Here is a 56,951-nt window from a genome sequence, read left to right as displayed (position 1 = left end):
GGTTGTTTCCTGCCTTTATCATACTGGCTTGTGATACTCCTTGCAAATGTGCGGTTCTGACCTCTAGCTTCGATTTGCACATTTCGTACTGCCGCAGAGATTTCCCGCAACGCCATCTCGGAGATGTCGCTCGTGGCGATGCCGATGGCGTTCAGCGTCTGGGGCGTGTTGAAATTTATAATCTCCGCAAAGTCCTCACGCTCAAAATACCCGTCCGCATCCAGACCGCAGCGGCTTAACAGCATATAGGCGACGCTGTTTGCGGCAAGCCGTTTGTAAATCACTTCTATATTATAGTCGTCCAGTTCCTCCAAAAAGCTGTCTTTTGTACAGCCCTTTAACTGTGAGAGGTAATCGGGCAGATTATCCTCCACGGCGTTCTCCGCCGTCCCTATTAAAAATGTGGCAAAATCGCCGCCCTCCGTATCGCCGAACCTGTCCGCAAGCCGTTCCATGACGGGCTGCTCGTACCGCTTATCCATCTGCCATATCGGGACGGCTCGGCTGCCGTAGTAGCCCTCATGGGTGTCGGAAACGTCAAAATAATATTTCAGCGTGTTCCTGCGCCCTTTCGGGTCAAAGACCGCTATGCCTTTGCTGTCCTTATTTACCCATCTTTTAAAAAGCCTGTTCCATGTGCCAATCTCGGCTACGGCGGTTGCGTCGGGGCGTTGGGCGTAAATCAAGAGCTGCTCGTCAAAGCGGCACTTGTAATTGTGGCAGGCAGAGGATAAAAAGCCCTGCCAAGCCTGCGGGTTCTTTGCGACCGCCATCCCCGTGCGGCGGTACAGCTCCGTAATAAGCTGGTACTTTGCAGCCATAGGCTTACACCTCCTTATCGTTCCATATCTTTGTTTTTCTGTTTCCTGTCGTATTCCCCGCATCTTTCAGCGATTTCGGAATACATCTTTTCCCGCATCTCCCGCTCATAGGCTCGGTACTCCTTTGCCTTTTCCGTGGGCTTGTACCAGACGCTGTTCTGGTCGGCTTCGTCCATCTGCCCGTAGCGGTCGTCTATCTTGTCCATATATTTCTGATAGATGGCACGGGCGGCGGGGGCGTCCTTTGCGTAGCGGTAACGTGCAAGGCTTTTATGCGTCCCACGAAGCTCGGCATACTCATAGAGCATACGGATAACCTCACGGTCAAGCCCTTTCTGCCCCTCGGCGGCATAGATTTCCGACAAGCCCCTGCACCTCCATGAATGATACGGAGAGGTGTCGTTGGAGCTGTGGGAAGATACATACACGCCGTCTTTTTTTACTGTGATACGGTTGATAAGCTCGGTACTCAATCCCTATCACCGCCCGATAAAACAGTCTGTTCCATAAAAATATCAATCCTCCTGTTGTCCATGCCCCGCCTTTAAGCAGGGGCATAGCTGATTCTGTTTTGTTCCATCCTCTGTGCAAACTCCCGAACGGCGCACCTTACGCCGTCAATCTCTGCATGGGTTTCGTCCAGATAGCGACAGACGGCAAAATAATCCTCCCCGTTCCCATAAAACATACGGATGACGCCGCCATCGGGGACAGAGAAAAGTTCCTTTCCTACGCTGTCCGTCATGCAGATTTTCCGTCCTCCGCTCATTCCGTGCCACCTCCCAGAAAAGAGATAACTTTGTTCCCTTTGATGCTTTTTTGCAGCTCATTGATGAGCGTGATGTCCGCAACCGTAATGCCTTGCATGGATAAAATATCGTCCATCGTCATAGCGGCAATGGCTTTTTCTTCGGTAAAGCCCGCTTCAAATATCTTATTTAAAACCTTAACGGCTTTCTGGTTGACTGCCATGTTCCTTTCCTCCTATCGTTCATGGTCTTTGTGCTTCGGGGCTTTCTGTGCGGACGGCGGCTCCTGCGGCTTCGGCTCATAGCTGTGTCCGTTATTTTCCATACGCTCGGCAAACTCGCAGATGTGGTAAAGATTACTGCCCACTTCGGTATGGTATTCGTCAATGAAACGGCAGCTCTTTTCCGCCTTTTCTCCCCAATCATAAGTGATAATGATTTTCCCGCCGTCTGGGATGCGGAACTTCTCTTTATAATGTGGGTCGATAAAGCGGATTCCCTGTTCCGCTTTTGCCATATGCTTATCGAGCCATTCTTTCACATAGCAGTAGCAGTAAAAGTTATAGTCGCCCTTTGTCGGGTTGCAGCGGAGCAGGAAAGCGTGCTTGTCGGTATCCGCACGGAAGCCGTACTCGGTACAGTAATTACCCTTAAAAGCACTTTCGGGATTCTCCCTCGCAAACGCCGCCATGTCATAGCGGTTGTGCAGAAGCCCCTTATCTTCACGCAGGGCATTGATAACTTCGTCCAGCCCTGCCTTAAATTCATCAGTTTTCCATTGCTCCCTCGTATCAGTCCAAGAAGTATAAAAGCCATATCCAGAGGGGGCAAAATCACCTCGGAGATGACCGATACATCCCGTCTGCCCCTCAAGCTGCATACTCTGTGCGTAAGTGTATTTCTGTTCGGATTGCGTCAAAGTCCGTATCTCCATCAGCGTTCCTCCCTGCTCTTTGATTTCTTCGCCTTTTCCTGCGATTGGATTTTTGCAAGTGCTTCCTTTGCCCAGACGGGCATCTTCTCTGGCTTGATTTCCCCAAGCACGTCACACCGTTCCCATCGGGCGTGCTTTCCGTCCGCAAGGGAAGTGCCGAACACCGCCTGCCCCCTGCCGCCCAACGCACCGTGACCGCCGTCTGCCAGTACAAGCTGATAGGCAGAATGACGATATTCATGGCGGTTGACCTCGGCGTTGATGACAACGACCTTGCCCACAATGCTGCCGCACTTATCGTCTGGGATGCAGTCGTCTATGGTAAACGGGGTCATGTCAAACTTGAACTGTTCCTGCTCTGCTCTTACACTCTCTATCTGTTCCCGCACCCTGTCGGTAAACATCTGCATGGCTTCCAGATAGTCGTCAGAGCCGACCGCATCCGTCACCCATTCTGCGGACAGCGGATTGTCGTAAGTGCAATAGCAGACAAGATACGGGTATTCCTCTTTCTCATCTATGCCGAACACGACTTCCTTTTTTCCGATGTGGATGCTCTGCGTGACCTCGTAGGAGCTAATCATCCGTTTTTCTTCATTCTCCATCGGGGTTCTCCTTTCCCTGTTTTTTCTCCCTCTGCCAGTCTAAAATTTTTCTGATACAGACGTCGCAGAAGATGACACGGCTGTCCTTATATCGGGGGTAAGGGCAGTCCGTGCAGTTATATTTCTTGTCATTTTCATTGTTTCCCGTGCTACCGCTCACGCCCATCGTGCTGCTTCGCCTTTTTATCGTGCTGTTGGTTATATGGCATCTGGCACTCAGACTGGTAGCGTTCATTCAGTTTCTCCCTCGCCGCTTCAAGGGTGTTGCAGTAGCAGCCCCAATAATAGTTGTCGCCGCCTTTGCAGTACCAGCAGACATATGGGTTCGGGGCTTTCGGGTGATGCCCGATGACAAGCTCCGTGTTCCCGATAGTGCAGCTCTCTATGATTTCATAGCCCTGATTGGAGCGTGTTTCACCGTTCATAGGCGTTCCTCCTCTCTTTTTGTTTCTCGTCCATATATTGCTGCAATTCATACTGGCAGGGGACGTACAGCCTGCCGTTCTCCACGCAGCGGAAAACATCGCATTTCTTATCCGTGGATGCAGCATAAAAATCATCATAAGAATAAGGGAATTTCTGGCTTCCCCTGCCGTAATAGTCAGCGGCAAAAAATCCTAACTCCGTATCACTCCGAAGCCTGCGGGTAATCATGAAAAAATCATCTTCCCGCTTTGTGAACCGCCGCTCTGGGATAAAATGATGCCCTCCGTATTCAAAAGACTTATCCTGCACCTTTCACCTCACGATTCTTTCGCATATCTACGGTATGCCTTTTCGCCTTTGGCTCTGATTTTCTGCATCCGCACACTCCCTAAAAGTTCTGGGTATTTCTCCTGCAATTTGCGGCGTGTCCTGCCCACGCTCTCAAAGCTCGGCAAGCCAAGCTCCTTATGGTTCAAAAGTATTCGGGCAAGCGGCATAGCTCCCGCATCTTTCAGATAAAGGTTGCAGAGGGCAAGGTACAGCACCATATCGTCATTTCTGGCGTCCTCATTTTCTTGCAGGACGGCTCTGACTTTGCCCTCAATGGTTTTCAGACTGTCCATAAATTCCTCCGTTCTGTGTGTTTCTTCGCACAAACACCCTCTATAAATGGAAAGAGGGTGGTCATTCTGAACCGCCCCAATCCCATATCAAAAACCTCCTAATTTATTTCTTCCTGCGGAAATGCAGCCACGCAGCCGCACCGCCGATAAATGCCACAAGCACAATAGCAATAATGGTTTTTTCTCTCATCCTGTTTAATCCTCCTTTTTCTTTCTTCCGCTCTTATAACCGACAAATCCGAAGATTCCTGCACCGACAGTAAATGCCGCCGCAAGGCTTACCCACAAACCGAGGTTAAAGTCATCGCCTGTTTTCGGGGTGTCCCGTAGCTCGTTGTGCATGGTGACGGTCGCCGTTTCGTCTGTTTTGATTGTCACTTTCTGGTCGGCAGGCAGGATATAGCCAGAGGATGCCTTGTCGCTGACCTCGGACACGGTGTATTCGCCGATACGCAAGCCGTTAATGGCGATTTCGCCATTTTTGTCCGTCTTGAATGTCTGGTCGTAATCTTTGCCGATGACACGGAAAGAGAAGCCCTCCACCTTGCCGTCAGAGGAAGTCTTAACGATTTTGAGTGAGCCTTTCTGCGCTTCATTCAAGAAGCCTTTGCCCGCTTCATTCTCCACGTTGTAGGTCTTGCCGTTTTCCTCAATGGATACGAGATAGACGTTCTCATCAAGCACAAAGCCCGTCGGGGCGGTTTTCTCACGGACAAGGTATTTGCCGTATCTGAGGTCGTTCATCTGGTAAACGCCTTTCTCCACCTCGCCCATCTCGCCGAGAAGTTCATCCTTTTTATCCAGTTTTCCGTCGCCGTCCGTATCAGAGTAAACCTCAAATACCGCACCTGTGAGCTTGTTATCGGGATAGTCCTTGTCTACCTTAGTCAGAGCGATATTTCCCGTAATAAAATAATTGACAAGCTCAATCTCCACAACTTTGTCAACCTCGCCGATTGTCACGTTGATTTCTTCCTTGGAGAGTACATATCCTTTCGGGCTTTCGATTTCACGGATAACCCATGTGCCATACGGAACTTCCGCAAAAGAAAAACTGCCGTCATCTTCGGATGTGGCAGTCGCAATCGCATTTTCCTTTGTATATTCTGTTGTACCTGTCTTAAAGATGCCAATTAACGCACCTCCTAAATCTTCGCCGTCCTCGTTGGACTTTTTACCACTGACAGAACCGTAAATCAGTTCGTTTTCAATGGCTTCTCCCTCGTTTGCCGTGATATTCACGATAGCTGTTTCCTGCCCTGCGTACTCGAAGTCAACAGGGTACTTCTCATCGCTGATAAGGTAGGCGGCATTTGTGCTGATTTCCTGCACATAGTAGCTGCCCATCGGCAGGTCGCTGATAGCTTTTCCGTGACCGTTCTCATCAAGGAAAATAACCTCAATCAATCCATCGGCAGGGATAACAGAGCCGTCGGCTGCGGTCAGCTCCTCGGCTGCATACAGACCGAACGTGACGTCTTTGATTTCACCGTTGTTGCCCACGCCGTATGCTTCATCCACCTCAAGGGTTTTGTTGAGGTCGATTTCCACACGCTGACGCTCATTGTAAAATTCCGTGCCTGTTTCCGTCACTTCAATTTCCTGCCCCGCATACACAAGCTCGACCGCATGGATTTCATCGTTTAATACCATGCCAAACGGGGCGGTCACTTCCTTTACCTCATACTTACCGAGATAAAGCTTTTTGCTTTCCGCCGTGCCATCTTCCCCTGTGGTAAGCGTGTCCACGACCTCGCCTTTTTCGGCTCTGACCGTGCCGTCGGTTGTGATAATATCCTCGGCTGCGGTAATCTCATAGACCGCTCCCTCTAAATTATCCACGGCAAAAATCGGCTGGTACAGCCCCTTGTTTCCCGATACCCTGCTGAATACCTCCCCAGACTTGGATACTGTAATCTTGCCTTTCTGTGCCATATTGGAGCGTTCCACCTTGACAATGGTGACGCCGCTTTCTTCCTCGGAGTTTTCCTGCTCCACGTCAAAATAGACTGGCTCGGAGTCTAAAACATAGCCGTATGGGGCTTGCACTTCCACAAGCGAATATCCCTTGCCGTATTCAAGTGTCTGCGGCGTGATAAGCCCGCCGTCTGCGGTAGTGTAGAATGTGTCAATCTCCGTCACTTCGGGATAAGTGAATTTCATTGTTACAAGGTTTCCCTCTGGGTCGTAAATCTGGAAGCCTGCACCCGCATACGGGATGACTTTGCCCGTTTCTATATCCTTTTTCACAATCTTGATATAGCTCTCAAAGTTGGCGTTGTTAATAAGGTAGCGGTAAGTCTGGCTGTCCTTGCAGATGAACACGTCAAAATCTTTCATCAACTCCCGACCGTCCCATCCAGAGGTCTGATGCACGGTATAGATGCCGTATGGCATATCCTTTGTCTGGGCAAAGCCGTTTTCGTCACATATCAATGTGTCACGCTCGGTTTCCTCCGCCGCATCGAAACTGCCTGCGGATTTCAGATATACCTCAAAGACAGCCCCCTCCTCTGGCGTTTCAATCTGGGTTTCGCCGTTGTCTGTGTGCTTGATGATGGCAATATTGCCTTTGATGACCTGCTCATTCACATCATTCTTTGCAGAATTATATTCCACGGTGTAAAGCTCTGGCTCTGCGCCTACATGGTGTACGGTCGTGTCTAAGAGATAGCCCTCGGACGGGGTAATCTCACGGACGCTCCAATCGTTTCCGCAGATATAATATTTTGTTGTGAACTGCCCGTTTTCATCGGTGGTGTAGGTGTCCACAAGCTCCTCGCCCTTATAAATGCCGTAAACCGCACCTGCAAGGGTGGCGTCGCCCTGCGGCTTCTTGCCCGTTTCCACGTCGGTCTTTAACACCGTGACATTGAATTTCTTTAAGATGTTGGTAAAGCTGCGTTTTGTAACTTTCTTCCACTCAATCGGGGCGGTCTGGGATGCAGGGACAACGTAGCGGATAGCCGTGTCCACTTCCTCAAGGGTATATGGCATACTGCCGCTGATAAGGACGTTCTCAAACTTCGCCAGCCCATTCTTATCGGTCACGGCATATTCATCTACTGCAAGCCCGCTTAAAGAAGTGCCGTAAAGGTGGAACTTCACGCCATCCACAAGATTGTCCTCGGATGTTTTCACAACCTCAAGGCTTCCACGCTTCAAGGTGTTGCTGAACGTGACCGTAGAAGTCTTTCCCCCGATAATCGTAACGGTCTGGGTTTTCTGCGGCTCGTAGCGGTCAATGGACTGCTCCGTGACGGTGTAAGCGCCAGGGAATAAGCCCTCCACCGTGATATTTCCGTCTTTATCTGTCTTTACGGTCTTGTTGAAGCCGTCGCCCTTGATGGTAAAGGAAATCCCCGCAACAACGCCGTCCTCGGAAGTCTTTTTCAGTGCGACCGTCCCTGTCGGCGTTTCCACGTTGATATACGCCGTCATGGTGTCCACGTTTTCCACGCCCGTGATAACGTCCTGCAGGTTCGGGTCGCCGTATGCAATCATTTTCGCCCCGCTGCTGACGGTCGGCGTGTTGTTCCTCGTTGCGGTAATCCTCGCCTTGCCGTCAATCGCCTTTTTTGACGTGATGGTGAGCTTGTTCCCAGACTTTGACACTTTTACATTGCTGTCGGAGCTGGTAAAGGAATACTCGGAGAGGGAATTGTTCTTATCCGTCAATGTCAGGCTGTACTTCCCGTCCTTATAGGCAAGTTCTTTTGTAATATCTTTCTTGCCCGCCGACATGAAGCTTGGAATCGTGCTGTGCCTTGTCATGAATGACACAATCTGGTCATAAGCCGACCTTGCCCCGCTGTTTGCATAATTCGAGCCAAAGTGCAGGCTGTAAACGGTCGTGCTTGTCTGGCTGTACGGGCTTGCTGAATTACGGCATCCCGTGACGAACTCCCATACAAGGGTCTGCGTGGCAAGCCATTTCTCGTCATCGCTCCCAGACAGATTCCCGCTGTTCCCCTGATAGCCGTAAAGCAGGGCAAGCCCCACCGCCTTTTTCTGGTCTGCGGAGAGGGCGTTCCATGTGTTGGAAGACGCCTTTGCAAGCGTATTGCCCGTTTTTAAGGGTACGCCCGGCTGAAGGCAGAACGCCGTTTCCCCGTCCACATACATGCGGTACTTATATTCGCCCGTGCCGCCTGCGGTATGACCGCCGATGTTCGCACTGGAATTGTACCTTATGGCGTTCCCTGCACCGTCGTAGGTGTGGGTAAAGCTAATCGTTCCGATGTCGCCCGCTGCGAACGCTGTCGTGGCAGGGACGGCGGACAATGCCGTGACCGCAGCCAAAGCAAACGCCGCAGCCCTTTGAAATAATTTACGAATCTTCATTCGTTACCTCCTGTTCGTTCTCATGTTGATAGTTGCTCATTGATTTACTGACAGAAAAAGCTGCCCCTCTGGACAGCCTTTATACCGAATAACTCATAACAAGGCACAAGTCATTCGGCTGTCGTGGCAGTCGCCAAATGTCCGTGCAAGCACGTCCGCTTGGCTCGTTGCCTACGCATATTTCTTTTCTCGGATAGTTACTGGCAGTATCAAGGGGGAGAGGTGTGGAGAGGGGGAAGCCGAAAAAAATTTGCTGTCCCTCAAAGGGGCAGACTTCTCCCACGGCGTTCCATGCCAAAATCCCCATCTTGCCTGTTCTACCTCTCGTGAGCCTTGCTCCGCTGCAAGTGGCGGTTATAAAACTCCAACGCCTTTACGACAAAATCCGTTTCCTGCCCTCTGGGGATGGATTTTGGTATGAGCTTGGTTATCCGCTCGTCCTTAAAGGCGGGCTTCTCTTTCTGGTTCGGCTTTTCCTCCTGCATGATGCTCTGGATAACCCCGTCCGTGAGCTTTCCCTCCTGCATGAACTTTTTCATCTTGATAGCCTGTGCAAGAGAGGGCGTGGCATCATTGTAGCCCATCGCTTCTAAAAGCGTATATTGCTGTTCCTCGGACAGATAGGAGATTTCCACCGCAGGGCGGAAAGCAATCTGGCGTTCATCTACCATTTGCAGGATTTCGGGTACAAGCTCGGTCAGACGGATATAGCGACGTATCTGGTCTTTGCTTTCTCCAACCAGTTCGCCTAATTCTTTATCAGAACGCCCACTCTGTAACTTAGTCGCCACTGGCGACGAAGTTAAATCACTTCGCTGTCCCTGCCGTTTCATCGCTTCAAGCCGCATCTTATACGCAAAGGCTTTCTCACTCGGCAAGATAGTAGTCCTTTGGAGATTGCTCTCAACCATGACAATGATAGCTTCGTCACGGGTCAGCTCCTTAACCTCGCATTTGAGCATTTCAAGCCCTGCAAGCTCACAAGCCTTTTTCCTCCTGTGACCGCTGATTAGCTCATACCGCCCGCCCTCTTTCTGGCGGACAGTAGCAGGGGTCATTACGCCGCTCCGCTTTATGCTGTCCACAAGCTGCTCCATGTCCTCATTCATCAAGACCTTGAACGGGTGGTCTGGGAACTCGTCAATCTCCACAATCGGGATTTCCCTAATTTTGCTTAGATTCGCTTCCGCACGGCTCTCGTCCGTTTCAAAGAGGTCATCGTATGCGGTCAGCTCGATTTTGCTTCCTCTGTTTTTCGCCAAGCTCTGCCACCTCCTTTCCGAACTGCTCGTAAGCGGCGGCTACCTTGCCGCCTTTGTCGTAGGCAAAAATGCTCTTGCCCTCTGCGGTGGCTTCCACGGCACGGATGGAGTGGGGTATCTGGGTATCAAACACTTTAATCCTCTGCCCGTAGGCACTTTTAACCGTTGCCGTGATTTCCTTAGAGATGTTCGTGCGTGGCATTACCATCGTCATTAAGATACCGTCAATCCGCAGATGGGGATTGATTTGCCGTTTCACTTTAGACACGGAGCGAAGCAACAGCTCTAAGCCTTTGGCGGAAAGATAATGGGGCTGTGTCGGGATAACCACGCTGTTAGCAGCCGCAAGCGCATTGATTGTCAGCATCCCCAAGCTCGGCATACAATCAACGAGGACAGTATCGTAATTCTTTTTCACCTCATTGATGCAGGTTTTCAGCACGCTTTCACGGCTTATGGCGTTTATCAGTCTTACTTCCAGCCCAGACAGCTCAATGTTGGACGGGAGTAGGTCAACGCCCTCGTCATGGTGCAGGATGCTTCTGGAAACATCAACGGGTTTATCATCAATGATGTCCTGCATGATAGTCGAGAGCGTATCGGGCAAATCGTCTGGTCGGCTGTAACCGAGAGACATGGTTAAATTTGCCTGTGCATCGGCATCAATCAGCAAAACTTTTTTGCCCTGCTGTGCCAGAGCCACACCCAGATTGACCGCCGTGGTGGTCTTTCCAACGCCGCCTTTCTGGTTGGTTAAAGCGATTACTTTGCAATTTGACATAGGGTGCGTCCTCCTTTCGCATAGATTTAGCCACTTTGTCAAGGTGGCTATGTAAGAGTACCAGAGAACGCAAAAAAGCCGCTTACTCTTAAAAAATCAATAAGAATAAGCGGCTCTGTGATGTGCCTTAGACATATTCAATTTTCATTCTCTTGACGGGTGCGTTTACGACCTTAAATATCAGTTCGTCAACGCAGTCTGTATATCTGCCCTGCTGTATGAGCTGGTTTTTCAGTTCCACAAGGCTATGTAACAAAATGCTCCGTTCTTGGTTGTCCACATATAAATGATTTCTCTTTTCTCTCATAATCAACACCATCCTTTCATGGTTTGATTATATAGGAATACGGCTTTATGTTCAAAGGTGTAAAAAGAGTGTTATGTGTGGGTATTGATAAAAGGTGTAGTTACGCTTTTCTGCTGATTCTATACGGTTTTCTGCTCTCCACCAAAATGACAACTCCAGAGACGACGACCTTGACGGGACGAGTGCCAGCATCGAGAACCAGCGGGATATGCTGGAAAAGTTCTGCCAGAAGCAGGGATGGGAGGTTACGGCAGTCTATCAGGACGATGGCTTTACCGGCTTGAACATGGAACGCCCCGACCTGAAACGGATGTTGAAAGCCATTGAGCGGAAACAGGTAAACCTTGTCATTACAAAGGATTTATCGAGGTTAGGACGGAACTACTTGCAGACCGGGCAGCTTATCGAGGATTTCTTCCCAAGGAACGGCGTGCGCTATATCGCCATGAATGACGGCATCGACACCATGCGGGACAACAACGACATTGCGCCCTTTAAAAATATCCTGAACGAGATGTACAGCAAGGATATTTCCAAGAAAGTCCATTCTTCCTATGTGCTAAAGGCGCAGAAAGGGCAGTTCACCGGCTGTATCGCCCCATTTGGCTACAAGAAAGACCCGGAGGACAAGAATCACCTTCTCATTGACGGGGAAACCGCCCCCGCTGTCCGGCAGATTTTTGGGTGGGCATTGGAAGGGAGAGGCCCCAACTACATCCGGCGCAGGCTGGAGCAGCAAAAAATCCCCTGCCCCACATGGTGGAACCGGAAGCGGGGACACCGGAACATCCGCACCAAATGGGAAAAGAAAGACCCGGAAAACGGGCGGTACGTCTGGGACTTCTCCGTGATTAAGGAAATCCTGATGAACCCCGTCTACACCGGCGCAATCGCTTCCCAAAAGACCGAGTACCGCTTTAAAATCGGCACTATCCGGGATAAGAAGCCGGAGGACTGGATTGTGGTGGAGGGGACGCATGAGCCGCTGGTGGACAAAAAGGACTTTGCGATTGTGCAGGAAAAACTGAAATCCCGCCAGCGACCGGGCAAATCCGGGGAAATCAACCTCTTTGCAGGGCTGATAAAATGCGGGGAGTGCGGAAAGGCTCTCACCATCCGCACCACGCATGAGAAGTTCCCGAAGCGTATTTTCTCCTGCAAGACCTATAATGCCTATGGGAAGCAGCACTGCACACAGCACCGGGTTGAATTTGACACGCTCTATTCTCTTGTGCTGAACAAAATCCGGGAGTGCGCCGCCGCTGCCCTGACAGACAGTGAAGCAGTAGCCGGACGGCTGACCGATACCTGCCATGCCAGGCAGAAAGACCAGCGGGAAGCGATGGAGCGCACCCTTGCCAAAGACGAAGAACGGATTGAAATGCTGGAAAAAATGGTGCTTCGGCTCTATGAGGACATGGTAGCCGGACGAATCACAGAAGCAAACTTCAATCTCCTGCTGGAAAAGACACAGAAGGAACAGGCGGAATTAAAAGCCAAGGTTGAGGAAGGCCGGAAACGCCTTGCCGATGAAATCCGGCTTGCCGTGGACGCAAGGCAGTGGGTGGAATCCATACAGGAATACCGGGACATCAACGAGCTGGACGCTTCCACCTTAAACCGCCTGATTAAAGAAATCGTTGTCCATGAAACCATAGACAGCGACAAGACAAGACACATTTCTATCGAAATTCATTTTAGTCTCAAACCCATACCGGAAGTGGAGCAGGTCACAGGCTGACCGCTCCCCTGTTCCGGGGGATTCTTTAAAAACTCCATATATATTTCTTGACGTGCCGCCGCCCGCCAGAAAGCTGTATTGTTCCTACTAATTGGGGATAACACAGCTCATGGCCGGGGGCGGCATCATCGTCATCGGCACGACCCTCATCCCGCTGCTGTCGGGGCTGTTTTAAGGGCGGCGGCTTATGGACTTTCTCACCGACTGGCTCACGGACTGGCTGAAAGAGCTGCTGATTGGCGGCATCATGGGGAACCTTGAGGGGCTCTTTGATACCGTCAATGCCCAGGTCGGAGAGATTGCGGTGCAGGTAGGGACGACCCCGGCGGCATGGAACGCCGGGGTTTTCTCCCTTATCCGCCAGCTTTCCGAAACGGTGATTTTACCCATCGCCGGGCTGGTGCTGACCTTTGTTGCCACCTATGAGCTTATTCAGATGCTCCTTGAAAAAAACAATATGCACGAAGTGGACGTGGCGAACCTCTACAAATGGATGTTCAAGACCGCGTGCGCGGTGCTGATACTTTCCAACACGTTCAATATCGTGATGGCCGTCTTTGACGTGTCGCAGAGCGTGATTTCCCGCTCTGCCGGGCTGATACAGGGCTCCACGGCGGTTTCACCGGATATGCTGAACAACCTCCAGACCACGCTGGAGGGGATGGATTTGGGGCCGCTTTTAGGTCTGTGGCTCCAGTCCTCCGTCATCGGGCTCACCATGCAGGCGCTGGGCATCATCATTTTCGTGCTGGTGTACGGAAGAATGATAGAAATATATCTGCTGACCAGCCTTGCGCCCATCCCCGTGGCGACCCTCTCCAACCGGGAGGTGGGCGGCATGGGCCAGAACTACTTAAAATCCCTTTTTGCCGTGGGCTTTCAAGGGATGCTGATTTTAGTCTGTGTCGGCATCTATGCGGTGCTGGTGCAGGGCATCGCCGCCGGGGGCGACCCCATCGGCGCGATATGGGGAACCGTGGGCTATACGGTGCTCCTCTGCTTCATGCTGTTCAAGACCGGGACAATCGCCCGGAGCATCTTCGGGGCCCACTGATTTAGCGGCACTTCGGGACATTTTGTCCCAAAGTCCGGGAAAGGAGGCCGGATATGCCGAGACGGTACAAGCTGGGCCCGGAGGGTGAGGTGCGCCGGGCATGGGGCGGAAAGCTCCCGGAGGAATTTGACCAGCGGGATATGCTGGCGTTCATGGCTGAAACCGACCTGCTTTTGGGCGGGAACGTATCAGCGGAAACACTGTCCGCGATACACGCGGCAGGCTATGACTATACGGGCGGGGCGGTCATCCCCCGGCCCGGAAAGGAGGATTTATCTATGGCGAACACACAGACGGCGGTGCAGACCGCTGAAATGGCGGAGGCCGCCCAGGAGGAAATGCGCCGTCTGATTTTCGAGGCCCCCATCGCGGAGCTGGCCGAGCACCAGGGCATCACCATTGACGAGGCCGTGGCTCTGCGGGTGGAGCAGAACCTTGCCGCCGCCACTATCCCCATCGAGGTGACGGTGCGGCCCATTGAGCCCCAGAACAAACTGATAGGCTTTGCCAGCGTCAATTTCGGCGGTGTGGTGGTGGACGACTTCAAGGTGGTGAACGGGCAGAACGGCATATTTTTGGGTGCGCCCTCAAAGCCCGACCCCACCAGCAGATCCGGCTACCGGGCCACGGTGCGTATCAATGACCGGGCCACCCAGGAGCGGCTGAACGCGGCGGGGGTGGAGGCGTACCATTCGGCGGTTGAGAAACTTATCGCCCGGGCCGAGGCGGTGCGCCCCGCGCCCATCCGGGAGCAGATGGATAAGGCGGGAAAGGAGGCCGCGCAGAAAAATGCCGCCCGCTCCGCCCCGGCAAAGGGAAAGGAGGGACGGGATGGCAGATAGCTTGGCCTTGGGACAAAATGTCCCAAAGTCCCCGGAGGGCCCGGTGCTGGAACCCTCCGGGCTCTACCTCATGGACGGCATCGCGGGCCTGCGCTCCCTCCCGGAGCACTCGGTTGATATGCTTCTGACCGACCCGCCCTACGGCACGACCCGCAACTATTGGGATGTGCCTTTGCCCCTCCCGGAGCTGTGGGAGGCGGTGCGCTGGGCCGTCAAGCCCTCCGGGGCGGTGCTGTTCTTCGCACAGTGCCCCTATGACAAAATCCTCGGCGCGTCCAACCTCTCCATGCTCCGCTATGAGTGGGTGTGGTATAAGAGCCGCTGTACGGGATTTCTCAACGCCCGCCGCGCCCCGCTGAAAAAGACGGAGAATATTTTAGTGTTTTACCAAAAGCTCCCCCTCTACAATCCGCAGTTTGAGCAGGGCAAGCCCTATAAGAAAATCGCATCCCAGCGCGACCAGAGCCCCAACTATGGGAAGTTTGTCCGTTCCGGCAGCGGCTCGGAGGACGGGCGGCGGTTCCCGGGGAACCTGCTTTCATTCCAGACCGTGGCCCATACCGTCCATCCCACCCAAAAGCCCGTGGAGCTGTGCGAGTACCTTATCAAGACCTACACCAACCCCGGCGAGCTGGTGGCGGACATCTGCGCGGGCTCCGGCACGACTGCGGTGGCCGCTGTCAATACGGGCCGGGAGTTTATCTGCTTTGAGACGGCCCCGGCCTTTTACGGCCCGGCCACGGAGCGCATCACGCAGGCGCGGGCGGCTGTGGCCGCTGGCGGAAAGGGGGTGTGACTATCGGTAAATATAACGTGATATACGCCGACCCGCCGTGGCGGTACGCCCAAAAGGGCCTGCAAGGCGCGGCGGAGCGGCACTACCCCACAATGGGGATTGAGGAATTATGCGCGTTGCCCGTGGCGGATTTGGCGGCCCCGGACAGCGTTCTTTTTCTGTGGGCCACGTTCCCCCAGCTCCCGGAGGCCCTGCGGCTCATCAAGGCGTGGGGCTTCCAGTATAAGTCCGTGGGCTTTGTCTGGCTGAAAAAGAACAAGAAAGCGGATAGCTGGTTTTATGGGCTGGGCTTTTGGACGCGGGCCAATGCGGAGGTGTGCCTGCTGGCGACCCGTGGGCATCCCCGGCGCAAGGCCCCCAACGTCCACCAGTTCATCATCTCCCCTATCGAGGGCCACAGCAAAAAGCCGGACGAGGCCCGTGAAAAAATCGTGGCCCTTATGGGGGACGTGCCCCGGGTGGAGCTGTTCGCCCGCCAGACGGCCCCCGGCTGGGACGTGTGGGGGAACGAGGTGGAACCTACGGCGGGACTTCAAAATTTCGGGGCCCCCGCAAAGTCGGCAGACTTTGTGGGGAGAGGAGGCACAACGGAACGGGGCGAGCTTTGGGACCAAATGTCCCGAAGTGAGCAGAGTGAAGTTTGTGCCGACGAGTCCCAAAGGAAAGGAGGCTAAAAATGCCCTATGTGAACGTACCTAACGACCTATCGAAAATCAAGACCAAAATCGCTTTCAATCTGACAAAACGCCAGCTTGTGTGTTTCGGCGGCGCGGCCCTTGTGGGAGTCCCCTCCTACCTGCTGGCCCGGAGCGCGTGCGGGAACACGGCGGCGCTGTTTCTGATGCTGGGTATCATGCTCCCGGCGTTCCTGCTGGCGATGTATGAGAAAGACGGCCTGCCGCTGGAAAAGGTGGTAAAGAACATCATCCGGGCCAAGTACCTGCGGCCCGGCGTGAGGCCCTACAAGACCGGGAATATCTACGCGCCCTTTACCGGGCAGGACGGGGCGGGAAAGGAGGCAGTGAATGGAAAACCGAAAAAGCAGGCGAAAAAATAAGGCGGCGTTGTCCGCCCAGCAGTCCATCCCCTATGTGGCGATGCATCCGGACGGGGTTTGCCAGCTCCCCGGCGGGCTCTACACAAAGACCGTGGAATATGAGGACATCAATTATTCCGTGGCATCCACCGAGGATCAGTCCGCGATTTTCAGCGGGTGGAGCGCGTTCCTCAACTACTTTGACAGCGCGCTCCCCGTCCAGCTCTCCTTTATCAACCGCCGCTCCCACTCCACCAGCCGCTACCATGTGAACATCCCCGCCCAGGCGGACGATTTTGACAGCATCCGGGGCGAGTTCGTGGGGATGCTGAAACGCCAGATTGCCCGGAGCAACAACGGGATTGAACGCTCCAAATATATCACCTTTGGCGTGCCCGCCGAGGGGATTGCCGCCGCCCGCCCCCGGCTTGACCGGGTGGAGGCGGACGTGATGGGCAACCTCCACCGGCTGGGCGTGCCCTCGTCCCCTCTGGACGGGCGGGAGCGGCTGGCCCTCCTGCATGGGCAGATGCACCCCGGGCGGCGGGAGCCGTTCCGCTTTTCGTGGGCGGATATTTCCAGAACGGGCATGGGCACAAAGGACTTCATCACCCCCAGCGGCGGCTTTGACTTTAGGGGCTCCCGGTTCTTCCGGGTGGGCGGCTTTTGGGGCGCGGCGTCCTATCTTCAGATTTTGGCGTCCGAGCTTTCTGACCGCCTTTTGCGGGAAATTCTGGAGCTGGACGCGGAGCTCACCGTCACCATGCACATCCAGACCGTTGACCAGTTAAAGGCGATAAAGACCATCAAGGGGAAAATCTCGGACATTGACAAGATGAAAGTGGAGGAGCAGAAAAAAGCCGTCCGCGCCGGGTACGACATGGATATTCTTCCCCCCGACCTTATCACCTTTTCCAAGGACGCGGCGGAGCTTTTGGGGGATTTGCAGTCAAGAAATGAGCGGATGTTCCTCTTGACGTTCACCGTCATCAACCTCGCCCCCACCCGCCAGCGGCTGGAAAATGACGTGTTCACCGTCTCCGGCATCGCGCAGAAATACAACTGCGCCTTAAAGCGGCTGGACTGGCAGCAGGAGCAGGGCTTTATGTCCTCGCTGGCCCTCGGCTATAACGAGGTGCAGATACAGCGGGGCATGACCACCAGCTCCACCGCGATTTTCATTCCCTTTATGACGCGGGAGCTCCGCATGGGCGGGCAGGCCCTCTACTACGGCATGAACGCACTTTCCCACAATGTCATCATGGCTGACCGGAAAAAGCTGAAATCCGCCAATGGGATGTATCTCGGCTCCACGGGCTCCGGCAAGAGCTTTGCCGCCAAGCGGGAATTGATAAACGTCTTTCTTGCCACAAGTGACCGCATCGTTATCGTTGACCCGATGGGGGAATATTCCCCGCTGGTACGGCGGCTGGGCGGGCAGGTGATAGAGATTGCCCCGGACAGCCCCCACCATATCAACCCGATGGATATTCAGATGGGGCTTAATGACGAGGACAGCCCCCTTTCCATGAAAGCGGATTTTCTTCTTTCGCTGTGTGAGCTGGTGGTGGGCGGCAAGGACGGCCTGCAACCTATCGAAAAGACCGTGATTGACCGCTGCGTGCGGCTGGTGTACCGGGAGCTTGCGCTGGGGCTGGAGGGCGCGAAAATGCCTTTGCTCCAAGACTTGTACGAGGAGCTCTTGAAACAGCCGGAGCCGGAGGCAAAGCGCGTGGCAACGGCTCTTGAGCTCTACTGTACGGGCTCCCTCAATCTGTTCAACCACCCGACCAACGTGGACTTGAGCTCCCGGGTGGTGTGCATCGTGCTGAAAGGGCTGGGGGAGAACCTCCGCAAGATTGCGATGCACGTCACCAACGAGTTTGTCACCTCGGCGGTGCATACCAACTACCAGAACGGGGCGGCGACATGGTGCTACTTTGACGAGTTCCACATCCTCCTGCGCGACCCGCTGACCGCCAGCTACTTTGTGGCGGTGTGGAAGATGCTCCGCAAAAAGGGCTGTGTGCCCTCGGCCCTCACGCAGAACGTGAAAGACCTTTTGGCCAGCCGGGAAATCGAGAACATACTGGATAACACCGATTTTCTTGTTCTGCTCTCCCAGGCCCAGAGTGACCGGGCTATCATCGCAAAACAGCTCGGCATTTCCGAGCACCAGCTTTCCTATATCACCCACAGCAATTCCGGCGAGGGCCTGCTGTTCTATGGGAATGTGACCATCCCCTTTGTTGACCGTTTCCCCAAGGGTGAGATTTACAACCTGCTCACCACCCGCCCGGAGGACATAGCCAATGACCAGAGGAACGAATAACGCCGGGGACAAAGGCACTTCGGGACAAAATGTCCCAAAGTCCCCAAAGGGGCCCAAAACCAAAAAATCGAAATTCCGCATGGAAAGCGAACAAGAGAAAATCAGCAAGTCCAAGCTCCGCATGGAGACGCGGGAGGACAAGCTGAACCGGGCCCGGAAGAAGCTGGAGGGCAAAAAGCCCCCCAAAACCCGAGGCCCGGTGCGCCGGGTGCTGGGGGCCGCCGGGTGGAGCGCACACGGCTTTGTGCATGGCAAGGTCTACGAGGTGGAGCATGAAAACGTGGGAACCGAGGGGGCCCACCGCTCCGAGCTTGTGGGCGAGGCTGTCCTCCGGCATGGGACGCGGTACGCAAAAAAGCGCATCCGGGAGCACCCGGCCCGGGCCGTCCATAAGGCCGAGGCGCAGTACATCAAGGCCCGGGCGGACTACCAGTTCCGCATGGCCGCCCAGGAGAACCCGGAGCTTGCCAAAAATGCAGTTACCCGCTATTGGCACAAGCAGAAATTAAAAAAACAATACGCCAAACAAGCGCGGCAGGCGGCGAAACAGACCGCGAAACAAGGGGCCAAGGCCGCCGGGAAAACCGCCGCCGCCACGGAAAAGCTGGCGGAGCGGGCTGTGGCTTTCGTGAAACGGCATCCCGTGGGGGCGCTTATCGCGCTGGCCTGCGTGGTGCTCGTTTTATCCCTCCAGTCCTGCGCGTCCTCCCTTATCACTTTGGGGAACGCCGCCGCAGGCGCGGTTGGGGCCACCACCTACCCCGCCCAGGACGGGGATATGCTGGGGGCCGAGGCCGCCTACTGTTCACTGGAGGCGGAGCTCCAGCATTATCTGGATACCTACGAAAGTACCCACGACTATGACGAGTACCATTACGATTTAGACGCTATCGAACATGACCCCTATGTGCTGGTTTCCATTCTGAGCGCATGGCACGAGGGGGAATGGACGCTGGCGGATGTCCAGCCCACCTTGCAGATGCTCTTTGACCGCCAGTACACGCTGACCGAAAACGTGGTAAAGGAGCGGCGGTACTACATCGAAACGGATACATGGACGGACGAGGAGGGCAACACCCACACTGACAGCTACCGGGTATATTACGATTATTATATCTGCACTGTGACGCTGGATAACTTCAACCTTTCCCATCTTCCTATCTATATCATGGGGGAGGAAAAGGTTTCCCGGTATTCCCTCTACATGGCCACGCTGGGGAACCGCCCCGACCTCTTTCCCGGCTCGTCCTATGTGGGGAAATACACCAGCCCGCCGGAGGGCTACGAAGTGCCGGGGGAATATCTGGACGATGAAACATTCGCGGCGATGCTCTCCGAGGCCGAGAAATTTTTGGGCTATCCCTATGTATGGGGCGGGAGCTCCCCGGCCACGTCCTTTGACTGCTCCGGCTTTGTTTCGTGGGTAGTCAATCATTCCGGCTGGAACGTGGGGCGGCTGGGGGCCCAGGGGCTCTACAACATCTGCACCCGCACCAGCTCCCCCCGCCCCGGAGATTTGGTTTTTTTCAAGGGAACCTATGACACCCCGGGAGTCTCCCACTGTGGCATCTATGTGGGGGACGGGATGATGATACACTGTGGCGACCCTATCAGCTACGCCAACTTAAACAGCAGCTACTGGCAGGCCCACTTCTACGCCTACGGGCGTTTACCATGAAAAGGAGGTTTTCAATGGCGATTAGCAAGAGCGCAAAAATCATGGCCGAGATAGAAAAGGTCAAGGCCAAAATCAGCGACCAGCAGGCCCGGCTGAAAGAGCTGGAACAGAAACACAAGGAGGCCGAGAACGAGGAAATCGTGGACATCGTGCGGGGCATGAGCATTTCCCTTGAGGAGCTCCCGCTGGTGCTCCAGCGCATCAAGGCCGGGGACACTTTGGGACAAAATGTCCCGAAGTCCGCCGGGCCGGAAAAGGAGGACGCGGAATGAAACTGAAAAAATATCGTGTGTTGGCGGCGGCTCTGTGCGCCGCTTTTTTGCTGTGCGGCATCACCACCACGGCCTACGCCGGGGGCGGCGAGGAATGGGAGGACGGTACGGGCGGCCCGGAGTGGGAGGGGCTTGACCCTGTGGAGCCCCCGGCCACCCCGGAGCCGGAACCCGAGCCCAACCCGTTCACCCCGGACGGCCAGGGGACTATGGTGGATAACGCCACGGACAAAGACGGCAAGGAATTTTTCACCATCATGGCGGCGGATGAGTCCGTGTTCTATCTGGTGATTGACCGCCAGCGGGAGACGGAGAACGTGTACTTTCTGAACGCCGTCACCGTGGCCGACCTTATGGCCCTTGCGGAGCCCTCCCCGGAGGCCGTCCCCGAACCGCTCCCGGAGCCCGAGCCGGAAACCACCCCCGAGCCGGAGCCCGAGCCCGAACCGGAAAAATCCGGCGGGGCCGGGATGCTCCTGGCGGTGCTGGGCGTTCTGGCCCTCGGCGGCGGGGCCGGGTGGTACTTCAAGATATACCGCCCCAAACAGCAGCAGGCCGCCGGGCCCGGTGAGGACTTTGACGAGGCCGGGGAATACGGCGAGGACTATGGCGGCGAATATGACGACCTCCCCCCGTGGGATGAGGAAGAAGAAAAGGAGGGCGGAGAATGAATTTTACAGCGAACCCTTTGGAACGGGAAATGAAACGCCGCCCCCGGCCCCAGCCCCCGCGCCCGGAAAAGCCCCCCGAGGGCTCCCGGTGCTGTGGCTGTCCTTACTGGCGCGGCATCCCCTGCGGCTCCTGCTTTCAGAGCCTTTTGAAAAAACCGGGCGGGAGGTGATATTTTGCGCGAGCTGACCCGTGAGGAAAAGGCGGCTATCCGCTCCCTTGTCACAAAATGGTGCGCCAACTATGACCGGGAATATGGCTGTCTGCCCCTTGACTGCGAGTGCTATATGCTGGGGAAATGCTGGACGGGGGCTTACTGCCGCTACTTCCGGGAGGCGGTGCTCCCCTTAAATCCCGCATTGGAGGCCACGCTGACTGACGGCCCGGCCCCCGGCCTGCGGCCCTGCGCCGTCTGCGGGCGGCTCTTTGCGCCGGAGGGGAAAAGGGCGTTCTGTTCGGCGGCCTGCGCCGAAAATGCGCGGCGGAAACGCCAGCGCGACTATATGCGGAAAAGGCGGCTGGACTGTTAGCTTTTGCCGCTTGAAAACCCGCTTGTATCAAGGCTTTCCGGGCGCGGTTCATGGGGGCCCGGTATGTTTCTGTGTCCGGCCCCCGTTTCCCGGCCCAAAAGCTAACATCTGAGAGGAGGTAACTTTGGAAAAAGCGCAGGAATACAAGTATTATTCTACCCAGCGGCCCGTTGACATCGGCACGTTCCCCAATGGCAAGGAAAACCCGCCCATCCGGATCGAAAACTACGAGGGCCGGATTTGGGTGGAGCATGATACCCGGCTTGCATGGGGCGAGCTGGCCTATGCCCAGCCGCTCACGGAAAAGGAGCTCTATAATTACGAGCTCAAGCCATCCCGTGATAACCCGGATATGCGGCGGCTGATGGATACCCAGGCCCAGGTGGTGGGGAAATGGGAGGACGAGGGCCGCGTCCCTGATGGAAAGCGGCTGACATGGTTTTACCCGGATTTTGGGTGCTATGTGGTAAAAGAATTTGTTTCCCCGGAGCGGCTGGCCGAGTGTGCCCGTGGGGTGGAGCTCCAGCAGGAGGCCGCTGGCCGTAAACGGGCCCGGCAGGAAAAACCCCCGATTGCCGCACAACTGCGGGAGGCTGGGAAACTGGCCGGGGAACGGCAGGCCCCCGCCGCGCCCAAACGGAACACGCCCGACCGGGGCGACAGGTAGGCATGGCCGGAAAAAAGCGCCGCCGCCCCGTCCATCTTCATGTGATGGTGTCCGAGGAAGAGCAGGCGCTTATCCAGGAACGCATGGCCCAGGCGGGCATCCGCAACATGGGCGCGTATATGCGGAGGATGGCCCTCTGCGGCTATGTGCTCCAGATTGACCTTGCCCCCGTCCGGGAGCTGGTGTCCCTCCAGCGGCGGTGCTCAAACAATCTCAATCAAGTGGCTATCCATGCCAACACCTACGGGGGGATTTACCCCGAGGAAATATCGGCCCTGCAACGGGACTACTCCGCTTTGTGGGGGCCTTTGTCTGATTTGCTGAAACAGCTTTCCGCGCTGGTGGAGCTGTGACTTGCTGGGGAGCGGTGATGTGCCGCTCCCCGGCTTTTCGTACTTCGGGACATTTTGTCCCAAAGGCGGAGACTTTATATTACTCTTTGACAGTTGGTAATGGCAAGTCGAAAGCTAAATAATCTTTAATCAAGTTATATAAAAGAATTAGTTGAATTTCGAGTTTTGCTTTATAATCTGTATAGGACATATTAAATTGACTTTCTACAAGGCCACAAAGTGGAAGTGCAAGATTAACATTTTCTTCGTCAATGAGAGAATTTCCGTTTTTATCCGTTAGGCCAAAATGCATCATACAATTTCTAAAGTCCGTTTTCCTAAGATTATCTGCATTTGTAAAATCAATGCTATTGAACATATTAGTAAGTTTTGCGTCGTTTATAGCAGTCGGATTCTCGATGTAGTATTTCATTAAACCATCCAACCGCAACAAGGCATAGTGATATGTGATATATTCAAGTCTAACTAAAAGCCCTGTTTCATGGATAATTGCAGGTCTTAATGCGTACAAAATAAAACCGATACTTGAAAGAACGTGCAGTAAAAATAGTCTCACAATTTTATATTTTTCGTCCCCTACGTTGATACAGCGATTTGTATTAAAATCGTGATTAAAAAGGATAATGTTTTGAGGAGCAATATCAGAAACCACGAAATCACTTATACTACTAAGGGCAGAAGATATACTTCCAATTATTCTTCCCATATCATAGGCAAATGCCCTTACTTCTTCACCGTTAATATTGTGCCCACTCATCGTATCGTGAGGTTTGCTTATTGCTTTTTCATCTTGAAAAACGTAAAAAGCATAATGTGTGTTACTCACAATGTTTCCTTGCTTGTCATAACAAATACCGAGATTATCATGCACATTCCAAGAACCTAATTGTGGATAGCGCATAAGGCTAATAAAATAATTATTCTGCAATTCATCTATATTTTCCACACTTTGCAAAAGCTTGTTGACACTTAAATCAAAAAATTTTGCTTTTTGTCTTATTTGCTTTATTGAATAACGGCTGGTGGAAGTAATTTCTATTTGCTGACCTTTCTTGTTTAAGTAATCTATTACTTCATAACAGAATAATGCTGTATATGGTATTAGTTGCATTTGAAGTTCAGGTTTAAATAGAGTTGCAATTTTTTTCAACAAATCAAAATCCCGTTTTATTATTAGCAATTCTGCCATCTGAATAGTGGAATCAAGCTGTAGCTCCATCTACACTTCCTCCTTGTAATTTTTATTATATGATACTACTAAAACTTCATAAGTGCAATCAAATTCAAATATAGAAAACGCTTCGGGACATTTTGTCCCAAAGTCCCAACGAGAGGAGGTGCTACCACGGCCACGACCTACATCCGGCCCTACAAGCAGGCGGCGGGACTGAGTGCCGTCCAGACGATGGATGAGCGGTTTGCCTACGGGCTCAACCCCCAAAAGCTGGGGGCCGTGTCCTCCCACCTATGCGACCCGGCCACAGCCGCCGCTGAGTTCCTGCTGGTGAAAAGCGAATACCAGGCGGCCACGGCCCGGCCCGTGGAGCGCGGGGCTCTGTTCTTCCAGATACGGCAAGCGTTCCCGCCCGGTGAGGTGACGGCGGAGGAGGCAAACAAGCTGGGCTTTGAAACGGCGATGCGCTGGACGAAAGGCAAGTACCAGTTTTTCGTCTGCACCCATACCGACAAGGGCCATCTGCACAACCACATCTATTTCAATTCCACGGCCTTTGACTGCTCCCGGAAATTCCATAATTTCCTCGGCTCCAGCTTTGCCCTCCGGCGGCTGTCTGACCGGGTATGTCTGGAGCATGATTTGTCCGTGATACAAAATCCCAAACAGCACAGCAAGGGCCGCTTTCTCCACTATGGCCAGTGGGTGGGGGAAAAGCCGCCCTCCGCGCAGCAGCGGGTGCGGCTGGCAATCATCGCGGCTCTTGAAAAAAAGCCCGCCGACTTTGCCGCGTTCCTGCGGCTAATGGAGGAGTCCGGCTTTGCCGTCAAGCGCGGGCGGGGCGGCGTGGTGTCGTTCCTCGCGCCGGGGCAGGACAAGTACACCCGGCTCCGGGCATCCACCCTCGGCGCGGGCTTTGACCCCGAGGACATCCGGGCGGTGATCGCCGGGGAGCGGCCCCTCCCGGAGCTCCCCAAGGACGCGCCGCCCCCGGCCCGGCAGGTGGGGCTTATCATTGACATTCAACAGCGCATGGCCGAGGGCAAGGGTCCGGCTTATGAACGGTGGGCGAAAGTCTACAATCTGAAACAGATGGCCGCCGCCCTCCAGTTTTTGCAGGAGAACAATCTCACCGACTATGACGCGCTGGCGGCAAAGACCACGGCGGCGGTTGACCGGGCCCACGCGCTGGCCGGGGAGCTCCAGACCACCGAGGCCGCCCTCTCCAAAGTCTCCGGGCTGATGGGGGCCGTGGTGGACTATGCCAAGGCCCGGCCCGTGTTTGACAGCTACAAGGCGGCCCGGTACTCGAAAAAGTACCTTGCCGAGCACGAGGCGGAGCTTGCCACCTACCGGGCGGCCCGGGCCGCTATGAATGAATTGCTGGGCGGTGAAAAGCTCCCCAAAATGGACACGCTGAAAAAACAGCGGCGGGAGCTGGCGGATAAGAAAAAGGCCCTCTATGCCGAGTATCGGCAGGCCCAGCGGGATATGCGGGAGGCCGTGGCGGTCAAGGCCAACATCGACCATCTGCTCGGCCTGACGGACGGGCGGGACAATAAGGAACAGACGCGATAGCGGCGGTGACGCAGCCAACCTCTTTGGGACATTTTGTCCCAAAGAGCCGGGTTTGGGGAGGCTCCCCAACAAGCATTTTTGCGGGCCTGCGGCCCAGTAAAAATTTCGGAGTGTGGCCACACCCGAATTGCTTGCCATTTTTGTGCAAGCCCCGGAAAGGGTGCAAAAAACGGAGGCGCGTGTTTCTCTTTACGCATCCTCCGTTTCTTTAGCCGCTTTCATCGCTTGGATCGTGGCTTCTACAATTTTTAATTCTTTTTCGTCCAGGGCGTTAAGCATAGCGTCAATGCGCTTTCTGCACTCGCTCCCCCTATTCTTGGACGGATAGAAGTATTGATCTACCGATATATCAAACATTGTCACCATCTGATAAAAGGTGTTGAGGCTGGGGTGCTGGCCGTCATTCTCGTTATACATGATGGTACGCGGAGCCCGGTCAACAATATAGGCCAGTTGCTCCTGCGTCATCCCAGCAGCCTCCCGCGCCCGCTTGATAGCGAGTCCTATATCGTGAAAATCAAATCGTCGTTCATCTCTTTCAATCTTCATAATATCACCTAATGTAATTTTACATTTCAGGTGTTATTATTTGAACGAGTATATATTTCATGTAACTGACTAATTATTTTCATGTGAATGAACATTATTCATTGACATTTCAAAAAAGAGTGCTATACTAATTGATGGAAAGGAGGTCAAACCATGAACACCATAAAAGAAAACTCGAAAGTTGCATTTAATCAGCAGGCCGCTACTTATGATAAAGATATTAAGGGCCAGCACGCCCGCTCTCTTTATCCCGTCCTGCTGGAAAAGCTGTCGCACATTCCGTTTCAATCTGCCCTCGATTTGGGATGCGGGACTGGTGAAATGCTAAAGCTCATTTTGCAGAAAGATCCCCATAAAGAATTGTGCGGCATCGATCTATCAGAGGAAATGCTTGCTGTTGCGAAATCGAAACTCCCGGAACAAGTCAAGTTACTGTTGGGGGACAGCGAGGTACTCCCTTTCCCGGACAACGCCTTTGATGTTGTGTACTGCAACGACTCTTTTCATCATTATCCTGCACCGCAAAATGTATTAAGAGAAGTAAACCGAGTATTGAAGCCGGGCGGCACTTTCCTGATGGGAGATTGCTGGCAACCCTTTGTAGGTCGCGTGATAATGAATTTTTATATGCGTCATAGCAAAGAGGGGGATGTGAAGATTTACTCCGAAGCAGAACTCGTTTCCATGCTTTCAGCATATTTTCATAATGTATCATGGGAGCAGGTTGGTAACACGGCTTGTATTGCTATGTGCGAAAAATGATTGATATTCACTCATTGATTTTTTAGAGTGGGCGTGCTATTATAGAAAGAAAGGAGGCTCAGACTATGCGGGTTACAAAGGAGCCGGAAGTACGCAAGCAAGAAATTTTAGATACTGCACTCAAATTGTTCGGGGAAAATGGATATGAAAAGACCTCGATTACAGATATAGCAAAAGCAATCGGTGTGGCACAGGGTCTATGCTATCGCTATTTTCCGTCTAAAGAGGCGCTGTTTGACAGCGCGATTGAACAATATGCGGATGTCCTGGTGGAGCAGTTTGTCGGTGCTGAAAAGGACAATCACAAGACTTTGCGGCAGATCATTGAAGATATGCCTGCCACTATGGAAGAACGGGACACAAAATATTATTCAGTCTTTCACGGCGCAGAAAACAAGAAATTCCACGATCAGCTTTCTCTCAAAGTTTGCGAGAAGCTGGTTCCACTTGTAGAAAAATTATTGCTACGAGCTCGGCAAAAAGACGAAATCCAGTTTGACGATATTCAGGCCGCTGCGATGTTCTGCGTATATGGACAGCTTGGTATCCTGCTGGCAGACGATCTGACACAAGAAGATAAGTCGAAAAGGATTCGTGAATTTCTTATATTTGCACTTCATCTTTGAAACAGTCCCCCGCTTTGGGGCGGGGGATTTTCAAGAAGCAAACAATGAATAGTTTTCATTCAACAATGGAGGCGTACAATGGATGACCCATCACGCTTTACAAGCATAAATGAGTATTACACTTTCATTTATGCCATAAGCTACATGATGTTAGTAGAGCTTGGTATATGGATTTACAATTTCAAAGGTTGGCTGAAAAGGCCGGACAAGAAAAACAATGATTATGGAACAATTCTGATTGTAATGCTGGGGTGTTGGGGGAGTTTTTATTTCAGCACCTATTTCAGAAGCCAACAGTTTATACAGATAGCCGGAGAAATACTTTTACCCCATATTTTTTACTATGTGGGTATAGCTTTTATTCTTGTAGGTACAACTCTGCGCGCTGTTGCTGTCTGGAGCCTAAGATATTCTTTCACACTTTCCGTCAAAACGGGCGGCAATCAACGGTTAGTCACAACTGGCGTTTACCGATATATTAGAAATCCTGCTTATGCCGGAACAATGTTAAGTATGCTCGGAAATGCCTTTTGCTTTCGCTCTGTTTTTTCTCCGCTATTGGTCTTGCTCATTTTGGCGATCTGTTATGGAATAAGAATTAAGGTGGAAGAAAAAGCATTATATGAACGCTTTGGAGAAGAATTTAAGAATTATTGTTTCCGTTCGTGGAGATTGTTCCCACTAATATGGTAATTGGCTACCGCTCTGGTAGCCCTACATTATAGCTTATTTATGAATGTTATTCATTCAATAAAGAAAGGAAGTTTTTATCATGCCAACAAAAATTGATTTTATAGGCGGGAATACGAAGCGTTGCCTTATGGCGATGGCGCTTCCGATGATTGCCGCCATGTTCCTCAATATGATGTATAACCTTGTAGACAGCCTGTGGATCGGAAATTTGCTCGGAGAAACGGCTTATGCCGCCTTGACAAATTCCACTCCTATCATTCTGATCTTAACCTCTGTTGCGATGGGGGCAACTAATGGTGTATCAATTTTGATCTCTCAGGCGATTGGCGCAAAGAACAAGGAAAAAACAGAGAGTTTGATTTCCACATCGTTCTGCGTGGCAGTAGTTTTCTCCCTCCTTGTAACTATTCTGCTTGAGGCTTTTCTTCCGGGAATTTTGAAAGCTCTGAACACCCCGGCTGAAACCTATGATATGGCATACAGCTACTTGGCGATCTATATCCTCGGATATTTGGCGGTCTACCTCTATCTTTATTTCACCGCTGTTTTGAGGAGCTTTGGCAATTCTATGTTTCAAGCCGTAGCCATGCTGGTGTCAACAATTTTGAACGCGATCCTCGATCCTATTTTTATCCACTTCATCGGATTTCACGGTGCGGCGATTGCTACCTTGCTTTCTCAAGTGATCTGTCTGGCGTTCATGTTGATTTATCTGAAAAAGAAGAAATTGTTTGCATTCAAAATCTCTGCGTTTGATAAAAATGATGTATTGCCACTCATTCAAAAAGCAATTCCCTCGGTTATTCAGCAGAGTATTCCGGCCATCAGCACGACTTTCCTTACTGCACTTGTTAGTACATATAGCGTCACTGCAATAGCGGCTTATGGGGTAACAGGAAAACTAGAAACCATCCTGTTTTATCCGGCGATGGCATTGAACATGGTCTTAACTACCATTATCGGACAATGTGTCGGCGGCGCGCGTTATGACCGGGCCAAAGATTATTTGAAGTGTGCATTGGGGTACGGCTGTGGTCTGCTTGTAATTCTTTCTGTTTTGGTGGTCGGGTTTTCAAAACAGCTTTCCGGCCTATTCGTCAAGAGCGATGCTGTGGCGGCTATTGTCGGAACTTATTTTCTGATTGTCAGTGTCGGGTACATTCTGAATACGGTTACAAACTGCTATCTTGGTGCCCTTAACGGTATGGGAAAACCTTCAAAGAGTATGTTCCTGATGATTTTTTATTACATTGTGGTTCGGATGCCCCTGGCCTACTTACTTTCCTATCTTGGCTTTGGACTAAATGGAATTTGGGTTGCGGTTCTGGTCAGTCATGTGGTGGCCAGTGTTGCCGCTGGCATCTCTGGAACTATTGCTTTCAAAAAGCGGACAAGTACAACCTAAGTCAATTTTATTAGGCGAATGCAACTGTCCGGCGGCGGTAAATAAAAAAAACCGCCATTGAGACAGTTGGTTTTGTGCGCTCAAATTCATTTCAACGGCGGTTCATAACGAACCGCCGTTTCTTATCATAGCGACGGCGGTTACCAGGAGGTATCGCCGTGTCCTGTTCTCTTTTCCACCCTAACCTGTCAAAAAAAGCCCACCCGCCCAGCAGGATCAGTCCGGCGGTGGATGCGAAATTTGGCAGTACATAAATGAATTTGTCATTTCATGCGCTTGCGTGGCTTTGTGTCGCGCAGGCGCTTTTTGTTATCTGCACTTCGAGACAAAGTGTCCCGAGGTACGGAGCAGCTCCCCAGGGTGCCGCTCCCCGCCGCCCTCCATATCGTTTCCTGCAACCCGACCACAAAAAACGATATGGAGGTACATATAATGACTATAATCAACTTGCGCGATTTTTACTACTGGTACACCCAAGATGAATATATTGAAGTTTCTGACGATGTGGCCGAGGCGCTCCGGGCCAGCGTCCGGTATGAGGCGGCCTACCAGCGGCGGCTCTCCCGCCACAAGGCGCAGTATTCGCTGGACTGCGATGACGGCATCGAGTATTCCGCCTGCCTGCGCGAGCTCACCCCGGACGAGGTGCTGGAGCTCAAGGAGCGGTTCTGCCGTCTGTGGAACGCGCTAAACAGCCTGCCCCCGGCCCAGGGCCGCCGGGTGGATGCCTGCATCATCCTCGGCAAGAGCTTTTCCGAGGTTGCGCTGGCCGAGGGCGTTGACGAAAGCGCGGTGCGGCGGGCCGTGGAGCGCGGGCTGGAGAACATGAAAAAGTTTTTGAAAAATTCCCGCTGAACCAGTCCGAAAACCATCCAAAAATGTCTCGGTATATGAGAGGAAGTTTTTTCTTCTCCACAACTGAATAGCGGGCGGCCCCGAGTGAACGCGGGGAGCCGGGCGGCGGGTACGCGGTGACTTCTCCCACGGGAGGACGAGCGACCAACACCACCGCCGCGAGTGGGGAGCTTGCCAGCCCCACGGCCACGATCCGCGAGGGACAAGCTGGCTGCTTGCCACTTGAGGCCGCCGCACAAAACAAGGGAACGCCGGGCCGCTACTCGCTGTCTTTTGACGGGCCAAACATACGGGCCCGGCGCTCCCCATTTCAAACAAGTTCGAGACAAATTGTCCCAAGGTGAGGACAGGCTAAAGGGCGGCACTTTTCGGAGTGCTGCCTTTTCGCGTTTCCCCACCAACCAAAAACGCAAAAGGAGGTTTTGCCGTGAAACTGACCGCACAAGAGCTGGAACAAATGAAAAACGTGGACATCGGCGCGGTGAGCGCGGATGCGCTGGCTGACGTGAGCGGTATGGCCTTTGACCGCACCCTCCCCCGGGAGGAGCGGCTGGCCCGGTTCGTGAAGCGGGCCGTCAATCCCTACTGCTTTAGCGTGGGCGGCGTGGGCGTGAAAATCGAGTTTGCCGAGGGCGGCCCCTCCCTCCAGGAGACGCTGGCGGCCTTTCTTATCCGGCAAAAGAGCGGGCTGTGACTGCTGTTGCGGCCTGCTCCCACTTCGAGACAAAATGTCCCGAGGCATCGACATCCTTGTTGATTGCCCCGGGCAGAGTTATAATATAAGTGTAATGTGATAGGGAAGGAGGAACAATGGCACGAACAAAAAACAGAGGGTATCAGCAGACTTTGGCCCCTACCTATACAGCCCGGCTTTGGAAAATGGGCGGCTACATCCGGCTTTCCCGAGAGGATTTACAGAAAATCAACCGTGGCCTTGACGATAGCAACAGCGTGAAAAACCAGCGCGACATCCTCAACGATTTTCATTTTAATCATGCGGAAGAATTTGAAAGCTACACCGAGTACGTTGATGACGGCCACACGGGAACCGATACGGAGCGCGAAAGTTTCCAGCGGCTTTTAGGGGATGTGATGAGCGGGAAAATCAACTGCGTTGTGGTGAAAGACCTTTCCCGTTTTGCCCGGAATTACAGCGATGCTGGCAGTCTGATTGACAACCTTTTTGTGCAGATGGGCGTCCGCTTTATCAGCTTGGCCGAGGGCGTAGACAGCTACCTAAACCCGGATAGCGTGAACAGCATTATCGTTCCGATAACAAACGTGATGAACGACCAGTATTGTTATCAGACCTCAAAGAAAATCCGGCAGGTTTTCGATTACAAGCGGCGCAACGGCCAGTACATAGGCTCTTTTGCTCCCTACGGCTACATAAAAGACCCCAAAGACAAGCACCAGCTAATCGTTGACCCGGAGGCCGCTGAAACCGTCAAAAAGATATACGAGATGTGCCTGCAAGGTACGGCCAAACTTCAAATTGTGATGTATCTGAATGACCACGGCATACCCAGCCCCACGGCATACAGAAAGCTAAAGGGCCTGCCCTACTCCCCGGCTATATCGGACGCTCCCATGTGGGGGAACAAGATTATAACGGATATTCTCAGAAATCCTATTTACACCGGGGATTTAGTACAAGGCCGCCGCCGGGTGAAAAGCTACAAAGTACACCAGATTGAGGCTGTGCCGGAGGATGAATGGGTGCGCGTCCCCGATACCCACGAGGCAATCATCTCCCACGAAACCTTTGAACGGGTGCAGGAACTTCTGAAACGTGACACCAGGACGGCCCCTAAAAAGCGGGAGCTCCATTTATTCAGCGGCTTTCTGAGGTGCGCTGACTGCGGCAAGGCCGTGACCCGGAGCCAGAGCGGGAAGAATGTTTATTATTCCTGCTCCACTTACAAGAAACGCTCCCGGACAGCCTGCTCCATGCACTCTATCAAGCACAATCGTCTGGAGGCCGCCGTTCTGTTCGCTATCCAGTATCAAGTGAGTACCGCCGTTTCCTATTCGGAAATAGTAGCCCGTATCAATGCGGCCCCGCTGAAAAAAAGTCAATCCCACCGCCTTAACGACCAGATAGCCGCAAAGGAAAAGGAATTGACCAGGATAACCCGCTACAAGCAGTCGCTGTATCAAGACTGGAAAGACGGGGAAATCACCCAGCAGGAGTACCGGGAAATGAAAGCCGATTATGAACGGCAGGCCGCTGGGCTTTCGGATTTGCTGGCCCGGCTGACGGCTGAACGGAAAGAGCTCTCAAACGGTGTTGACCAGCAGCATCCCGCGCTGGTAGCTTTTGCAAAATATCAGAACATCGAGAAGCTGACCCGCGAAATTCTGATTGAATTGGTAGACCATATCAAGGTTTACGAAAACGGCAATATCAGCGTTCACTTTAAGTTTGCGGACGAGTTCCGCCGGATTGCCGAGTACATTGAAATCAACTCCACTGACACCGCCGAGGCGGGCTGAGACCCGCCAAAGCATAAAATCCTTTTGACAGTGTGTTTTCCTAATAAAACGCAATCTTAGGAAAAGGGTACCCTTTTCCGTAAATCTGCCCGTCCGCGCTATGGCTTGCCGGACAGATTTTGCTTGTTGGGAAGTTTCCCAAACCCTCTTGAAAATCCTCTCATTACCTACAACACCGCACAGGGCATTTTTGACAAATATTTGAGAAAAATTCTTCAAAAAGTTTTCCTTGTTTCTTAATACGGGGAAGTTTGGAAAATGCCAATGTATTAGAAAAAATTTCTAAAAATCTTTCTTATCGGGGTAGACTGTTGTATACTGGTAAATACTTGCCTTAAAACCGCAAGATATATGAAAAGCAGAATGAAATATCCTGCTATAATGCGGAGAGAAAGGAGGAAGCTGCAATGCCGGGGAATATCAAAAATGTAATGGCGGCAATCAACTATATCGAAAGCCACCTGCATGAAAAACTGGACTTGGAAACAGTTGCGGGGGCTGTACATTATTCAAAGTATCATCTGCACCGAATGTTCACAGGTACGGTAGGGGTGACAATCCACGATTATGTACAACGCCGCCAGTTGACCGAAGCCGCAAAACTGCTTGTACTTTCCGACAGACCAATCCTTGAAATTGCGCTTTCTGCCGGATATGAGAGCCAGCAGTCTTTTACGGATATTTTCAAAGCCATGTATAAAAAAACCCCTAACAGGTACAGGGAGGAAGAAGAATTTTATCCATTGCAGCTAAGATATGTCTTGAATGAAAATCCTACAAATTTAGAGGAAAAAGAATGGCAGGATAAAATCGTCTTTGCAACACAGGAAGATATACCCAAATGGATAGAACTGGTTCACCTTGTCATTGACGGTTTCCCTCACTTGGACGAGAAACAGTACCTTGCACAGTTACAAGAGTATATCAAAAATAAGCGTGCATTGATTTTGAAAGACGCTGATACGGCAATCGGGATTATGGCATTTAACGAGGTGACGGGGAGCATTGATTTCTTTGGGGTACACCCACAGTACCGGAAAAGAGGGATAGCAAAAGCATTTTGTGAAAAGGCATTGTATGAACTTGCACGTTCTGCACAAATCAGCGTGACGACTTTTCGGGAGGGTGACAAGGCAGACACAGGCTATCGGGAGATATGGGGAAGTCTTGGCTTTGCCGAAGCGGAACTGCTAATTGAGTTTGGCTATCCGACACAGCGGTTTATACTTCACAGAGAAAAATCGGAGGGCGGGGACAATGAGTGACCTAAATCCACTATCACAGAACTTTACAATAAAATCGTTGCTGAAATTTGCATTTCCCACAATTTTGATGATGATATTCATGGGGCTGTATACAGTCGTTGACACAATTTTTGTTGCACGATTTGTAGATACAAACGCACTTTCGGCATTGAATATTGTCTGCCCTGTTATCAATCTGATTGTCGGTCTTGGAACTATGCTTGCAACAGGAGGAAGCGCGATAGTAGCCCGCAAAATGGGAGCAGGAGAACATACAAGGGCGGCACAGGATTTTACGCTGATTATTTCAGCGGGCATTTTGTTAGGTGTGTTGATTGCAGTGTTGGGAACGGTTTTTATCGACAGGATTGTATGGGGACTTGGAGCAAGCAGTATTCTATTTCCATATTGTAAAGAATACCTTTTCATTCTGTTATTATTCACGCCCGCAAGTATCCTGCAAGTGCTTTTTCAAAATCTAATCGTAACAGCGGGACGCCCCGGAATGGGTATGGTGCTTGGCGTAAGCGCAGGAATCGCTAATATCTTACTGGACTATATTTTTATGGTGCCGCTTCACATGGGTATTAAGGGGGCGGCGTTTGGTACGGGAATTGGCTATATGATACCGGCGGTGATTGGATTGTGGTTCTTTTCCACAAAGAGAGGCAGTCTGCATTTTAGGAAGCCAGTCATAGATTTTTCCGTATTGGCTGAAAGCTGTACGAATGGTTTTTCGGAAATGATAAGTCAGGCGGCAACAGCGGTTACAACATTCCTTTTTAACCGCATTATGATGAAACTGCTTGGAGAAAATGGAGTTGCGGCAATCACAATCATTATCTATACACAGTTTTTATTGAGTGCCCTTTACATAGGATTTTCTATGGGAGTAGCCCCTGTTATCAGCTATAACTATGGGAAGCAGGACGAAAAACAGTTAAAGAATGTATTTTCTATTTGTATGCGGTTCATTGTCTTTGTTTCGGTCACTGTTTTTGCAGTAGCTTTAATTTTTGGTTCGCCGTTGGTTGGTATTTTTGCAGAAAATAGAACGCCTGTTTATGAAATTGCACGAAACGGATTTTTAATTTTTCCCTTTAGCTTTTTGTTTTGCGGGCTGAACATTTTTCCCTCTGCCACATTTACAGCATTATCAAACGGAAAGCTGTCAGCAGTATTGTCGTTCCTACGGACTTTCGGACTGATTACAGTGCTGTTGCTTACATTGCCGAATATTTGGGGCGTAACAGGGGTATGGCTTGCGGTACCGATAGCAGAGCTAATCACTATGGCTGTAGCATTGGTTTTTCTTTATAAGAACAGGGAAAAGTATCACTACGCATAAAAAGAAGATTTTCATGCCGTCCGGCGGTTAATAAAAAAACCGTTGTGTGGCGGCAAAATCATCATGCGCCAAAACAGAATATGAGTGGCTGAACGGCGGTTTTGAAATAACAATCAAAGCCGCCGTTCTTATGTGGCACGAAAGTTTTCATAGATATGGCGGTATTGTGAGGTACTGCAATGTCTGTTTTTTATTTCATGAGTAGTTTTGGCTATGGTGAATTATCAAAAAAATCCTGTCTTATGGAATGGGATTTTCTGCCTATGAGTATGAACACACATATCATTTAGTATGTCTTAATAACTCGTATTACCCCAATGCCTGTATTGCTTCATGCTGTATGGGCGTTTGCTGTAATAGCCCCCTACTGGGAAGAAAGGGGGTGAGAGAAAATGAGATATTCTGAACAATTCATGGAGCATATCGAATATGCGTTTCATGCGTTCTGTAAGATTGTCCTGCGCCATGAAGCCATTAACGCATGGCGGGATTTGAAGCGGAAAGAAGAACGGGAAATATCCCTCGACTATCTGATGTCAGAACGATTTTTTGAACCGTCTGCTATGGACAACTATTTTGAAAAGCAGGACAAGCCGACTGTATTTCTTGTGTTGGGAAAGGAAGTTATCGTTGATGATGAACGGTTAGCAACAGCATTGTCAAGATTGCCGCAATTAAGGCGGGAAGTTCTGTTGCTTTATTACTTCATTGGCTATCGTGATGAAGCAATCGGCAGATTGTACGGGTGTTGCAGAAGTACAATAAACAGTCGGAGAAATGTTGCACTGAAACAGTTGCGGAAAGAATGGGAGAGATTGGAACATGAGAAACAAGAAGCTGATACATTTCCCATCGTAAGGAGTTGAAGAAAGAAAAAGAGAGAAAACTGGGGCAGGGAGAAGAAATTTCTAATGAAGGGAAGAAAAGCCTGACTTCCGATGAATTCCTGAGTGGTTTTTGGGAGGATGACAGGTTAATTCCTTCAGTGACCGTAACAATTTACTTTGGACCGGATGAGTGGACGGGGCCGATGAGCTTATTTGATATGATCGAGGTGAAGGACCCGAGAATACTGGCATGTATGGACAACTATCATTTAAGGTTGATTGCACCGGCGCAGATGCCGGATGAAGAGCTCATGAAGTTTCAGTCTAGCCTTCGGGAAGTGCTTTTGTTTATTAAATACTCCAAAAATCCAGAGAATTTAAATAGGGTACTCAAAGATCATGAAAAGCGGTTTAGGGAAATGGAACGCAGAGCAGTAGATGTGATTGAAGTAATCACAAATACTGGATTAAAATATGAAGAAAGAGAGGAAAAGATTGACGTGTGTGAAGCGATTAAGGAAATTAGGATGGAGGAACGTCGTATAGGAGAACTAAAAAAAGCACAGGAATCAGCAAGAAACTTTTACAATTTAGGAGTTGATATAGAAACCATAGCGAAAGGTGTAGGTTATACTGTGGATGTTGTAAAAGGATGGATAGGCTTATTACCGGATGTATAGTAAACTATTAGAAGAAAGAAATTATGGAAAAATGCCCTTCGGTGTGCGAGCGCACCCGTTGGTAGAGCACACGGCTGTTAACCGTGGGGTTGTTGGTTCGAGCCCAACTCGGGGAGCTAAGTAAATAGATTAACGAAAAAAATTGGAGACGCAATGTTTGCAGGTTTTTGTATATTCTGATTAGAATATGCAAAGAAAAGGGCACGAATAAACATGGTAACCGTAATGAAATAAAGCATGTAGGCAGCTTGGCGAATTTTATGATATAGAGCATTAGAAAAGTGATTTTAAAGAAATTGAATAAAAGAGTGGGTAAAAAAATTAAAATCAAAACGGGATCGCGCTATTTTTCTTATTCTAAATGTCTGATGATAATTTATGCTTATTGAATTGTGAATATTCGATAAAATATATTTTTACTGTCAGGTTTTTAGGTACAAAAGTTGAAGTGGTTTGTTTACGAGCTTTATGTAATATGTTATATTAAATTAAAAAAATATGTAACTAACATGGATTTTTGATAATTATTATTTTGCAATACTAAGCTTTTGGAGGAAAACAGTGGCAGAAAGTCAAAACATTGAATATAAAGAGTCATGGAGAGATGAGTATTTAAAATGGATATGTGGTTTTGCAAATGCCAGAGGAGGCTGCATCTATATTGGCATGGGCGATGATGGCAAGGTTGTGGGAATTCCTAATAGTAAGAAGCTTCTTGAGGAACTTCCCAATAAAATCAGGGATACAATGGGTATTATTGTAGATGTAAATCTATTGGAAAAGGATGGGCTGAGTTATATTGAAATCATTATAAAACCGAGTACGTATCCTGTTAGTTATCGTGGTGAGTATCACTATCGGAGCGGCAGCACGAAACAGCAGCTTCGTGGTTCAGCGCTGACGGAATTTCTTGTTCGTAAAACAGGGTATCGTTGGGATGCAGTGCCTGTGGATAATGTGACTGTTTCTGATTTGGATATAGAGAGCTTTGATATTTCCGCAAAGAAGCCGTTCGTACTGAACGTATGACAAAGAGAGATGTGGAATGTAGTAATGAGGAACTTCTTGAGAAGCTGGGACTTACAACAGATGGAAAACTAAAAAGAGCTGCTGTGTTATTATTTTACAGAAACCCACATCGTTTGTTTACCGGATGTTATGTAAAAATTGGGAAATTTGGAGTTGGATCAGACCTTCAGTATCAGGATGTCATTGAGTGTTCACTGATATTGATTGCAGATAGGGTTGTTGACTTGATTTATCTGAAATATTTGAAAGCAACAATAACCTATGAGAAAGATCTTAGAGTAGAAACATATCCTTTTGCAAGAGAAGCAATTCGTGAGGCTGTCTATAATGCGTTGATTCATTGTAAATGGGAAGATGGAATTCCGATTCAGATTCGGATTGATGATAAAAGCATGTATATTAGTAATGCATGCGTATTTCCAAGTGATTGGACAACGGAAAACTTGATGAGAACTCATAATTCCAGACCTTATAATCCTGATTTGGCGGGAACGTTTTATCGTGCTGGATATATTGAGGCATGGGGGCGTGGAATTCAAAAAATATGTGAGGCATGCGAAGAGTTGGGTACACCAATACCCGAGTATATTTTGTTGGGCGATGATTTGACAGTGAAATTTTCGGCTCTTGAAAGTGTTGCCTTATCTGATTCTAAGATACCAAAACGCCAAAATGGCGGATTAGATGGCGGATTGGCGGATAGGATTATTGCGATAATATCGTCTGATAAAACAATTACAGTCGTTGAGATATCGGATATCCTAAATGTTCCTAAAAGGACAGTTGAACGTGAAATAAAAAATCTTCGTGAAAGAGGAATGATTGCACGTAAGGGAGGAAGACGATATGGATATTGGGAGATTATGTAATTATAATAAAACGAATAACCTTATATTTGCAAGAGATTACGATACATGATTGGATAAATGAGGGCATGGCAAAACAAATGAATAGAAATATTGATATTAAAGACAGAAGAGTACAACAAAGTGATAGTAAATTAGATAGTTTTTTAAAAGCAGAGTGTATTTCTGAAAAAAATTATCTGGAATATTATGCGGGGATGGGGACGTTAGATAAGGTGATTTGTATTATGCATTAATTCTTTTTCAAGAAGTTATTGTAGAAGTTTTAAAAAAAATAAATAAATTTATATTTTTGTCAGAAGCAAATTTTCCGGTATGAAACCGTATCAATGGTAGAGCACGCGGCTGTTAACCGCGGGGTTGTTGGTTCGAGCCCAACTCGGGGAGCTTGAAAAACCTTGTAAACCTCGGGCAAGAGGAATTTGTGATTATCAAAGACCATCATGAGCCGATTATCTCCCGTGAGCTTTTCGATAAGGCAAACCGCATTTTGGATGAAAAATCGCTTTCACAGGAGGGCAAAACGAAACACAGCAACTGTTATCCGTTTTCAGGCAAAATTAAGTGCGGCAGATGTGGCGCAAGCTATGTCGCCAGATTTAAAAACCGAAAAGACGGCAGCAGATATAAAGCATGGCGTTGTTACGAAGCGGCAATAAATACGAAAGAAATTCCCGACAATATCACGGACAGAAATGAACAGCTTGAATACTTGCTTCGCCCCCATGGAATCATGCGCCGCACGGTAACGCTCTCAAAAGGCTGGTACAAAGATGCAATCGGAGCAATGCTGGGAATCCGTAAAAGTGATGGGATGGTTGTGGCGCTTATCCCCGCGGGATTTTCAGGTTATCGTTACAGGGATATGGAAACAGGAAAACATGTGAAAATAAACGGCAAAAACCAGGAGCTTTTCGAGGAAGAAGCGATAGCTTTTTACAAGCCGCTGCCGCTGAAAGAGCTTGGAATTTCGGATTTGATGCGGTATATTCTGGTAACGCTGTCCCCCGCTGATTTTGTGATGACAGGTGCGTCAGCGCTGGCGGTGACGTTGATCGGAATGTTATCGCCGAAGCTTAATAACCTGCTGTTTTCACGTGTTATCGAGGACGGCAGCACACAGATTTTGCTTGCGATTACGGAGTTTATGATTTGCGTGACACTCAGTTCCCTGCTGATAAACGGCGTAAAGTCGCTGATTATAGCGCGGATAAACACCAAAATGAGTATTTCGGTTCAGGCTGCAGTCATGTCCCGCTTAATGTCGCTGCCCGCAGGTTTTTTCAAGAATTACAGTTCAGGAGAATTATCTGCGCGGGCGCAGTGCGGCAATTCGCTGTGCGAGATGCTGGTGTCTGTAGCGCTGACAACAGGGCTTACGTCTGTATTTTCACTTGTATACATATCGCAGATTTTTGTGTACGCGCCCGCGCTGGTAATACCGTCGCTTTTCATTATGCTTGCTACAGTGGCGTTTACAGTGATATCGGCATTGGTACAGATGAAGGTCAGCAAAAAAAAGATGGAGCTGTCTTCAAAAGAGAGTGGAATGTCCTATGCACTGATATCGGGTGTGCAGAAGATTAAGCTTTCGGGAGCGGAAATGCGTGCGTTCGCACGGTGGGGAAATCTTTATGCCGAAGAAGCGCGGCTTACCTACAACCCTCCGATGTTCCTGAAAATAAACAGCGTTATTTCAAGCGCCATCTCGCTTGCAGGAACGCTTATGATGTATTGGTTTGCAGTATCGTCAGGCGTGTCCGTAGCGGACTACTATGCATTCAATACCGCTTACGGAATGGTTTCCGGGGCATTTATCTCGCTTGCGGGAATCGCGTTGACTGTGGCGCAGATTAAGCCGGTTATGGATATGATAGAGCCGATTTTGAAGGAAGTTCCGGAGATTTCCGAGGGAAAGCAGATGATTACGCGGCTTTTGGGCAGCATCGAGCTGAATAACGTTTCCTTCCGTTACAACGAAAATATGCCCCTTGTGATTGACGATCTGTCGCTGAAAATCCGTCCGGGTCAGTATGTGGCAATCGTGGGCGCAACCGGGTGCGGGAAGTCCACGCTTTTGCGGCTTATGCTGGGCTTTGAGTCGCCGCAGAAGGGCGCCGTCTACGTTGATGGCAAGGATATTGCGGCGGTGGACTTAAAGTCTTTCAGGCGCAATATCGGCGTGGTAATGCAAAATGGCAAGCTGTTTACGGGAGATATTTTCTCGAATATTATCATATCTGCACCGTGGCTTACTATGGATGAGGCTTGGCATGCCGCTGAATTGTCAGGCATTGCAGAGGATATTCGCCGTATGCCGATGGGGATGCACACAATGATTTCCGAGGGCAGCGGCGGAATTTCGGGCGGGCAGCGGCAGCGGCTGATGATTGCCCGTGCTATCGCACCGAAACCGAAAGTACTGATGTTTGACGAGGCGACTTCAGCCCTTGATAATCTCACGCAGAAAACGGTCTCGGAATCGCTGGACAGTCTGAAATGCACGAGGATTGTTATCGCGCACAGGCTCTCTACCATCAAACAGTGCGACAGGATCCTGGTGCTTGATAAGGGAAAGATTATCGAAGACGGGACATATGAAAAGTTGATACAAAGGGGAGGTTTTTTTCGCAGAACTAGTGGCCAGACAAAGGGTTGACGATACCGCAGAATTGAGGGCATGAAAATTTTTTGGAAATTTATTGGCTCTCGGCGGTTTTGATTCGTATAAAAGAATAAGGGCGTAAATCACGTCTATGATTATCAGTTTTTATACTGTAATCTGTAACAAAATGTAAAGGTAACTTAATATTAGGAGGAAAGCGCTATGGAAAAAAAAGACCTTACTGCAAAGACAAAACAGACAAAAATTGACGAAGAACTTATTGCAAAGGCAAAACAGGTAAACTCTGTCGAAGAGCTTATGGCTCTCGGAAGGGAAAATGGTTATCCGGTGGACGAGAAGGAGGCAGAGTATTATTTTAAAAAGCTTCACAAGACGGGCGAGTTATCGGATGATGAGCTTGACAATGTAGCAGGAGGCGGATGCGGTCCTAATCGTTGTAAATTCTGCGGAGGTGACCTTAACGCCGTCGAAAACCACACGTATCCTCCAAATTTGATTTGCCCATACTGCGGTCAGTGGGGGGATCTCTAGGTAATATCCGTATTTTGCGGCAGTTTCCGCAAATAATGATAAGGAGTGAATTGAGATGAGCCGGTACATATTAAATCCAGACATCGCCCTGCGCTCATGGCGGCTGGTGCCGTACGCGTATTACAGAAAGGGCGTCCGTTACGCGAAAGGATTGCCGTTTGAAAGCCGGGAGGATAATTCCGATGACTGAACTGTACAAAAACACCGAATTTGAGCAGATTTATGCTGAGTTTAAGGATAAGGTGACGCGATATATATGGGAAAATACCGAACGAACAGGATGCGGAGGATTTGACTTCGGACGTGTTCGTCAAGATTTTTAAAGGGCTTTCAGGATTTAATGAGACAAAGGCTTCCCTGTCAACATGGATCTATAGGATAACACAGAATGCCGTTATTGACTATTATCGGACGGCGAAATCTGTTTACGGGCTTCCGGAGGAACTTTGCTTTAAGGGAAACATTGATGAGGAAATGCTTAACGAGGAAATGCTCAAAAGCCTTGCAGACGCTCTCGGGCAACTCCCCCAGCGGGAATGCGATATCATTATCCTCCACTATTATAGCGGGAAAACATTAAAAAGTATCGCAGAAATAATGGATATTTCATACAGCTATGTAAAGCTGCTTCACACAAGGGCTTTGAAAGTTCTGCGTGAAATAATATAGGCTCAAACATCCTGACAGACATACTTCTAGTATGATAAAGGCACTTGGCGGTATTGAATACCATCAGATGCCTTTTTCTTTTTGCGTATTGTCTGGTATAGCGCCCTCGCGGCTTTTGCTATCAGGCGGACAGCGTCCGTTTCGCACAAAACAGTCTCATGAACGCTATGAGATTTTAATGGGGCTTTTGGATGAGTTTGCGGGTTTTGTCTGTCCAAAGATAAGAGAGAAAAAATTTGGAAGGCAATAGATTGTTAACCAAAAAAATTTGCGGAAACCTTGTATCAAATTTATGCAGGTTTTCTTTTTTGCATCAAATAATTGAAGATAGGATGAGAATAGATTATAATATATGAATAATTAAATGAGTGAAAGCAGGAAAGAATAAAAATTAAGAGGGTGATGAATTGGCTTTGCTAATAACTGAATATGATGAGAAAAGCGGCCTGCCTATTGATCATGGATATTTAGAGTGTGGATTACCATGTTTTTTACAGGAATCTATAGAACAGATGAAAAAGGCATGGAAGAAACTAGATGCAGGTGAAGAGTATCTGCAATGGGACTGTGATTTCTGTAATCTACAAAGCGATATCAACACAACCGAAGTAAATGGAGTAATAAACAGTGAACAGGCATGGTATTTACGGAAAAAATATCTGCGCATGGAAAAACCAGAATTTATTGAATGATAAAAAGAAAGGAATATGATGTTTGGATATGATAGATTTTACAGAATTACCCAAAAGGAATAAATCATACGCAGGGGCAAATGGAAGCAAAATATCGGTTGTATATCATGGGGAACAGTATATGCTTAAATTTCCACCACATGCAGTGAAAAATCAGGATATGAGTTATAGCAACAGCTGCATTTCGGAGTATTTAGGATGTAAAATATTTGAAAAAGCAGGAGTCCCTGTGCAGGAAACGATTCTTGGAACATATAAGACGAAAAAGGGTGTGAAGAAAATTGTTGTCGCATGTAAAGATTTTACTTCTGTTGGACTTGAACTACAGGATTTCGCGTCTTTAAAAAATCAGATTATTGATTCAGAGCGAAATGGATATGGCACAGAACTTGCAGATATCCTTTCTGTATTTGATGAACAGACAGCAATGGATCCAGAGAAAATAAGAGAACGATTTTGGGATATGTTTATTGTAGATGCTTTTATTGGCAATTGGGACAGGCATAATGGTAATTGGGGTTTTTTGTATCATGTACAATCAGACACATTAACACTGGCGCCAGTTTTTGATTGTGGCAGCTGCCTGTATCCACAAGCAGATGAGAAAATGATTATGAAGATTCTTGCAGATAAACGGGAAATTCATCATCGTATTTTTAATACCCCGTTATCCGCTATTCAGAACAATGGAAAGAAAATTAATTACTACGAATTTATTTCTGCGTTGGACAATGAGGAGTGTAATAGAGCATTGTTACGAATTTTATCACGGATAGATATGAAGGAGATTTTTAATATAATTGAAAAAACGCCATTTATCAGTGATTTGCAGAAAGAGTTTTATAGAACAATGTTGATGGCAAGGAAGGAACGTATCTTGGATTACTCTATAAAACGAATGTCTAAGCAAGTAAGCAAATGTGAAATGGAACGATAGCATCAGTTTAATTTTTCGGTGTGCGACCGTGTCAATGGCAGAGCACGCGGCTGTTAACCGTGGGGTTGTTGGTTCGAGCCCAACTCGGGGAGTTTGAGAAAACCTGTAAATATTAATATTTACAGGTTTTTTCATTGTGTCACAGTAAAATGGAGAAAATTAGATTGAGAGAATACAGGAGACATGGTAATATATTTATAAAGAAAATAGCATCCATAAAGAATTATTTTAATTGAGTTTATTTCTCATTATAAAAAGTGAGAAATAAAGTATACCCAAGGGCACACCGTAATACATGCCCCTTACGGGGCGGGTGGACTTCGTCCATTAAGGTATGAATACGGAGACGGCACTTTACGGAGGAAAAATGGAGAAGGAAACTGAATTAACAAGAGAATTAAAAGAATTGCTCCGGGCAGAAGGCGCAGATTTAGCTGGCGTTGGTGATTTAACGGAAGTACCGGCCAACGGCAAGATTACGTTCGGAGAAAGGGTTTGGAAAATGTGAAGAGCTTTGTGGGAGGTGTATAGAGATCTGTCCTTATACAAGAAAATATCTGAATGAAAAATAGAAGCACGTTTACAAAGCGTTTGGAGGTACATAAGATGATTTTTGACATAAAGAATTTGACAAAATCATTTGGCGCGCATACTGCGCTTTCCAATCTAAGTTTAGAGATACGAGAACCAGGGATATACGGGATTTTGGGACCGAACGGCGCTGGAAAAAGTACATTTTTAAAACTGATGCTGAAAATTTTGAATCCCACCTCCGGAGAAATCTATTACAATGGGACGAATATTAAAAATATAGGAAATAGTTACTTCAATGAGATTGGGGCAGTTTTGGAAGGCAACCGCAATTTGTACTGGTTTATGTCGGCACGAGAGAATTTACTCTATTATGGACGTTTGATGGGAATGGCTGACAGGGCGATTCGGGCAAGGACGGAAGAACTGTTAACAGTTATGGAACTGAAAGGACACGAGGATAAAAAAGTAGGGTATTGTTCCAGAGGAATGCAGCAAAAAGTCGCTATTATGGCGGCGCTGATACATTCGCCCAAGATACTTTTTCTGGATGAACCCACCCTGGGGCTGGATGTAACGATAAAAGCCAGCCTTGTCTCTGAAATCCGCCAAATGGCTGATTCCGGCACCACAGTTTTTCTTACAACCCACCAGATTGACGTGCTGGAACGGCTTACGGACAAGCTGTTTATTCTGGAAAACGGAAAATCCACCTATCAGGGAAGTGTTGATTCCTTGATCAATTCACAAAAGAGCCAGCAGAGGACAGAGTATCTCTTAGCCGCTTCTGACGGGAGCATGGACGTCCTTGCTTCTGTTGTTTCTGCGGAAAATGTGGAGATAGAGGAGAAGAAAGGACAGCTCCATATCAGAATCCCCAATTTGGATGAGGCCGCTCAAGCCCGGCTGATGCAGGTATGTGTGGAGAACCACCTGAGGATTATATCCATTGTCCCGGAAACTCCAACGTTGGAAGAAGTACTGATTCATTTTTGGAGGAGCCATCATGCGTAATATCAGACGGCAGTTTGCTGCTGAATTGAGAAAATATTATTTAGAAGTAAAATGCTATTATCCGGACCATATTGTGAACCTTGTGGTCTTATTTATCATGTTCTCCGGGTTTTTCAAGCTTTTTACCAATTCCGATGTGATACCGGATTCTGCTTATTACATTGGATTTGTGTATTGGTTTTATGCCAATGGAATCATTGGAGAGTCTTCTGTTTCGATTTCTACGGAGAAACAGAGCGGAACCTTTGAACAACTGTTAATAAAGCCGTCGAGCCTTTCGAGTATTTTGTTTTACAGGTCTGCTTGCTGGCTTTTGTTTCAATCCGCAGAAATCGCAGTGGTGATGCTGGCGCTGCATATGATTCTTTCTGTTCCGATGTCTTTTTCCTTATTGATTATTCCAGTGTTTATCATCACGATGCTGGGGCTTATCGGAATCTCGTATCTTCTTTCGGCGCTGACATTGGTTTTCACAAAAACTGCATCCTTCACCACTATATTCAGCTATTTGCTTCTCTTCTTTTCTGGTGTTGCGGAAGGAGTGGGGGAACGGGGCGCGGCATATTATCTGCTTCCTTTGTCCCAGGGAATCGATATTTCACGCCGGATTATTTTAAAATTAGACGTTACAGTTTTGGATATCGGATTATTGGTGTTCAACACCATTGTCTATCTGCTTCTGGGCATTGTAGTATTCCATAGCATTATGAAGAGTGGGCGTAAAAAAGGAATCAGTATGGAATATTAGGCAATTACATAAAAAGATAAAATATGGAGGATAAGGAGGATAAGAAAGATGGAAATGAAAGGATTAAACACAACAGACTGCCTGGCAAAAGGATTTGGTACAAAGAAGGCAGAAAGAAACGTTTCATCCAATGCTATAGGATTCATGGAAACTGTAGCGGAGAAAGCGGCACAAGATAAAATTGATTATGATGAGAAAGCCTTTGCGTCAATTGGCGCTAAGGCGCCGGCGGAAGTGAAGCAGGCATGGATGGAGGCTGCAAAAGAAACGGGGGCGAACGGGCTTGGAATGTCCGGGAGCGGGAAGCTGACCCATCTCTCGGCGATGATGGTGAAACAGATGGTAAACAGGATAAGCGGCGCCGGCAAAACTAATGACTTGCTTGGAAGTACAGTGCAGTCGGCAATCAGGGCGACGGAGCAGGCGCTGTTTGACATAGACAATCCTAGCCCCTTAGAGAGCCCTAAAAGCATGGAAGTGCTGAGGCAGTATGAGAAAGAGCGGGCATTCTACCAGTCATTTTTAAAGAAGCTTAACGCCCTGACGTAACGGTTGAAATTAAAGTATATGCACAAAAAATGTAAAACTATAACTTTTGGTTTTGGACATAATGCACAAATATTGCGACGTTAATTTTGGTGTTCTGCGAATTGAATAAGTAGGTAAATAATTATAAAATAAGTTTATCTCTTAAAAAATGAAAGGAAAAGTTCAAAAATGAATACCAGAATGGAAACTATGGACAATGTGGATACGGGGAAGGAAAGCTACCGGACAGAAGAGGATTCGATAGGGACAAAGGCAGTCCCGGAAGGCGTCTATTATGGAGTCCAATCCCTGCGTGCTGCTGAGAATTTTCGTATTACAGGGCTGAATATGCATCCTGAGATTATCAACAGTCTGGCATATATCAAAAAAGCCGCCGCAATCACAAACTGCGAAGTGGGAATCCTGGACAGGAAGATTGCCGACGCTATTGCCAAAGCGTGTGATGAGATCCTGGAAGGCAGAATGCACAAGGACTTTATCGTAGACCCTATACAGGGAGGCGCAGGAACATCCATTAATATGAACGCGAACGAGGTCATTGCGAACCGCGCTATTGAGATTTTGGGCGGGCAGAAGGGGGACTATTCTATTGTAAATCCCAACGACCATGTAAACTGCGGGCAGTCTACCAATGATGTTATACCGACCGCAGGAAAGATGACGTCGCTGCGTTTGCTGAAGAACCTCAAAGAAGAACTGCTGCGCCTGCACAAAGCCCTGGTGGCAAAGGCAGAAGAATTCGACCATGTCATTAAGATGGGGCGTACCCAGATGCAGGATGCCGTTCCGATTCGTCTGGGACAGGAATTCCGTGCATATTCCGTAGCAATCATGCGCGACATCCGCCGCATGGACAAGGCTATGGAGGAAATGTGTACGCTTAACATGGGCGGTACGGCTGTCGGGACAGGCATTAACGCCGACGCATCCTATTTGAGGCGGATTGTGCCGAACTTGGCAGAATTATCCGGCATGGAACTGGTACAGGCTTTCGACTTAATTGACGCTACGCAGAACCTGGACTCTTTTGTCGCGGTATCCGGTGCGATTAAGGCTTGTGCGGTTACGTTGTCCAAGATTGCCAATGACCTTCGGCTGATGTCGTCAGGGCCAAGGGCAGGATTTGGGGAAATCAACCTGCCTGCGCGCCAGAATGGTTCTTCTATCATGCCTGGAAAAGTGAATCCGGTAATCCCGGAAGTAATCAATCAGGTTGCTTTCAATATCATCGGCAACGATGTGACCATCACCATGGCGGCAGAAGCGGGGCAGCTCGAATTGAACGCATTTGAACCGATTATTTTCTATTGCATGTTCCAGTCGATTGACACCCTTGCCTATGCGGTGCAGACTTTTGTGGATAATTGTGTGACCGGCATTACTGCAAATGAGGGCCGCTGCCGCTATCTGGTGGAAAACAGCGTAGGTATCATCACGGCAATCTGTCCGCATGTCGGATACCAGAAAGCGGCGGAGATTGCAAAGACGGCTATGAAGACGGGTGAATCTGTGCGGGCGCTGATTCTGAAAGAAGGCCTGTTAAACGAAAAAGAGCTGGATGAGATTCTGGAGCCGCTGCATATGACTGAGCCGGGGATTTCCGCCAAGGAGCTTCTAAAAAAAAGAAATGAAGGGATATAAAGTCAAGATGAATTTATTAACCGACAGAGATTATGAACTGATCGAAAAAGCCCAGAAAGCAATCCGTTCAAATTACGATGCAGTAGATTTCAACCATACGGTAGGAGCTGCAATCCGATGTAAAAACGGGAAAATATATGTGGGCGTAAACGTCTATTCCCTGCATGGGGCATGTGCAGAACAGGTCGCAATCGGAACAGCAATTACGCAGGGAGAAAGGGAATTCGACACGATTGTCGCCGTCGGTGGCATCGTTGACCGACGACAACGTGGCAGATGGAAATTCAGACAAGTCATTTGACGAAATGTAAATGTGTCAGCACACTAGGGATAAGAGGGCATGAAATCATGCCCTCCCTTGTAATGTATTCCGGTATTTGGTCGGCGCCATATGATAATTTTTCTGGAAATATCTGCTGAAATATAATGGATTCTCGAACCCGCATACCGTCGAAATCTTGCTTATATTATAGTTGGTAGAGCTGAGCAGTTCTTTCGCATGGTTCAGCCGGACTTCATTGATGTACTTTTTGGGCGTGTTGCCCGTGTATCTGGAAAATTCTTTGATGAACCAGCCTGTGCTTGTTCCATACGCTCTTGCCAGTTGTTCGATTGTCAAATCCTGATTATATTTTAGATGAATCGTTTCGAGGATTTCCTCCATTTCCATATTATAGCCATTCCTGTTCCTGTGTTCCTGTTTTTGTGCTTCCCGTGCGAGCAGCCAGACAAGCTCCTGTCCTTTTAGGCTGGTAATCTGGAGATAACCTTGCTGCTTCATAATAAGCTCGCGGATAATCCCTTCAAACAAGGCAGGTATGTAAGAAGCCATCCCAGTATCTATGATTTGTCGGTCTAACCCTGCCTCACGCAGCAGTCCGGGAATATCGTTTCCGGAGAAATGCAGCCAGTAAAACTGTGCATTTTCAGAGTGGTGAAAAGAATACTGCTGTATTTCATAGGGATGATAAAGGACGGTACATCCCTCGTCCAGTATGGATTCTCTGTTGTCCAGTATGAAATGCCCTTTTCCCTGATGGATATAAATGAGCTGGAAGTCCCTTCTGCCGTACAGACGGTTAATATGCAGGTCCTTATTGCCGTTAAATGAAACCCTGCCGCAGCTATGCACCAGAAAGGGAAGGTTTACGTTATAATTATCAAGATCTTCATCAAAGAGATATGCTGAAAATTGTAGCATACAATAAGCTCCTTTCAATCTGCGGGGATGGATAACCCGATACCGTCTTGCGGGTTCAATTTTGTCTATATATCAGATTATAAATGATATTCCCATTACGTCAATGATTTTCTATAATTTGGTTAATAATTGGTGTTAGAATGTGAGGGGAAAATTATGAAGGCTATGAAGAAATCATACTGGGTGGGATTTTCTGTGCTTGAGGTTTCGTATTGGAGTTTCCATGCTTCATTTATCGGGTTTTTAATGTCATATCTGTTGTCAAAGGGAATTACCAATACGGCTGTAAGTATCTTTTTGGCATCCTACCTGTTTGCGGCATTTCTGGGATCGTTTGTGTGGGGGATGGTGTGCGACCGTTTCCACACCAACCGGAAGGTTTCGATGGTGTGTTTTTTAGCGGCGGGGATGTTGATGTACTTAATTTATTTTTCTTACGGAAATATTCCTGTGCTTGCCGTTTTATATCCATTGCTGGGGTTCGTGTCATTGCCCCATGCGACGAATATAGATTCCTGGCTTTTGCTTACCTGCGGAAATAATCTGTCGGTCTATGGGAAAATCCGCTGTCTGCCGTCTCTGATGTATGCAGTCACATCTGTTGTGCTGGGGTGGATAATTGCTGACTTTGGTTATCATTTTATGCTGGTTTTTGGGACCATTTTCTTAATCACGGGTATTGCTGCCGCATTCATGCTCCCAGATGGTAAGGGCGCGGTATCGGAGAATCGGGAATCCGGTTTTTCTATCCGTTCTCTAAAACAGGTATTTGTAACGTGTGAGGATGATTTGGCGGGTGAGAAAGCCATGTCGTCTAAAAGAATGTGTGCCGGACTCAATCCCAGGGGGTATGGTTATCTGATTCTGATACTGATGTTAATCGGGCTGGCGGTCGCGCCAATGAATAATCTAAAGACGGCGGTTCTCCAAAGCGTTGGAGGGAATGTCTCGGATATCGGAGTCGATGCATTTATCTGTGCGATTACCCAAGTGCCGTTCATTGCATTGGCGGATAAGATGGAAAAATATTCTCTTCGCGTGCGGTATGTCTTGATAACGCTGCTGCCGTTTATGACGATGGTATTGGCGTTTGGCGCCGTATCGCCGGTTATGGTTTTTGGGGGTTCATTTCTCTGTAATATGGGAGTGGGAATTTTATTGCCTACGATGCGGAGTGTTACGGAGAGAAGTGTTGCGCCTTCTTTCCGTAATCTCGGGCATAATATTGCAGACGCGGTATATAACAGCGTGGCTGGGATTATCAGCCTGCTGTATTCAGGTATTGTGATAGATAAGTTCGGGGTGAAGAGTATGCTGCTGATTTGTATCCTGATAGTTTCTGTTCCGGTCATAATAACTTGTAAGGATGCAGTATGGCATTGGTGTACAGCGGCAAGAATACATGGGAAGATGATGCATAAAGTGAATATGTTTCATAAGGGATGATAAAAGAAAATCTGTGAAGGGAGTAATAGAATGAGGAAGCAGATGGTTTATGGCGTGGACTTAGGATGGGCGACTCAGTTGGAGACAATGGGATACCGCTGGCTGAATGAAGCGGGTGAGGAGACGGATTTGTTAAAGGCATTAAAGGAGTTTGGAGTGAATGCGGTGCGGTCCCGTGTTTTTGTGAATCCGCCGGAGGGCGCTTTCTGGCAGAAGAAAGAAGATGAAATCTGCATGCTTGGCTTCTGTGACGCCCTCAACGTGCTTAAAATGGCAAAGCGTGTGAAGGAACAGGGGATGAAGCTGATGGTCGGTTTTCATTACAGTAATCATTTTGCAGACCCGGAACATCAGGATATTCCCAGAGAGTGGAGGAATGATACGGATATCCAGCTTGAGAGGCGGGTCGCCGACCATACGCGGGAGGTTTTGAAATTGTTTGCAGAAAATGGGGCGTGCCCGGACTGGGTGCAGGTGGGCAACGAGGTCAATAACGGACTGATGTGGCCCCGGGGGAGTCTTAATGAGGCGCCTAAGCAGTTGGTACGTTTCCTGAATGCAGGGTATGATGCAGTCAAGGAGGCCTGTCCGGACTGTAAGGTGATTACCCATTTGGCGGAGGTGTGTAACCGGGAGTTCTGCGGAGCTTTTCTGGATAATTTTTTTGCAGAGAAGGGAAGGACGGACATCTTGGGATTCTCGTATTACCCATACTGGCAGCAGTTTAAGAGCAATAAGGATATGCTGTCTGAGAAATTGAAGGTGTATTCCCAAGTTTATCAAAAGCCTGTGATGATTGCGGAAGTAGGCGGGCTTGAATATGATGACGAGGGCAGCTATAAGATTGTGAGCGACTGTGTGGGCGCAATGGCGGAACAGGACGGGCAGGAGGAATGCGGAGTTTTCTATTGGGAGCCGGAGGCGGCCTCGGAGATACTGCCGGATAAGTATCCCCTTGGCGCGGCGAAGCTGGTAGGGGAGAAAACGTTAAAGTTCAATCAGGCGCTTAGGGCATACCGGGATTTTTAAGCAGGCGGTATCTTATGCCCATATAAAATAGAAAAATATGAGAAAAATAAATCATATTAAGGAGGAGAAAGAAATGAATTATGCAGAAGAATCACTGAAAATGCATTATGACCTAAAGGGAAAGATTGAAATCGCATCAAGGGCAGCCGTGGATTCCAAAGAAGCGTTAAGCCTTGCCTACACCCCGGGAGTCGCAAAGCCTTGCCTGGAGATTCAGAAAGATCCGGAAAAGAGTTTTGAACTCACCCGCCGTTGGAACACGGTCGCCGTTGTGACGGACGGAACGGCGGTTCTTGGGCTGGGGGATATCGGGCCGGAAGCGGGCATGCCGGTAATGGAGGGAAAATGTGTCCTTTTCAAAGCCTTTGGAGATGTGGATGCGTTCCCGTTGTGTATCCGCAGCAAGGATGTAGATGAGATTGTAAGAACCATAAGCCTTCTTTCCGGAAGTTTTGGCGGCGTTAATCTGGAAGATATCTCTGCCCCGCGCTGCTTTGAGATTGAAGACAAATTGAAGAAATGCTGTGATATCCCAATCTTCCACGACGACCAGCACGGAACGGCGGTGATTACCTTAGCCGGGCTCCTCAATGCATTAAAAGTAGTCGGTAAGGAATTAAGCGAAGTCAAGATTGTGACGTCCGGAGCCGGAGCCGCCGGAATTGCTATTATTAGGCTGCTCATGTCCATGGGGCTTAAAAATGTAATCATGACTGACCGGAAAGGCGCCATTTACGAAGGCCGTGAGGACATGAATGATATTAAAAAGGAGATGGCTAAGATTACCAACCTCAACCATGAAACGGGAGAGCTGTCAAAGGTGATACAAGGCGCAGACGTTTTCATCGGCGTATCGGCGCCAAAGACTCTGACGGCAGATATGGTCAGAACGATGGCAAAAGATCCGATTATTTTTGCCTGTGCTAACCCGACCCCTGAGATTTTCCCGGAAGAAGCCAAGGCTGCCGGCGCGGCGGTAGTTTCTACCGGACGCTCCGATTACCCGAATCAGGTAAATAACGTACTCTGTTTTCCGGCGTTGTTCAGGGGAGCTTTAGATGTGCGGGCAACAGAGATTAACGATGAGATGAAGGTAGCGGCGGCGTATGCGATTGCCGGCCTTGTGTCAAAGGAAGAGCTGAACGCGGAATATATCCTGCCTCAGCCTTTCGACCCCCGTATTAAGGATGCTGTCGCGGAGGCGGTTGCAGAAGCGGCAAGAAAAACGGGCGTGGCCAGGATAGGCTAAATGCTGTGGTTGATTGAGAAAAAATTTTATCTTGAAAATGTTTATCTGTCAAAATTTATTGTAAATGCTCTTTTTTTGTGATATACTTTAGAATAATCAAAAAAAGATATGCAGAATTTGTAAAAGTACGCTTTTTTTGCAAATGATGAGGATGCTATGGTTGCGTATATGAGGTCGAAAACAGAGTTATGTGAGAGGTTCGTAATGAGTCTGGTATTTCTGATAAGAGAAAGGATTTTGACGGAATTGAATATGGACGATGGGCAGAAGCGAGATTTTGTGCTCACTTTTACCGAGCGACTGTAAAATAGTGTGGTGTTTGCCATGCTATTTTGTTTTAAGACAGAAGCTTTAAAAGCATTTCAGATATCATCATGCAAAGCGGGGGGAAAACAAATGAAACAGAGAGCGCGGGCTGTCTGTGCATAGTGAAGGAGGAGAATGTATGTTAAAAAAAATGAAGCTGACGCAAAAGCTGGCTGTTATAATCGGCGTAATTCTGGCAGTCAGCCTAACTGTTCTTGTAGGCATCACAGTCAAAATGTCTGAGAATGCCATTACAGAGGCTACTTATGGGGAACTAGAAGCGATCTGTAGTTCTAACGCCACGGATATCCAGATGGTATTTAATGAGGCGGAGACGGCTGCCAATGACATAAAGGCGTTTCTGGAGAAGTCTTATCTGCAGGCAGAAGCAGACCCGGCACAGAACGTGGTGCCTACGGACCCGACTGTCGTTGCGCTCTGCCAGAGCAGTATCTATGGAAGGGTATTGACTATTCTGAATTATGACGTCGAGGTGTACCTGCGGGAGACGGCGCGGAATGCGGCGGTGAATAATGAGGATCTCGAGGGCGTTGGCGTACTGTTTGAGGCGTATAAATTTCAGGAAGACATGAAAGATTATGGTTTCTACATAAGCGAGCAGAATGCTTCTGAAAAGGTGGAGCCGTTTGGCGCATATGAGGTGTATTCTCAGGAGGATTATTATAAGCTGGCGGCTGAGAAGAAGGAAAGCGTGGTTACAGACCCCTATGATTATAACGGCGTTTCCATGGTTTCCTATGCAAGCCCGATTATCCATAACAATGATATGAAGGGTGTCGTGATGGCGGACATCAATGTAAGCAATTTCGATAAGGTGGAGACGACCAATGAAGACTACCCGAGTATGTACTGCACGATTTACAACGCCAATGAGAAGATTATCTATGACAGTGAGTCGAAGGAGGATATCGGTAAGTCTCTTTCCGACTTTACCCCGAATGCCAAAGAACTGAAAGCAATTCAGGATAAGATGGATGGGGATACGGAATTCCAGATTGAGACGACGAGGGAGGACGGAAGCAAAGTTACTCGTTTCTTTACGCCGATTAATGCGGCTGGCGAGACTTGGTGGGCGTTGACAGCCGTTCGGACGAGAGACATTGACGCGTTGATAATGACGACGATCTATTTGATGATCGGTCTTTCCGTGGTGGTTCTGCTTGTGATTATCTTTACAGTCATCATGGTATTGAGAAGAGTATTAAAACCGGTCAAGGATATCGTTGAGGCGGCGAACAGCATTGCGGAAGGGAATCTGGACGTAGAGCTTGAGGCTGCAAATGAGGACGAGATTGGTATATTGTCGAATACGTTTTCACAGATGGTTGGTACGCTGAACCGAATCGTTACGGATTTGAAGTATGTCTTAGAGGAGATGGCGGAAGGCAATTTCACGGTGAGGACGAAGGCGGAGGACAGTTATGTCGGGGCTTTTGAAGGGGTTCTGCTTTCTGTGCGTAAGATGAACCGCAGGCTTAGCAACGCGCTCAGCCAGATTGATAATTCAGCGGATCAGGTGTCTATGGGAAGCGACCAGATGGCGTCAGGCGCCCAGGCTCTCTCCCAAGGTTCCGTGGAGCAGGCGGCTTCGGTGGAGGAGCTTACGGCAACGATTGCGGGGATATCCGAGCATGTGCAGGGGACTGCCAAAAATGCGGCGGACGCCAGGGATATTTCGGCGCAGTCCGGCGAGGAAACGGCGGTCTGCAACCAGCATATGAATGATATGGTCGCGGCCATGGACGAGATTGGCAAGCGGTCGGCGGAGATTGGTAAGATTATCAAGACGATTGAGGATATTGCGTTCCAGACGAATATTCTTGCGCTGAATGCGGCTGTAGAGGCTGCAAGGGCCGGAGAGGCAGGCAAGGGCTTTGCTGTCGTGGCTGACGAGGTGCGTAATCTTGCAGGGAAGTCGGCAAGCGCTTCTAAGAGTACGTCTGAGCTGATTCAGGGAGCAGTCAGCGCCGTGGATACAGGTATGGGGATTGCCAATGAGACGGCTCAGTCGTTAGAGAAGGTGGTAGAGAGCAGCCGGGCGATTTCCGAATTGGTTGATAAGATTGCCGTGGCGGCAGTAGAACAGTCTTCATCGCTGGAGCAGGCTACGAATGGTATGAACCAGATTTCCAACGTTGTACAGACGAATTCGGCTACGGCGCAGGAAAGCGCGGCGACCAGTGAAGAGCTGTCCAGCCAGTCCCAGATGCTTCGGAATCTGGTGAGACAGTTTAGGCTTAGGAAAGAGTAAGAATTTGAAGGGGCTGCTGCAAAATGGAAGAAATTAATCTTTCCGTTTTGCGGCAGCCTCTTTCTTCTGCATAATTGTTTCCGGATTTCCGTTTTCGGATTATTATTTCCACAGATGACTATTCTATATATGTGAGCTATGTGTAATCTGCCGGATATCCGGCACTGCCAGCAGGAGCGGATACAGGACGAATGCGATGATAAGCCCGCCAAGCCCTTGAATTAAATTAGCGGGAACGCTTGCTAAGGCGGCGGATGCCCCATAGAGAGGTATCTCGCAGAGGAAATATCCTCCGGCTACGAGGACGATATCTGCAATTCCTCCGAGTATGACTGCCATGCACTGGCTCTTAGGCGTCTTGCCCAGCTTATGGTAGAGGATACCGGCGATCCATGCGATGATTCCTTTGACTGCGAAGGTAATCGGCACATAGATGAAATAGCCTCCCAGCAGGTCTGCCATGGCGGAGCCGATTCCTGCCGCCAGCAGCCCCCAGATGGGGCCAAGGATGACGCCGGAGAGAATGACGATGGCGTCTCCGGGGTGTATATATCCG

63 protein-coding genes and 1 pseudogene (1 of these 64 only partly in view) are annotated in these 56,951 nt (G+C 49.2%); 47 read left to right on the top strand and 17 right to left on the bottom strand.

The annotated features are described in order from the left end of the window. Positions 1-835: 835 nt before the first annotated feature. The 13 genes from AC6I3O_RS25300 to AC6I3O_RS25240 all read right to left on the bottom strand — a co-directional run bounded on the left by AC6I3O_RS25300 (position 836) and on the right by AC6I3O_RS25240 (position 10,852). Positions 836-1,294: a DUF3435 domain-containing protein gene (locus AC6I3O_RS25300; protein WP_016221068.1), complete on the bottom strand. Its 459-nt coding sequence runs from the start codon at positions 1,292-1,294 to the stop codon at positions 836-838. Positions 1,295-1,365: 71 nt separating this feature from the next. Next, positions 1,366-1,590: a hypothetical protein gene (locus AC6I3O_RS25295; protein WP_016221067.1), complete on the bottom strand. Its 225-nt coding sequence runs from the start codon at positions 1,588-1,590 to the stop codon at positions 1,366-1,368. Next, entirely contained in the window at positions 1,587-1,793 is a 207-nt protein-coding gene (locus AC6I3O_RS25290) for a hypothetical protein (RefSeq protein WP_016221066.1), read from the bottom strand. Before AC6I3O_RS25290 ends, AC6I3O_RS25295 begins: the two co-directional genes overlap by 4 nt. A gap of 12 nt (positions 1,794-1,805) precedes the next feature. Further along, the gene (locus tag AC6I3O_RS25285; RefSeq protein ID WP_016221065.1) at positions 1,806-2,504 is read right to left on the bottom strand and encodes a hypothetical protein; all 699 of its coding nucleotides are present in this window, start codon (positions 2,502-2,504) and stop codon (positions 1,806-1,808) included. Continuing rightward, positions 2,504-3,109 carry a hypothetical protein gene (locus AC6I3O_RS25280; RefSeq protein ID WP_016221064.1) on the bottom strand — a complete coding sequence of 202 codons (606 nt, stop codon included), beginning with the start codon at positions 3,107-3,109 and terminating at the stop codon, positions 2,504-2,506. The genes AC6I3O_RS25285 and AC6I3O_RS25280 overlap by 1 nt, the downstream gene beginning before the upstream one ends. Continuing rightward, on the bottom strand, positions 3,099-3,275 hold the full coding sequence (locus AC6I3O_RS25275; protein WP_016221063.1) for a hypothetical protein: 177 nt from the start codon (positions 3,273-3,275) through the stop codon (positions 3,099-3,101). The genes AC6I3O_RS25280 and AC6I3O_RS25275 overlap by 11 nt, the downstream gene beginning before the upstream one ends. Then, entirely contained in the window at positions 3,259-3,534 is a 276-nt protein-coding gene (locus AC6I3O_RS25270; RefSeq protein WP_159751694.1) for a hypothetical protein, read from the bottom strand. The genes AC6I3O_RS25275 and AC6I3O_RS25270 overlap by 17 nt, the downstream gene beginning before the upstream one ends. Beyond that, a complete protein-coding gene (locus AC6I3O_RS25265) occupies positions 3,524-3,844 on the bottom strand; it encodes a hypothetical protein (protein WP_016221061.1) in 321 nt (106 codons plus the stop codon). Before AC6I3O_RS25265 ends, AC6I3O_RS25270 begins: the two co-directional genes overlap by 11 nt. Before the next feature lie 8 nt (positions 3,845-3,852). Further along, positions 3,853-4,158 (bottom strand): hypothetical protein, encoded by a 306-nt coding sequence (locus AC6I3O_RS25260; protein ID WP_497853253.1) that lies wholly within the window; start codon positions 4,156-4,158, stop codon positions 3,853-3,855. A 195-nt stretch (positions 4,159-4,353) separates the two neighbouring features. Further along, positions 4,354-8,502 carry a SpaA isopeptide-forming pilin-related protein gene (locus tag AC6I3O_RS25255; RefSeq protein WP_016221058.1) on the bottom strand — a complete coding sequence of 1,383 codons (4,149 nt, stop codon included), beginning with the start codon at positions 8,500-8,502 and terminating at the stop codon, positions 4,354-4,356. Between the two features lie 317 nt (positions 8,503-8,819). Next, positions 8,820-9,764 (bottom strand): ParB/RepB/Spo0J family partition protein, encoded by a 945-nt coding sequence (locus tag AC6I3O_RS25250; protein ID WP_497853252.1) that lies wholly within the window; start codon positions 9,762-9,764, stop codon positions 8,820-8,822. After that, positions 9,718-10,545: a ParA family protein gene (locus tag AC6I3O_RS25245; protein WP_016221056.1), complete on the bottom strand. Its 828-nt coding sequence runs from the start codon at positions 10,543-10,545 to the stop codon at positions 9,718-9,720. The genes AC6I3O_RS25250 and AC6I3O_RS25245 overlap by 47 nt, the downstream gene beginning before the upstream one ends. Positions 10,546-10,672: 127 nt before the next feature. Continuing rightward, positions 10,673-10,852, bottom strand: a complete 180-nt coding sequence (locus AC6I3O_RS25240; protein ID WP_016221055.1) for a hypothetical protein — start codon at positions 10,850-10,852, stop codon at positions 10,673-10,675. Between the two features lie 121 nt (positions 10,853-10,973). Between AC6I3O_RS25240 and AC6I3O_RS25235 the strand changes: the two genes are divergently transcribed. From AC6I3O_RS25235 to AC6I3O_RS25165, 15 genes and pseudogenes are all read left to right on the top strand, one after another. Further along, positions 10,974-12,593: a recombinase family protein gene (locus tag AC6I3O_RS25235; RefSeq protein ID WP_497853601.1), complete on the top strand. Its 1,620-nt coding sequence runs from the start codon at positions 10,974-10,976 to the stop codon at positions 12,591-12,593. Positions 12,594-12,687: 94 nt separating this feature from the next. Further along, positions 12,688-12,768: pseudogene (locus AC6I3O_RS25230) on the top strand (Maff2 family mobile element protein); the annotation flags it as partial. Positions 12,769-12,780: 12 nt separating this feature from the next. Beyond that, on the top strand, positions 12,781-13,647 hold the full coding sequence (locus AC6I3O_RS25225; protein ID WP_251320008.1) for a VirB6/TrbL-like conjugal transfer protein, CD1112 family: 867 nt from the start codon (positions 12,781-12,783) through the stop codon (positions 13,645-13,647). Between the two features lie 53 nt (positions 13,648-13,700). Next, positions 13,701-14,489 carry a septation protein SpoVG family protein gene (locus tag AC6I3O_RS25220; RefSeq protein WP_300819142.1) on the top strand — a complete coding sequence of 263 codons (789 nt, stop codon included), beginning with the start codon at positions 13,701-13,703 and terminating at the stop codon, positions 14,487-14,489. After that, positions 14,479-15,285 carry a DNA-methyltransferase gene (locus tag AC6I3O_RS25215; RefSeq protein WP_300418155.1) on the top strand — a complete coding sequence of 269 codons (807 nt, stop codon included), beginning with the start codon at positions 14,479-14,481 and terminating at the stop codon, positions 15,283-15,285. The genes AC6I3O_RS25220 and AC6I3O_RS25215 overlap by 11 nt, the downstream gene beginning before the upstream one ends. Before the next feature lie 2 nt (positions 15,286-15,287). Further along, positions 15,288-15,959 (top strand): MT-A70 family methyltransferase, encoded by a 672-nt coding sequence (locus AC6I3O_RS25210; protein WP_497853599.1) that lies wholly within the window; start codon positions 15,288-15,290, stop codon positions 15,957-15,959. 2 nt (positions 15,960-15,961) lie between these two features. Next, positions 15,962-16,342: a PrgI family protein gene (locus AC6I3O_RS25205; protein WP_300418147.1), complete on the top strand. Its 381-nt coding sequence runs from the start codon at positions 15,962-15,964 to the stop codon at positions 16,340-16,342. Beyond that, positions 16,311-18,653 carry a VirB4-like conjugal transfer ATPase, CD1110 family gene (locus AC6I3O_RS25200; protein ID WP_497853251.1) on the top strand — a complete coding sequence of 781 codons (2,343 nt, stop codon included), beginning with the start codon at positions 16,311-16,313 and terminating at the stop codon, positions 18,651-18,653. The genes AC6I3O_RS25205 and AC6I3O_RS25200 overlap by 32 nt, the downstream gene beginning before the upstream one ends. Then, complete coding sequence (locus tag AC6I3O_RS25195) at positions 18,634-20,331, top strand: C40 family peptidase (RefSeq protein WP_497853250.1); 1,698 nt, start codon at positions 18,634-18,636, stop codon at positions 20,329-20,331. The genes AC6I3O_RS25200 and AC6I3O_RS25195 overlap by 20 nt, the downstream gene beginning before the upstream one ends. Before the next feature lie 14 nt (positions 20,332-20,345). Continuing rightward, complete coding sequence (locus AC6I3O_RS25190) at positions 20,346-20,603, top strand: DUF4315 family protein (RefSeq protein WP_120480727.1); 258 nt, start codon at positions 20,346-20,348, stop codon at positions 20,601-20,603. Then, positions 20,600-21,274, top strand: coding sequence for a CD1107 family mobile element protein (locus AC6I3O_RS25185; RefSeq protein ID WP_497853249.1), 675 nt, complete (start codon positions 20,600-20,602; stop codon positions 21,272-21,274). Before AC6I3O_RS25190 ends, AC6I3O_RS25185 begins: the two co-directional genes overlap by 4 nt. Next, the gene (locus AC6I3O_RS25180; RefSeq protein WP_497853248.1) at positions 21,271-21,444 is read left to right on the top strand and encodes a hypothetical protein; all 174 of its coding nucleotides are present in this window, start codon (positions 21,271-21,273) and stop codon (positions 21,442-21,444) included. The genes AC6I3O_RS25185 and AC6I3O_RS25180 overlap by 4 nt, the downstream gene beginning before the upstream one ends. A gap of 1 nt (position 21,445) precedes the next feature. After that, positions 21,446-21,802 carry a cysteine-rich VLP domain-containing protein gene (locus tag AC6I3O_RS25175; RefSeq protein WP_497853597.1) on the top strand — a complete coding sequence of 119 codons (357 nt, stop codon included), beginning with the start codon at positions 21,446-21,448 and terminating at the stop codon, positions 21,800-21,802. Positions 21,803-21,926: 124 nt separating this feature from the next. Then, positions 21,927-22,469, top strand: coding sequence for a defense against restriction DarA-related protein (locus AC6I3O_RS25170; RefSeq protein WP_497853247.1), 543 nt, complete (start codon positions 21,927-21,929; stop codon positions 22,467-22,469). A 2-nt stretch (positions 22,470-22,471) separates the two neighbouring features. Further along, positions 22,472-22,822 (top strand): plasmid mobilization protein, encoded by a 351-nt coding sequence (locus tag AC6I3O_RS25165; protein WP_044919930.1) that lies wholly within the window; start codon positions 22,472-22,474, stop codon positions 22,820-22,822. A 79-nt stretch (positions 22,823-22,901) separates the two neighbouring features. Here AC6I3O_RS25165 and AC6I3O_RS25160 read toward each other — a convergent pair whose 3' ends face one another. Next, positions 22,902-24,041, bottom strand: a complete 1,140-nt coding sequence (locus AC6I3O_RS25160) for a hypothetical protein (RefSeq protein ID WP_497853246.1) — start codon at positions 24,039-24,041, stop codon at positions 22,902-22,904. Between the two features lie 186 nt (positions 24,042-24,227). Between AC6I3O_RS25160 and AC6I3O_RS25155 the strand changes: the two genes are divergently transcribed. After that, a complete protein-coding gene (locus AC6I3O_RS25155) occupies positions 24,228-25,574 on the top strand; it encodes a relaxase/mobilization nuclease domain-containing protein (protein ID WP_497853245.1) in 1,347 nt (448 codons plus the stop codon). Between the two features lie 189 nt (positions 25,575-25,763). Here AC6I3O_RS25155 and AC6I3O_RS25150 read toward each other — a convergent pair whose 3' ends face one another. After that, entirely contained in the window at positions 25,764-26,123 is a 360-nt protein-coding gene (locus tag AC6I3O_RS25150) for an XRE family transcriptional regulator (protein ID WP_497853244.1), read from the bottom strand. Between the two features lie 153 nt (positions 26,124-26,276). On the opposite strand from AC6I3O_RS25150, the gene AC6I3O_RS25145 reads away from it, so the two are divergent. The 26 genes from AC6I3O_RS25145 (at position 26,277) to AC6I3O_RS25020 (ending at position 49,193) form a co-directional block, all read left to right on the top strand. Then, positions 26,277-26,885: a class I SAM-dependent methyltransferase gene (locus tag AC6I3O_RS25145; RefSeq protein WP_117819754.1), complete on the top strand. Its 609-nt coding sequence runs from the start codon at positions 26,277-26,279 to the stop codon at positions 26,883-26,885. A gap of 65 nt (positions 26,886-26,950) precedes the next feature. Then, a complete protein-coding gene (locus AC6I3O_RS25140; RefSeq protein WP_117819753.1) occupies positions 26,951-27,511 on the top strand; it encodes a TetR/AcrR family transcriptional regulator in 561 nt (186 codons plus the stop codon). Between the two features lie 78 nt (positions 27,512-27,589). Further along, positions 27,590-28,204: a methyltransferase family protein gene (locus tag AC6I3O_RS25135; protein ID WP_251208522.1), complete on the top strand. Its 615-nt coding sequence runs from the start codon at positions 27,590-27,592 to the stop codon at positions 28,202-28,204. A gap of 79 nt (positions 28,205-28,283) precedes the next feature. Further along, positions 28,284-29,609, top strand: coding sequence for an MATE family efflux transporter (locus AC6I3O_RS25130; RefSeq protein WP_497853243.1), 1,326 nt, complete (start codon positions 28,284-28,286; stop codon positions 29,607-29,609). 432 nt (positions 29,610-30,041) lie between these two features. Continuing rightward, positions 30,042-30,464 carry an RNA polymerase sigma factor gene (locus AC6I3O_RS25125; protein ID WP_497853242.1) on the top strand — a complete coding sequence of 141 codons (423 nt, stop codon included), beginning with the start codon at positions 30,042-30,044 and terminating at the stop codon, positions 30,462-30,464. A gap of 427 nt (positions 30,465-30,891) precedes the next feature. Beyond that, on the top strand, positions 30,892-31,158 hold the full coding sequence (locus AC6I3O_RS25120; RefSeq protein WP_120485209.1) for a DUF6870 family protein: 267 nt from the start codon (positions 30,892-30,894) through the stop codon (positions 31,156-31,158). 116 nt (positions 31,159-31,274) lie between these two features. Continuing rightward, the gene (locus AC6I3O_RS25115) at positions 31,275-32,960 is read left to right on the top strand and encodes a recombinase family protein (protein ID WP_497853241.1); all 1,686 of its coding nucleotides are present in this window, start codon (positions 31,275-31,277) and stop codon (positions 32,958-32,960) included. Between the two features lie 407 nt (positions 32,961-33,367). Continuing rightward, entirely contained in the window at positions 33,368-34,225 is an 858-nt protein-coding gene (locus tag AC6I3O_RS25110; protein ID WP_497853240.1) for a GNAT family N-acetyltransferase, read from the top strand. Beyond that, positions 34,218-35,552: an MATE family efflux transporter gene (locus AC6I3O_RS25105; RefSeq protein ID WP_497853239.1), complete on the top strand. Its 1,335-nt coding sequence runs from the start codon at positions 34,218-34,220 to the stop codon at positions 35,550-35,552. Before AC6I3O_RS25110 ends, AC6I3O_RS25105 begins: the two co-directional genes overlap by 8 nt. 392 nt (positions 35,553-35,944) lie before the next feature. Beyond that, the gene (locus AC6I3O_RS25100; protein ID WP_497853238.1) at positions 35,945-36,418 is read left to right on the top strand and encodes an RNA polymerase sigma factor; all 474 of its coding nucleotides are present in this window, start codon (positions 35,945-35,947) and stop codon (positions 36,416-36,418) included. After that, on the top strand, positions 36,415-37,059 hold the full coding sequence (locus tag AC6I3O_RS25095; RefSeq protein ID WP_497853237.1) for a hypothetical protein: 645 nt from the start codon (positions 36,415-36,417) through the stop codon (positions 37,057-37,059). Before AC6I3O_RS25100 ends, AC6I3O_RS25095 begins: the two co-directional genes overlap by 4 nt. Before the next feature lie 561 nt (positions 37,060-37,620). Further along, on the top strand, positions 37,621-38,088 hold the full coding sequence (locus AC6I3O_RS25090; RefSeq protein ID WP_497853236.1) for an AlbA family DNA-binding domain-containing protein: 468 nt from the start codon (positions 37,621-37,623) through the stop codon (positions 38,086-38,088). After that, complete coding sequence (locus AC6I3O_RS25085; protein ID WP_497853235.1) at positions 38,085-38,957, top strand: ATP-binding protein; 873 nt, start codon at positions 38,085-38,087, stop codon at positions 38,955-38,957. The genes AC6I3O_RS25090 and AC6I3O_RS25085 overlap by 4 nt, the downstream gene beginning before the upstream one ends. 65 nt (positions 38,958-39,022) lie before the next feature. Then, the gene (locus tag AC6I3O_RS25080) at positions 39,023-39,190 is read left to right on the top strand and encodes a hypothetical protein (protein ID WP_497853234.1); all 168 of its coding nucleotides are present in this window, start codon (positions 39,023-39,025) and stop codon (positions 39,188-39,190) included. Between the two features lie 152 nt (positions 39,191-39,342). Next, complete coding sequence (locus tag AC6I3O_RS25075) at positions 39,343-41,613, top strand: NHLP bacteriocin export ABC transporter permease/ATPase subunit (protein WP_497853233.1); 2,271 nt, start codon at positions 39,343-39,345, stop codon at positions 41,611-41,613. Positions 41,614-41,781: 168 nt separating this feature from the next. Continuing rightward, positions 41,782-42,111: a hypothetical protein gene (locus AC6I3O_RS25070; protein ID WP_497853232.1), complete on the top strand. Its 330-nt coding sequence runs from the start codon at positions 41,782-41,784 to the stop codon at positions 42,109-42,111. 55 nt (positions 42,112-42,166) lie between these two features. Then, on the top strand, positions 42,167-42,301 hold the full coding sequence (locus AC6I3O_RS25065) for a hypothetical protein (protein ID WP_497853231.1): 135 nt from the start codon (positions 42,167-42,169) through the stop codon (positions 42,299-42,301). Between the two features lie 62 nt (positions 42,302-42,363). Further along, positions 42,364-42,780 carry an RNA polymerase sigma factor gene (locus AC6I3O_RS25060; RefSeq protein ID WP_497853595.1) on the top strand — a complete coding sequence of 139 codons (417 nt, stop codon included), beginning with the start codon at positions 42,364-42,366 and terminating at the stop codon, positions 42,778-42,780. 407 nt (positions 42,781-43,187) lie between these two features. Next, positions 43,188-43,472 (top strand): hypothetical protein, encoded by a 285-nt coding sequence (locus AC6I3O_RS25055; RefSeq protein WP_497853230.1) that lies wholly within the window; start codon positions 43,188-43,190, stop codon positions 43,470-43,472. Positions 43,473-43,500: 28 nt separating this feature from the next. Further along, positions 43,501-44,409, top strand: coding sequence for a HipA domain-containing protein (locus AC6I3O_RS25050; protein ID WP_497853229.1), 909 nt, complete (start codon positions 43,501-43,503; stop codon positions 44,407-44,409). A gap of 367 nt (positions 44,410-44,776) precedes the next feature. Next, positions 44,777-44,917, top strand: a complete 141-nt coding sequence (locus AC6I3O_RS25045; RefSeq protein WP_497853228.1) for a hypothetical protein — start codon at positions 44,777-44,779, stop codon at positions 44,915-44,917. Between the two features lie 98 nt (positions 44,918-45,015). Beyond that, positions 45,016-45,954, top strand: a complete 939-nt coding sequence (locus tag AC6I3O_RS25040; protein ID WP_497853227.1) for an ABC transporter ATP-binding protein — start codon at positions 45,016-45,018, stop codon at positions 45,952-45,954. Beyond that, a complete protein-coding gene (locus AC6I3O_RS25035; protein ID WP_497853226.1) occupies positions 45,947-46,702 on the top strand; it encodes an ABC transporter permease in 756 nt (251 codons plus the stop codon). Before AC6I3O_RS25040 ends, AC6I3O_RS25035 begins: the two co-directional genes overlap by 8 nt. Before the next feature lie 48 nt (positions 46,703-46,750). Continuing rightward, positions 46,751-47,251 carry a hypothetical protein gene (locus AC6I3O_RS25030; RefSeq protein ID WP_497853225.1) on the top strand — a complete coding sequence of 167 codons (501 nt, stop codon included), beginning with the start codon at positions 46,751-46,753 and terminating at the stop codon, positions 47,249-47,251. Positions 47,252-47,419: 168 nt separating this feature from the next. Beyond that, positions 47,420-48,892 (top strand): aspartate ammonia-lyase, encoded by a 1,473-nt coding sequence (locus tag AC6I3O_RS25025; RefSeq protein ID WP_497853224.1) that lies wholly within the window; start codon positions 47,420-47,422, stop codon positions 48,890-48,892. Between the two features lie 7 nt (positions 48,893-48,899). Further along, on the top strand, positions 48,900-49,193 hold the full coding sequence (locus AC6I3O_RS25020; protein WP_497853223.1) for a cytidine/deoxycytidylate deaminase family protein: 294 nt from the start codon (positions 48,900-48,902) through the stop codon (positions 49,191-49,193). A gap of 45 nt (positions 49,194-49,238) precedes the next feature. On the opposite strand, the gene AC6I3O_RS25015 is transcribed toward AC6I3O_RS25020, so the two are convergent. Beyond that, a complete protein-coding gene (locus AC6I3O_RS25015) occupies positions 49,239-50,093 on the bottom strand; it encodes a helix-turn-helix transcriptional regulator (RefSeq protein ID WP_497853222.1) in 855 nt (284 codons plus the stop codon). 156 nt (positions 50,094-50,249) lie between these two features. Between AC6I3O_RS25015 and AC6I3O_RS25010 the strand changes: the two genes are divergently transcribed. From AC6I3O_RS25010 to AC6I3O_RS24990, 5 genes are all read left to right on the top strand, one after another. Next, complete coding sequence (locus tag AC6I3O_RS25010; protein ID WP_497853221.1) at positions 50,250-51,539, top strand: MFS transporter; 1,290 nt, start codon at positions 50,250-50,252, stop codon at positions 51,537-51,539. Positions 51,540-51,569: 30 nt separating this feature from the next. Next, positions 51,570-52,568, top strand: a complete 999-nt coding sequence (locus AC6I3O_RS25005) for a glycosyl hydrolase 53 family protein (RefSeq protein ID WP_497853220.1) — start codon at positions 51,570-51,572, stop codon at positions 52,566-52,568. Between the two features lie 73 nt (positions 52,569-52,641). Next, entirely contained in the window at positions 52,642-53,817 is a 1,176-nt protein-coding gene (locus tag AC6I3O_RS25000; RefSeq protein ID WP_497853219.1) for an NAD(P)-dependent malic enzyme, read from the top strand. A gap of 156 nt (positions 53,818-53,973) precedes the next feature. Further along, a complete protein-coding gene (locus AC6I3O_RS24995) occupies positions 53,974-54,123 on the top strand; it encodes a hypothetical protein (RefSeq protein WP_497853218.1) in 150 nt (49 codons plus the stop codon). Between the two features lie 139 nt (positions 54,124-54,262). Then, positions 54,263-56,395 carry a methyl-accepting chemotaxis protein gene (locus AC6I3O_RS24990; protein ID WP_497853217.1) on the top strand — a complete coding sequence of 711 codons (2,133 nt, stop codon included), beginning with the start codon at positions 54,263-54,265 and terminating at the stop codon, positions 56,393-56,395. A 123-nt stretch (positions 56,396-56,518) separates the two neighbouring features. Here the strand turns inward: AC6I3O_RS24990 and AC6I3O_RS24985 are convergent, their stop codons facing one another. Continuing rightward, positions 56,519-56,951: the 3' portion of an ECF transporter S component gene (locus tag AC6I3O_RS24985; protein WP_497853216.1), read on the bottom strand. 104 nt of this gene lie beyond the right edge of the window; only the last 433 of its 537 coding nucleotides appear in the window; its start codon lies off the right edge, out of view; it ends in the stop codon at positions 56,519-56,521.

The sequence above is a fragment of the Sporofaciens sp. St.21A7 genome (assembly GCF_059728535.1).
The sequence above is the reverse complement of the archived record's forward strand: the minus strand, read 5'-3'. Positions and strand labels throughout refer to the sequence as shown.

Bases quoted from the DNA above. Each gene is read 5' to 3' on its own strand.
- AC6I3O_RS25000 (WP_497853219.1), top strand. From the start codon at position 52,642: ATGAATTATGCAGAAGAATCACTGAAAATGCATTATGACCTAAAGGGA.
- AC6I3O_RS25115 (WP_497853241.1), top strand. From the start codon at position 31,275: ATGGCACGAACAAAAAACAGAGGGTATCAGCAGACTTTGGCCCCTACC.
- AC6I3O_RS25150 (WP_497853244.1), bottom strand. From the start codon at position 26,123: ATGAAGATTGAAAGAGATGAACGACGATTTGATTTTCACGATATAGGA.
- AC6I3O_RS25295 (WP_016221067.1), bottom strand. From the start codon at position 1,590: ATGAGCGGAGGACGGAAAATCTGCATGACGGACAGCGTAGGAAAGGAA.
- AC6I3O_RS25035 (WP_497853226.1), top strand. From the start codon at position 45,947: ATGCGTAATATCAGACGGCAGTTTGCTGCTGAATTGAGAAAATATTAT.
- AC6I3O_RS25110 (WP_497853240.1), top strand. From the start codon at position 33,368: ATGCCGGGGAATATCAAAAATGTAATGGCGGCAATCAACTATATCGAA.
- AC6I3O_RS25065 (WP_497853231.1), top strand. From the start codon at position 42,167: ATGAGCCGGTACATATTAAATCCAGACATCGCCCTGCGCTCATGGCGG.
- AC6I3O_RS25130 (WP_497853243.1), top strand. From the start codon at position 28,284: ATGCCAACAAAAATTGATTTTATAGGCGGGAATACGAAGCGTTGCCTT.
- AC6I3O_RS25080 (WP_497853234.1), top strand. From the start codon at position 39,023: ATGGCAAAACAAATGAATAGAAATATTGATATTAAAGACAGAAGAGTA.
- AC6I3O_RS25140 (WP_117819753.1), top strand. From the start codon at position 26,951: ATGCGGGTTACAAAGGAGCCGGAAGTACGCAAGCAAGAAATTTTAGAT.
- AC6I3O_RS25260 (WP_497853253.1), bottom strand. From the start codon at position 4,158: ATGGACAGTCTGAAAACCATTGAGGGCAAAGTCAGAGCCGTCCTGCAA.
- AC6I3O_RS25200 (WP_497853251.1), top strand. From the start codon at position 16,311: ATGGAAAACCGAAAAAGCAGGCGAAAAAATAAGGCGGCGTTGTCCGCC.
- AC6I3O_RS24990 (WP_497853217.1), top strand. From the start codon at position 54,263: ATGTTAAAAAAAATGAAGCTGACGCAAAAGCTGGCTGTTATAATCGGC.
- AC6I3O_RS25010 (WP_497853221.1), top strand. From the start codon at position 50,250: ATGAAGGCTATGAAGAAATCATACTGGGTGGGATTTTCTGTGCTTGAG.
- AC6I3O_RS25015 (WP_497853222.1), bottom strand. From the start codon at position 50,093: ATGCTACAATTTTCAGCATATCTCTTTGATGAAGATCTTGATAATTAT.
- AC6I3O_RS25005 (WP_497853220.1), top strand. From the start codon at position 51,570: ATGAGGAAGCAGATGGTTTATGGCGTGGACTTAGGATGGGCGACTCAG.
- AC6I3O_RS25215 (WP_300418155.1), top strand. From the start codon at position 14,479: ATGGCAGATAGCTTGGCCTTGGGACAAAATGTCCCAAAGTCCCCGGAG.
- AC6I3O_RS25135 (WP_251208522.1), top strand. From the start codon at position 27,590: ATGGATGACCCATCACGCTTTACAAGCATAAATGAGTATTACACTTTC.
- AC6I3O_RS25145 (WP_117819754.1), top strand. From the start codon at position 26,277: ATGAACACCATAAAAGAAAACTCGAAAGTTGCATTTAATCAGCAGGCC.
- AC6I3O_RS25025 (WP_497853224.1), top strand. From the start codon at position 47,420: ATGAATACCAGAATGGAAACTATGGACAATGTGGATACGGGGAAGGAA.
- AC6I3O_RS25225 (WP_251320008.1), top strand. From the start codon at position 12,781: ATGGACTTTCTCACCGACTGGCTCACGGACTGGCTGAAAGAGCTGCTG.
- AC6I3O_RS25240 (WP_016221055.1), bottom strand. From the start codon at position 10,852: ATGAGAGAAAAGAGAAATCATTTATATGTGGACAACCAAGAACGGAGC.
- AC6I3O_RS25070 (WP_497853232.1), top strand. From the start codon at position 41,782: ATGGAAAAAAAAGACCTTACTGCAAAGACAAAACAGACAAAAATTGAC.
- AC6I3O_RS25155 (WP_497853245.1), top strand. From the start codon at position 24,228: ATGGATGAGCGGTTTGCCTACGGGCTCAACCCCCAAAAGCTGGGGGCC.
- AC6I3O_RS25020 (WP_497853223.1), top strand. From the start codon at position 48,900: ATGAATTTATTAACCGACAGAGATTATGAACTGATCGAAAAAGCCCAG.
- AC6I3O_RS25030 (WP_497853225.1), top strand. From the start codon at position 46,751: ATGGAAATGAAAGGATTAAACACAACAGACTGCCTGGCAAAAGGATTT.
- AC6I3O_RS25165 (WP_044919930.1), top strand. From the start codon at position 22,472: ATGGCCGGAAAAAAGCGCCGCCGCCCCGTCCATCTTCATGTGATGGTG.
- AC6I3O_RS25280 (WP_016221064.1), bottom strand. From the start codon at position 3,109: ATGGAGAATGAAGAAAAACGGATGATTAGCTCCTACGAGGTCACGCAG.
- AC6I3O_RS25275 (WP_016221063.1), bottom strand. From the start codon at position 3,275: ATGGGCGTGAGCGGTAGCACGGGAAACAATGAAAATGACAAGAAATAT.
- AC6I3O_RS25285 (WP_016221065.1), bottom strand. From the start codon at position 2,504: ATGGAGATACGGACTTTGACGCAATCCGAACAGAAATACACTTACGCA.
- AC6I3O_RS25125 (WP_497853242.1), top strand. From the start codon at position 30,042: ATGACTATAATCAACTTGCGCGATTTTTACTACTGGTACACCCAAGAT.
- AC6I3O_RS24995 (WP_497853218.1), top strand. From the start codon at position 53,974: ATGGTTGCGTATATGAGGTCGAAAACAGAGTTATGTGAGAGGTTCGTA.
- AC6I3O_RS25160 (WP_497853246.1), bottom strand. From the start codon at position 24,041: ATGGAGCTACAGCTTGATTCCACTATTCAGATGGCAGAATTGCTAATA.
- AC6I3O_RS25105 (WP_497853239.1), top strand. From the start codon at position 34,218: ATGAGTGACCTAAATCCACTATCACAGAACTTTACAATAAAATCGTTG.
- AC6I3O_RS25100 (WP_497853238.1), top strand. From the start codon at position 35,945: ATGAGATATTCTGAACAATTCATGGAGCATATCGAATATGCGTTTCAT.
- AC6I3O_RS25045 (WP_497853228.1), top strand. From the start codon at position 44,777: ATGGAGAAGGAAACTGAATTAACAAGAGAATTAAAAGAATTGCTCCGG.
- AC6I3O_RS25050 (WP_497853229.1), top strand. From the start codon at position 43,501: ATGATAGATTTTACAGAATTACCCAAAAGGAATAAATCATACGCAGGG.
- AC6I3O_RS25180 (WP_497853248.1), top strand. From the start codon at position 21,271: ATGAATTTTACAGCGAACCCTTTGGAACGGGAAATGAAACGCCGCCCC.
- AC6I3O_RS25270 (WP_159751694.1), bottom strand. From the start codon at position 3,534: ATGAACGGTGAAACACGCTCCAATCAGGGCTATGAAATCATAGAGAGC.
- AC6I3O_RS25245 (WP_016221056.1), bottom strand. From the start codon at position 10,545: ATGTCAAATTGCAAAGTAATCGCTTTAACCAACCAGAAAGGCGGCGTT.
- AC6I3O_RS25085 (WP_497853235.1), top strand. From the start codon at position 38,085: ATGACAAAGAGAGATGTGGAATGTAGTAATGAGGAACTTCTTGAGAAG.
- AC6I3O_RS25290 (WP_016221066.1), bottom strand. From the start codon at position 1,793: ATGGCAGTCAACCAGAAAGCCGTTAAGGTTTTAAATAAGATATTTGAA.
- AC6I3O_RS25255 (WP_016221058.1), bottom strand. From the start codon at position 8,502: ATGAAGATTCGTAAATTATTTCAAAGGGCTGCGGCGTTTGCTTTGGCT.
- AC6I3O_RS25220 (WP_300819142.1), top strand. From the start codon at position 13,701: ATGCCGAGACGGTACAAGCTGGGCCCGGAGGGTGAGGTGCGCCGGGCA.
- AC6I3O_RS25190 (WP_120480727.1), top strand. From the start codon at position 20,346: ATGGCGATTAGCAAGAGCGCAAAAATCATGGCCGAGATAGAAAAGGTC.
- AC6I3O_RS25195 (WP_497853250.1), top strand. From the start codon at position 18,634: ATGACCAGAGGAACGAATAACGCCGGGGACAAAGGCACTTCGGGACAA.
- AC6I3O_RS25205 (WP_300418147.1), top strand. From the start codon at position 15,962: ATGCCCTATGTGAACGTACCTAACGACCTATCGAAAATCAAGACCAAA.
- AC6I3O_RS25040 (WP_497853227.1), top strand. From the start codon at position 45,016: ATGATTTTTGACATAAAGAATTTGACAAAATCATTTGGCGCGCATACT.
- AC6I3O_RS25185 (WP_497853249.1), top strand. From the start codon at position 20,600: ATGAAACTGAAAAAATATCGTGTGTTGGCGGCGGCTCTGTGCGCCGCT.